Annotated in this window: 55 protein-coding genes and 1 tRNA gene (1 of these 56 cut by a window edge); 18 read left to right on the top strand and 38 right to left on the bottom strand. The window is 62.3% G+C overall.

The window, feature by feature from the left end; translation table 11 throughout:
- The first annotated feature begins 8 nt into the window (after positions 1–8).
- Complete coding sequence (gene nadB / locus KIG99_RS18730; protein ID WP_226461543.1) at positions 9–1,646, top strand: L-aspartate oxidase; 1,638 nt, start codon at positions 9–11, stop codon at positions 1,644–1,646.
- Here the strand turns inward: nadB and KIG99_RS18725 are convergent.
- The 9 genes from KIG99_RS18725 to KIG99_RS18685 form a co-directional block, all read right to left on the bottom strand.
- Positions 1,621–2,055 carry a protein YgfX gene (locus KIG99_RS18725; protein ID WP_226461542.1) on the bottom strand — a complete coding sequence of 145 codons (435 nt, stop codon included), beginning with the start codon at positions 2,053–2,055 and terminating at the stop codon, positions 1,621–1,623. The genes nadB and KIG99_RS18725 overlap by 26 nt on opposite strands.
- Before the next feature lie 21 nt (positions 2,056–2,076).
- Positions 2,077–3,312, bottom strand: a complete 1,236-nt coding sequence (gene fabF, locus KIG99_RS18720; RefSeq protein WP_226461541.1) for a beta-ketoacyl-ACP synthase II — start codon at positions 3,310–3,312, stop codon at positions 2,077–2,079.
- A gap of 72 nt (positions 3,313–3,384) precedes the next feature.
- Positions 3,385–3,621 (bottom strand): acyl carrier protein, encoded by a 237-nt coding sequence (acpP, locus tag KIG99_RS18715; protein ID WP_203466564.1) that lies wholly within the window; start codon positions 3,619–3,621, stop codon positions 3,385–3,387.
- Between the two features lie 73 nt (positions 3,622–3,694).
- Positions 3,695–4,435, bottom strand: coding sequence for a 3-oxoacyl-ACP reductase FabG (fabG, locus tag KIG99_RS18710; protein ID WP_226443767.1), 741 nt, complete (start codon positions 4,433–4,435; stop codon positions 3,695–3,697).
- A 3-nt stretch (positions 4,436–4,438) separates the two neighbouring features.
- A complete protein-coding gene (gene fabD, locus KIG99_RS18705; protein ID WP_226461540.1) occupies positions 4,439–5,365 on the bottom strand; it encodes an ACP S-malonyltransferase in 927 nt (308 codons plus the stop codon).
- Between the two features lie 16 nt (positions 5,366–5,381).
- Complete coding sequence (locus KIG99_RS18700) at positions 5,382–6,341, bottom strand: beta-ketoacyl-ACP synthase III (protein WP_226461539.1); 960 nt, start codon at positions 6,339–6,341, stop codon at positions 5,382–5,384.
- Complete coding sequence (gene plsX / locus KIG99_RS18695; RefSeq protein WP_226461538.1) at positions 6,342–7,373, bottom strand: phosphate acyltransferase PlsX; 1,032 nt, start codon at positions 7,371–7,373, stop codon at positions 6,342–6,344.
- A gap of 54 nt (positions 7,374–7,427) precedes the next feature.
- On the bottom strand, positions 7,428–7,607 hold the full coding sequence (gene rpmF / locus KIG99_RS18690) for a 50S ribosomal protein L32 (protein WP_226443759.1): 180 nt from the start codon (positions 7,605–7,607) through the stop codon (positions 7,428–7,430).
- 18 nt (positions 7,608–7,625) lie between these two features.
- On the bottom strand, positions 7,626–8,189 hold the full coding sequence (locus KIG99_RS18685; protein WP_226461537.1) for a YceD family protein: 564 nt from the start codon (positions 8,187–8,189) through the stop codon (positions 7,626–7,628).
- A 36-nt stretch (positions 8,190–8,225) separates the two neighbouring features.
- Between KIG99_RS18685 and KIG99_RS18680 the strand changes: the two genes are divergently transcribed.
- Together KIG99_RS18680 and KIG99_RS18675 are read left to right on the top strand one after the other, a co-directional pair.
- Positions 8,226–8,807, top strand: coding sequence for a Maf family protein (locus KIG99_RS18680; protein ID WP_226461536.1), 582 nt, complete (start codon positions 8,226–8,228; stop codon positions 8,805–8,807).
- Positions 8,807–9,514 (top strand): SAM-dependent methyltransferase, encoded by a 708-nt coding sequence (locus KIG99_RS18675; protein ID WP_226461535.1) that lies wholly within the window; start codon positions 8,807–8,809, stop codon positions 9,512–9,514. The genes KIG99_RS18680 and KIG99_RS18675 overlap by 1 nt, the downstream gene beginning before the upstream one ends.
- A gap of 3 nt (positions 9,515–9,517) precedes the next feature.
- Here KIG99_RS18675 and KIG99_RS18670 read toward each other — a convergent pair whose 3' ends face one another.
- Genes KIG99_RS18670 through KIG99_RS18655 form a run of 4 tightly spaced genes read right to left on the bottom strand, consistent with a single transcriptional unit; the run spans position 9,518 to position 12,474 of the window.
- Positions 9,518–10,480, bottom strand: a complete 963-nt coding sequence (locus tag KIG99_RS18670) for a S49 family peptidase (protein ID WP_226461534.1) — start codon at positions 10,478–10,480, stop codon at positions 9,518–9,520.
- Positions 10,473–10,832 carry a Rieske (2Fe-2S) protein gene (locus KIG99_RS18665; RefSeq protein ID WP_226461533.1) on the bottom strand — a complete coding sequence of 120 codons (360 nt, stop codon included), beginning with the start codon at positions 10,830–10,832 and terminating at the stop codon, positions 10,473–10,475. Before KIG99_RS18665 ends, KIG99_RS18670 begins: the two co-directional genes overlap by 8 nt.
- A complete protein-coding gene (locus KIG99_RS18660; RefSeq protein WP_226461532.1) occupies positions 10,811–11,461 on the bottom strand; it encodes an HAD family hydrolase in 651 nt (216 codons plus the stop codon). Before KIG99_RS18660 ends, KIG99_RS18665 begins: the two co-directional genes overlap by 22 nt.
- A 5-nt stretch (positions 11,462–11,466) precedes the next feature.
- A complete protein-coding gene (locus KIG99_RS18655; protein ID WP_226461531.1) occupies positions 11,467–12,474 on the bottom strand; it encodes an RluA family pseudouridine synthase in 1,008 nt (335 codons plus the stop codon).
- A gap of 400 nt (positions 12,475–12,874) precedes the next feature.
- Here KIG99_RS18655 and KIG99_RS18650 point away from each other — a divergent pair, with 400 nt between their 5' ends.
- The gene (locus tag KIG99_RS18650; RefSeq protein ID WP_226461530.1) at positions 12,875–15,643 is read left to right on the top strand and encodes an Rne/Rng family ribonuclease; all 2,769 of its coding nucleotides are present in this window, start codon (positions 12,875–12,877) and stop codon (positions 15,641–15,643) included.
- 67 nt (positions 15,644–15,710) lie between these two features.
- Here the strand turns inward: KIG99_RS18650 and KIG99_RS18645 are convergent, their stop codons facing one another.
- Positions 15,711–16,193: a low molecular weight protein-tyrosine-phosphatase gene (locus KIG99_RS18645; RefSeq protein ID WP_226461529.1), complete on the bottom strand. Its 483-nt coding sequence runs from the start codon at positions 16,191–16,193 to the stop codon at positions 15,711–15,713.
- A 5-nt stretch (positions 16,194–16,198) separates the two neighbouring features.
- On the bottom strand, positions 16,199–18,262 hold the full coding sequence (uvrB, locus tag KIG99_RS18640; RefSeq protein ID WP_226461528.1) for an excinuclease ABC subunit UvrB: 2,064 nt from the start codon (positions 18,260–18,262) through the stop codon (positions 16,199–16,201).
- Between the two features lie 75 nt (positions 18,263–18,337).
- Between uvrB and KIG99_RS18635 the strand changes: the two genes are divergently transcribed.
- Positions 18,338–19,546 carry an amino acid aminotransferase gene (locus tag KIG99_RS18635; protein ID WP_226461527.1) on the top strand — a complete coding sequence of 403 codons (1,209 nt, stop codon included), beginning with the start codon at positions 18,338–18,340 and terminating at the stop codon, positions 19,544–19,546.
- A gap of 52 nt (positions 19,547–19,598) precedes the next feature.
- Here the strand turns inward: KIG99_RS18635 and KIG99_RS18630 are convergent, their stop codons facing one another.
- On the bottom strand, positions 19,599–21,278 hold the full coding sequence (locus KIG99_RS18630; protein ID WP_226461526.1) for an AsmA family protein: 1,680 nt from the start codon (positions 21,276–21,278) through the stop codon (positions 19,599–19,601).
- Between the two features lie 77 nt (positions 21,279–21,355).
- On the opposite strand from KIG99_RS18630, the gene KIG99_RS18625 reads away from it, so the two are divergent.
- Positions 21,356–21,431, top strand: a tRNA-Asn gene (locus KIG99_RS18625).
- A gap of 169 nt (positions 21,432–21,600) precedes the next feature.
- Here the strand turns inward: KIG99_RS18625 and KIG99_RS18620 are convergent.
- Positions 21,601–22,143 (bottom strand): superoxide dismutase family protein, encoded by a 543-nt coding sequence (locus KIG99_RS18620; protein ID WP_226461525.1) that lies wholly within the window; start codon positions 22,141–22,143, stop codon positions 21,601–21,603.
- Between the two features lie 32 nt (positions 22,144–22,175).
- Here KIG99_RS18620 and moaA point away from each other — a divergent pair, with 32 nt between their 5' ends.
- Positions 22,176–23,216: a GTP 3',8-cyclase MoaA gene (gene moaA / locus KIG99_RS18615; RefSeq protein ID WP_226461524.1), complete on the top strand. Its 1,041-nt coding sequence runs from the start codon at positions 22,176–22,178 to the stop codon at positions 23,214–23,216.
- 57 nt (positions 23,217–23,273) lie between these two features.
- Here moaA and KIG99_RS18610 read toward each other — a convergent pair whose 3' ends face one another.
- The 4 genes from KIG99_RS18610 to KIG99_RS18595 form a co-directional block, all read right to left on the bottom strand.
- The gene (locus KIG99_RS18610) at positions 23,274–23,429 is read right to left on the bottom strand and encodes a hypothetical protein (protein ID WP_226461523.1); all 156 of its coding nucleotides are present in this window, start codon (positions 23,427–23,429) and stop codon (positions 23,274–23,276) included.
- 11 nt (positions 23,430–23,440) lie between these two features.
- A complete protein-coding gene (gene typA / locus KIG99_RS18605; RefSeq protein WP_226461522.1) occupies positions 23,441–25,282 on the bottom strand; it encodes a translational GTPase TypA in 1,842 nt (613 codons plus the stop codon).
- A 71-nt stretch (positions 25,283–25,353) separates the two neighbouring features.
- Entirely contained in the window at positions 25,354–25,758 is a 405-nt protein-coding gene (locus KIG99_RS18600; protein ID WP_404817895.1) for a group II truncated hemoglobin, read from the bottom strand.
- A 24-nt stretch (positions 25,759–25,782) separates the two neighbouring features.
- Positions 25,783–27,909 (bottom strand): YgiQ family radical SAM protein, encoded by a 2,127-nt coding sequence (locus tag KIG99_RS18595; RefSeq protein WP_226461521.1) that lies wholly within the window; start codon positions 27,907–27,909, stop codon positions 25,783–25,785.
- Positions 27,910–28,074: 165 nt separating this feature from the next.
- Between KIG99_RS18595 and KIG99_RS18590 the strand changes: the two genes are divergently transcribed.
- Genes KIG99_RS18590 through KIG99_RS18580 form a run of 3 tightly spaced genes read left to right on the top strand, consistent with a single transcriptional unit; the run spans position 28,075 to position 31,507 of the window.
- The gene (locus KIG99_RS18590) at positions 28,075–28,422 is read left to right on the top strand and encodes an STAS domain-containing protein (protein WP_226461520.1); all 348 of its coding nucleotides are present in this window, start codon (positions 28,075–28,077) and stop codon (positions 28,420–28,422) included.
- Positions 28,419–29,381 carry an MBL fold metallo-hydrolase gene (locus tag KIG99_RS18585; protein ID WP_226461519.1) on the top strand — a complete coding sequence of 321 codons (963 nt, stop codon included), beginning with the start codon at positions 28,419–28,421 and terminating at the stop codon, positions 29,379–29,381. The genes KIG99_RS18590 and KIG99_RS18585 overlap by 4 nt, the downstream gene beginning before the upstream one ends.
- Positions 29,378–31,507: a CHASE2 domain-containing protein gene (locus tag KIG99_RS18580; protein ID WP_226461518.1), complete on the top strand. Its 2,130-nt coding sequence runs from the start codon at positions 29,378–29,380 to the stop codon at positions 31,505–31,507. The genes KIG99_RS18585 and KIG99_RS18580 overlap by 4 nt, the downstream gene beginning before the upstream one ends.
- Here KIG99_RS18580 and KIG99_RS18575 read toward each other — a convergent pair.
- Together KIG99_RS18575 and KIG99_RS18570 are read right to left on the bottom strand one after the other, a co-directional pair.
- Positions 31,494–32,084, bottom strand: coding sequence for an OmpA family protein (locus tag KIG99_RS18575; RefSeq protein ID WP_226461517.1), 591 nt, complete (start codon positions 32,082–32,084; stop codon positions 31,494–31,496). The two genes, KIG99_RS18580 and KIG99_RS18575, sit on opposite strands and share 14 nt — an antisense overlap.
- A complete protein-coding gene (locus KIG99_RS18570; protein ID WP_226461516.1) occupies positions 32,074–32,532 on the bottom strand; it encodes a FecR family protein in 459 nt (152 codons plus the stop codon). The genes KIG99_RS18575 and KIG99_RS18570 overlap by 11 nt, the downstream gene beginning before the upstream one ends.
- A gap of 22 nt (positions 32,533–32,554) precedes the next feature.
- Between KIG99_RS18570 and KIG99_RS18565 the strand changes: the two genes are divergently transcribed.
- Positions 32,555–32,950, top strand: a complete 396-nt coding sequence (locus tag KIG99_RS18565; RefSeq protein ID WP_226461515.1) for an ATP-binding protein — start codon at positions 32,555–32,557, stop codon at positions 32,948–32,950.
- Here the strand turns inward: KIG99_RS18565 and KIG99_RS18560 are convergent.
- From KIG99_RS18560 to KIG99_RS18540, 5 genes are read right to left on the bottom strand one after another with little or no spacing between them, the layout of a single operon-like run.
- On the bottom strand, positions 32,947–35,433 hold the full coding sequence (locus KIG99_RS18560; protein ID WP_226461514.1) for an ABC transporter permease: 2,487 nt from the start codon (positions 35,431–35,433) through the stop codon (positions 32,947–32,949). The genes KIG99_RS18565 and KIG99_RS18560 overlap by 4 nt on opposite strands.
- Complete coding sequence (locus KIG99_RS18555) at positions 35,430–37,517, bottom strand: putative bifunctional diguanylate cyclase/phosphodiesterase (RefSeq protein ID WP_226461513.1); 2,088 nt, start codon at positions 37,515–37,517, stop codon at positions 35,430–35,432. Before KIG99_RS18555 ends, KIG99_RS18560 begins: the two co-directional genes overlap by 4 nt.
- A 28-nt stretch (positions 37,518–37,545) precedes the next feature.
- Positions 37,546–38,904, bottom strand: a complete 1,359-nt coding sequence (gene radA / locus KIG99_RS18550; protein WP_226461512.1) for a DNA repair protein RadA — start codon at positions 38,902–38,904, stop codon at positions 37,546–37,548.
- A complete protein-coding gene (gene alr, locus KIG99_RS18545; RefSeq protein ID WP_226461511.1) occupies positions 38,905–39,999 on the bottom strand; it encodes an alanine racemase in 1,095 nt (364 codons plus the stop codon).
- Entirely contained in the window at positions 39,996–40,898 is a 903-nt protein-coding gene (locus KIG99_RS18540; RefSeq protein ID WP_226461510.1) for a LysR substrate-binding domain-containing protein, read from the bottom strand. The genes alr and KIG99_RS18540 overlap by 4 nt, the downstream gene beginning before the upstream one ends.
- 270 nt (positions 40,899–41,168) lie before the next feature.
- Here KIG99_RS18540 and lplT point away from each other — a divergent pair, with 270 nt between their 5' ends.
- On the top strand, positions 41,169–42,437 hold the full coding sequence (lplT, locus tag KIG99_RS18535; protein ID WP_226461509.1) for a lysophospholipid transporter LplT: 1,269 nt from the start codon (positions 41,169–41,171) through the stop codon (positions 42,435–42,437).
- 36 nt (positions 42,438–42,473) lie between these two features.
- Here lplT and KIG99_RS18530 read toward each other — a convergent pair whose 3' ends face one another.
- The 4 genes from KIG99_RS18530 to KIG99_RS18515 all read right to left on the bottom strand — a co-directional run bounded on the left by KIG99_RS18530 (position 42,474) and on the right by KIG99_RS18515 (position 44,825).
- Positions 42,474–43,310, bottom strand: a complete 837-nt coding sequence (locus KIG99_RS18530; RefSeq protein ID WP_226461508.1) for a uracil-DNA glycosylase — start codon at positions 43,308–43,310, stop codon at positions 42,474–42,476.
- A complete protein-coding gene (gene rimI / locus KIG99_RS18525) occupies positions 43,307–43,768 on the bottom strand; it encodes a ribosomal protein S18-alanine N-acetyltransferase (protein WP_226461507.1) in 462 nt (153 codons plus the stop codon). The genes KIG99_RS18530 and rimI overlap by 4 nt, the downstream gene beginning before the upstream one ends.
- Positions 43,765–44,454, bottom strand: a complete 690-nt coding sequence (gene tsaB / locus KIG99_RS18520) for a tRNA (adenosine(37)-N6)-threonylcarbamoyltransferase complex dimerization subunit type 1 TsaB (protein ID WP_226461506.1) — start codon at positions 44,452–44,454, stop codon at positions 43,765–43,767. Before tsaB ends, rimI begins: the two co-directional genes overlap by 4 nt.
- 74 nt (positions 44,455–44,528) lie before the next feature.
- Positions 44,529–44,825, bottom strand: a complete 297-nt coding sequence (locus tag KIG99_RS18515) for a hypothetical protein (protein ID WP_226461505.1) — start codon at positions 44,823–44,825, stop codon at positions 44,529–44,531.
- A 160-nt stretch (positions 44,826–44,985) separates the two neighbouring features.
- Between KIG99_RS18515 and ompR the strand changes: the two genes are divergently transcribed.
- Positions 44,986–45,717 (top strand): osmolarity response regulator transcription factor OmpR, encoded by a 732-nt coding sequence (gene ompR, locus KIG99_RS18510; protein ID WP_226461504.1) that lies wholly within the window; start codon positions 44,986–44,988, stop codon positions 45,715–45,717.
- Entirely contained in the window at positions 45,714–47,021 is a 1,308-nt protein-coding gene (locus KIG99_RS18505) for an ATP-binding protein (RefSeq protein WP_226461503.1), read from the top strand. The genes ompR and KIG99_RS18505 overlap by 4 nt, the downstream gene beginning before the upstream one ends.
- On the opposite strand, the gene KIG99_RS18500 is transcribed toward KIG99_RS18505, so the two are convergent.
- The 6 genes from KIG99_RS18500 to ispD form a co-directional block, all read right to left on the bottom strand.
- On the bottom strand, positions 47,011–47,853 hold the full coding sequence (locus tag KIG99_RS18500; protein ID WP_226461502.1) for an HDOD domain-containing protein: 843 nt from the start codon (positions 47,851–47,853) through the stop codon (positions 47,011–47,013). The two genes, KIG99_RS18505 and KIG99_RS18500, sit on opposite strands and share 11 nt — an antisense overlap.
- On the bottom strand, positions 47,850–48,170 hold the full coding sequence (locus tag KIG99_RS18495) for a hypothetical protein (protein WP_226461501.1): 321 nt from the start codon (positions 48,168–48,170) through the stop codon (positions 47,850–47,852). The genes KIG99_RS18500 and KIG99_RS18495 overlap by 4 nt, the downstream gene beginning before the upstream one ends.
- 1 nt (position 48,171) lies before the next feature.
- Entirely contained in the window at positions 48,172–51,105 is a 2,934-nt protein-coding gene (locus KIG99_RS18490; protein WP_226461500.1) for an EAL domain-containing protein, read from the bottom strand.
- Between the two features lie 133 nt (positions 51,106–51,238).
- Complete coding sequence (gene thpR / locus KIG99_RS18485; protein WP_226461499.1) at positions 51,239–51,835, bottom strand: RNA 2',3'-cyclic phosphodiesterase; 597 nt, start codon at positions 51,833–51,835, stop codon at positions 51,239–51,241.
- Positions 51,825–52,307 (bottom strand): 2-C-methyl-D-erythritol 2,4-cyclodiphosphate synthase, encoded by a 483-nt coding sequence (gene ispF, locus KIG99_RS18480; protein ID WP_226461498.1) that lies wholly within the window; start codon positions 52,305–52,307, stop codon positions 51,825–51,827. The genes thpR and ispF overlap by 11 nt, the downstream gene beginning before the upstream one ends.
- Positions 52,304–52,990: a 2-C-methyl-D-erythritol 4-phosphate cytidylyltransferase gene (ispD, locus tag KIG99_RS18475; protein WP_226461497.1), complete on the bottom strand. Its 687-nt coding sequence runs from the start codon at positions 52,988–52,990 to the stop codon at positions 52,304–52,306. The genes ispF and ispD overlap by 4 nt, the downstream gene beginning before the upstream one ends.
- A gap of 42 nt (positions 52,991–53,032) precedes the next feature.
- Here ispD and KIG99_RS18470 point away from each other — a divergent pair, with 42 nt between their 5' ends.
- The 4 genes in view from KIG99_RS18470 to amrS are tightly spaced (at most 10 nt apart) and all read left to right on the top strand, a layout consistent with a single transcriptional unit that may run on beyond the window.
- A complete protein-coding gene (locus KIG99_RS18470; RefSeq protein WP_226461496.1) occupies positions 53,033–54,289 on the top strand; it encodes an MgtC/SapB family protein in 1,257 nt (418 codons plus the stop codon).
- Positions 54,290–54,299: 10 nt separating this feature from the next.
- A complete protein-coding gene (amrB, locus tag KIG99_RS18465; protein WP_226461495.1) occupies positions 54,300–55,100 on the top strand; it encodes an AmmeMemoRadiSam system protein B in 801 nt (266 codons plus the stop codon).
- A complete protein-coding gene (gene amrA / locus KIG99_RS18460) occupies positions 55,093–55,668 on the top strand; it encodes an AmmeMemoRadiSam system protein A (protein ID WP_226461494.1) in 576 nt (191 codons plus the stop codon). The genes amrB and amrA overlap by 8 nt, the downstream gene beginning before the upstream one ends.
- On the top strand, positions 55,665–56,687 hold the 5' portion of the coding sequence (gene amrS / locus KIG99_RS18455) for an AmmeMemoRadiSam system radical SAM enzyme (RefSeq protein WP_226461493.1). The gene runs 57 nt beyond the window's last position; the window shows 1,023 of its 1,080 coding nt (coding positions 1–1,023); the start codon lies at positions 55,665–55,667; its stop codon lies beyond the right edge, outside the window. Before amrA ends, amrS begins: the two co-directional genes overlap by 4 nt.

Here is a 56,687-nt window from a genome sequence, read left to right as displayed (position 1 = left end):
GTAACGGGATGAATCGTTTTTCACATGCTATATTTCGAGCAAAACAATTACCCTTCAAGAGAACAGCCGTGCAGAATTTTGATGTCCTGATTATTGGCAGCGGTCTGGCCGGCCAATCCGCCGCCCTTCGCCTGGCCAAGCATTGCCGGGTTGGACTAATCAGCAAACGCAACCTCGAAGACTCGGCGTCTGGCTGGGCCCAGGGCGGCATCGCTGCGGTTCTCGACAGCAAGGACTCCATTGAAGCCCACATCCAGGACACACTGGTTGCCGGCGCCTGGCTCAACGATGAGCCCGCCACCCGTTTCGTCGTCGAAAACGGCCGCCACGCCATCGAATGGCTGATCGAGCAAGGCGTCCCCTTCACCAAGGATGAAGCGGGTTACCACCTGACCCGCGAAGGCGGCCACAGCGCCCGCCGCGTCATTCACGTCGCCGACGCGACCGGCCTGGCCGTGCAGGACACGCTGACCAAGCAAGTCCGCGCCACCCCGAACATCACCGTTCTCGAACACCATATCGCAATCGACCTGATCACCGGCGACAAGCTGGGCACCGGCGAAAATCGCTGCTTCGGCGCCTACGTCCTGAACAGCCGCAGCGGCGAGGTCATTACCGTCAGCGCAGCGAATACGCTGATTGCCACCGGCGGCGCCGGCAAGGTCTATCTCTACACGACCAATCCCGACACCTCGACCGGCGACGGCATCGCCATGGCCTACCGCGCCGGCTGCCGCGTTTCGAACATGGAATTCATCCAGTTCCATCCGACCTGCCTGTACCACCCGCAGGCCAAGTCCTTCCTGATTTCCGAAGCGGTACGCGGCGAAGGCGGCCTGCTCCGCCTGCCCGACGGCACACGCTTCATGCTCGAGCATGACGAAAGGGCCGAACTCGCCCCGCGCGACATCGTCGCCCGTGCCATCGATTTCGAAATGAAAAAACGCGGCATCGACTGCGTCTATCTCGACATCTCGCACAAAGGCGAGGATTTCATCCGCGAGCACTTCCCGAATATCCATGCGCGTTGCCTGGAACTCGGCATCGATATCGCCTGCGACCCGATTCCCGTCGTCCCGGCCGCCCACTACACCTGTGGCGGCATCGTCAGCGACCTCAAGGGCCGCACCGACGTGGCCGGACTGTACGTTGCCGGCGAAGCCTCATGCACCGGCCTGCACGGCGCCAATCGTCTGGCTTCGAACTCGCTGCTCGAATGCCTGATTTTTTCCGAGGCAGCGGTCAACGACATTCTCGCCAGCAAAACCGGAAAACAACCGGCGCTGCCGCGCTGGGACGAAAGCCGCGTCACCGACGCCGACGAGGAAGTCGTCATCTCGCACAACTGGGACGAACTGCGCCGCTTCATGTGGGACTACGTCGGCATCGTGCGCACCACCAAGCGCCTGAAACGCGCCAAGCACCGGATCGGCCTGCTGATGCGAGAAATCGACGAGTTCTACGCCAATTTCCGGGTCAGCCACGACCTGATCGAGCTGCGCAACCTGGTATTCACGGCCGATCTGATTGTCCGCTGCGCCATGCAGCGCAAGGAAAGCCGCGGCCTGCACTACTCCCGCGACTATCCGGAAATGCTGCCCAAGGCAAAAAACACCGTGCTCAAGCGGCGTCGTCCGCGCCGCTGAAATCCGCCCGCCAGCGCAGGAACACCCTGAGCCGGCGGAAATCTTCCCTTTTCAGGCTGTCGACCGTCAAGCACAGGATGCAGACGCGCCCGGCCACACTCCGCAGGCGCAATACGGTCAACCAGGGATGCACCGTTGCGCCGGGAAGGAGTTGCGCAGCCGCGAACTCGCCATCGCCGCTCGGCAGGGAAATCACCCCGTTCGCCTCAAGACGGATCGCCGGACAACAGGGTTGGCGATAGCGCCACAGCCAGGCAAGCAGCACGGCTGCCAGCAGGGAAATTGCCGCAAAAATAGCGGTCGACCGCTGAAAAAGGAATAAAACCAGGATGGTCAGCAAAACCAGAAAAACAAAAGCGCCGACCAGAAAACGCGAACGGTGCAGTCCGATGGTGATCGGAAACTGCACCGCTCTATCCCAAACGCTAAATCAGATGCGCTTGAAAACCAGCGAACCGTTGGTTCCGCCGAAGCCGAAGTTGTTCTTCAGCGCGACATCAATCTGCATCGGGCGTGCCGCGTTGGCACAGTAATCCAGGTCACACTCCGGATCCTGATTGAAGATGTTGATGGTCGGCGGCGAAATCTGGTTGTGGATGGCGAGCACCGTAAACAGCGACTCGATCCCCCCCGCACCGCCCAGCAGATGGCCGGTCATCGACTTCGTCGAATTGACCACCAGCTTGTAGGCCGCTTCACCAAAGGCCTGCTTGACCGCCTCGGTTTCGTTCTTGTCACCGAGCGGCGTAGACGTACCGTGCGCATTCAGATACTGGACATCGCCCGGGGCGACACCGGCATTCTTGAGCGCATTGAGCATCGAACGACGCGGACCGTCGGTATTCGGCGCGGTGATGTGATAAGCATCGCCACTCATGCCATAACCAGCCAGTTCGGCGTAGATCTTGGCGCCACGGGCCTTGGCATGCTCGTACTCTTCGAGAACCATGACCCCGGCACCCTCGCCCAGCACGAAACCGTCACGATCCTTGTCCCACGGACGACTGGCCGTGGTCGGATCATCGTTGCGGGTAGACAGCGCGCGTGCCGCACAGAAACCGCCCATGCCTAGCGGCGAAACGGTCGATTCGGCACCACCGGCAACCATCACGTCGGCATCACCGTACTCGATGATACGGGCAGCATCACCGATCGAGTGCGTACCCGTCGTGCAGGCGGAAACCAGGGCGATATTCGGGCCCTTGAAACCAAACTGGATCGACAGGTTGCCGGAAATCATGTTGATGATCGAACCGGGAACGAAGAACGGCGAAACCTTGCGAATGCCGCCGGCGGCGTATTCGACCTGGGTTGCCTCGATCAGCGGCAGACCGCCGATACCGGAACCGATGGCGACACCGACACGCTCGAGGTCGACCACATTTTCCTTGTCCAGACCGGCGTCACGCACGGCCTGAATGCCAGCCGCCAGGCCGAAATGGATAAAGTCATCCATGCGCCGGGCGTCTTTGGCCGAAATATAATTAGTGATGTCAAAGTTCTTTACTTCGCCGGCAATCTGGACCGGGAAGGTAGACGTATCGAACTTGGTGACGTGGGCGATGCCGGAGCGGCCAGCCAGAATATTCTGCCAGGCTTCTTCGACGGTATTTCCGACCGGGCTAACGATGCCCAGACCGGTGATTACGACTCTGCGACGTGCCAAGGTGCACTCCGAAAGCAAAAGTAGCAAGGCCGGCCATGGGGGCCGGCCTTGCCTGGGTCAACGAGAATTGAATTACTTCTTGTTGGCGAGGATGAAATCGACAGCCTGTTGAACCGTCGTGATCTTTTCAGCTTGGTCGTCAGGGATTTCGGTCTCGAATTCCTCTTCCAGAGCCATGACCAGCTCAACGGTGTCCAGGGAATCAGCGCCCAAATCGTCCACAAAGGAGGACTCGTTCTTGATGTCCGCTTCGTTCACGCCCAGTTGCTCGGCGACGATCTTCTTGACGCGCTCTACGATGTTATCCATTAGAAAAACTCCTTCCCCTCAGGGGTACGAAAAAAAACAGGTGAATTTTACCAAAAGCCGGAGCTTCGGGAAATCAATCCATGAACATGCCGCCATTCACATGCACGGTTGTGCCGGTGACATAAGCCGCAGTCGGGGATACGAGAAAACCGACAGCACCGGCGATATCTTCCGGTGTTCCGGCACGGCCGAGCGGAATGGAAGCAAGCATGGCTTGTTTCTGCTCCTCGGTCAGCGCGTGCGTCATGTCAGTGGCGATAAAGCCCGGTGCAACACAGTTGACCGTAATATTGCGGCTGCCCAGCTCGCGGGCCAGCGAACGGGTCATCCCCGCCACGCCTGCCTTGGCAGCACAGTAGTTGGCCTGACCGGCATTGCCGGAATAACCAACCACCGAAGTGATATTGACGATACGACCGAAACGCGCCTTCATCATGCCGCGCATGACAGCGCGCGACAGACGGAACACCGCTTTCAGATTGGTATCGATCACGGCATCCCACTCGTCGTCACCCATGCGCATGGCAAGGTTGTCGCGGGTAATGCCGGCGTTATTCACGAGGACCGTAATGGCACCAAACTCCTTGGCCACATCGGCAAGCACCGTGTCGGTCTGGGCGACGTTGCAGACGTCCAGCGCCACACCCTTGCCCTTGATGCCGGCCTCGGCGAGATAGGCGGAAATCTTGCCCGCACCGTCTTCGCTGGTTGCCGTACCGATGACCGTTGCGCCCAACTTACCCAGCTCAAGGGCAATCGCACGACCAATGCCGCGCGTCGCACCGGAAACCAGAGCAATCTTGTCGTTCAGCATGACTTACTCCAGACCGAGATTGGCTTCGATGGCTGCGGCATCAGCCAGCGCCACGCCGACAACACCATCGGCACAGCGCTTGGTCAGACCGGCCAGAACCTTGCCAGGACCACACTCGGCAACAGTCGTCACACCCAGTGCCGCCATCGCTTGAATGGTCTCAACCCAGCGCACCGGATTGTAGGCCTGACGAATCAGCGCATCCTTGATGCGAGCCGGATCGTTCTCGATGGCAACATCGACATTGTTGATGACCGGAATCTGCGGCGCATTCAAAACCAATTCGGCAAGACGCGCCGCCAGCTTGTCAGCAGCCGGACGAATCAGGGAAGAATGGAACGGCGCCGAAACCGGCAGCGCCTTGGCCATCTTGGCACCGCGCGCCTTGCAGGCCTCCATGGCACGCTCGACGGCAGCCTTGTGGCCAGCGATCACCGTTTGACCATTGGCATTGAAGTTGACCGGCTCGACCACTTCGCCCTGCGCCGCTTCGGCACATGCAGCAGCAATGCCGGCGTTGTCCAGACCAAGCACGGCAGCCATCGCACCGGTACCGACCGGTACGGCTTCCTGCATGGCGGCGGCGCGCAAACGAACCAGCGGCACGGCATCCTTGAATTCGATGACACCGGCGGCGACCAGCGCCGAATACTCGCCAAGACTATGCCCAGCCAGCACGACCGGCTTGCGCCCGCCCTTTTCCAGCCACAGCCGCCAGGCAGCAATGCCAGCGGTCAACATCACCGGCTGGGTATTTACCGTTTGCGTCAACACTTCTGCCGGACCTTCGGCAACCATCGCCCACAGGTCATCACCCAAGGCAGCCGAAGCCTCATCGAAAGTGGCACGCACCACGGCGGCGTCGCCATAGGCGGCCATCATGCCAACGCTCTGCGAGCCCTGGCCAGGAAATACGAAAGCAAAAGACATTCTGCGGTCTCCTCTATCAGAATTCGAGCAGGGCTGCGCCCCAGGTAAAGCCGCCGCCAACCCCCTCGAGCAGGACTTTCTGGCCGCGCTGGATACGACCATCGCGCACCGCCTCGTCGAGCGCCAAGGGCACCGAAGCAGCCGAGGTATTACCGTGACGATCCACCGTGACGATGACCTTCTCGCGATCAATACCCAATTTCTTGCCGGTTGCCTCGATGATGCGAATATTTGCCTGGTGCGGGATCAGCCAGTCGACATCAGCCGTTTGAATACCGGCATCGCGACAAACTTCCTCGGCGATCTCGGCCAGCACGCGCACCGCGAACTTGAAAACAGCCTGACCATCCATGCGCAGGAATGGATCACCTGTCACCTGACCGCCACAAATCTGACCGGGCACATTCAGGATGCCACTCTGGCTACCATCGGCATGCATCGCCGTCGCCAGAATGCCCGGCTTCTCGGACGCTTCCAGCACGACTGCACCGGCACCATCGCCAAACAGCACACAGGTGCCGCGATCCTGCCAGTCGAGAATCCGCGAAAAGACTTCGGCACCGATCACCAGGGCTTTTTTGTGGCTACCGGAGCGAATGAACTTCTCGGCGATCCCGAGTGCATAGGTGAAACCGGCACAGACCGCCTGGACATCGAATGCCGTGGCACCCTTGTTGCCCAGCCGTCCCTGGATCAAACAGGCCGTGCTCGGAAAGATGAAATCAGGCGTCGAGGTAGCAACAATGATCAGATCGAGATCGCTTGCAGCAACACCAGCCATCTCGAGTGCACGCTGCGCCGCAACCAGTCCAAGCTCACTGGAAGTGGTGCCCGGTTCGGCAAGATAGCGACTGCGAATGCCGGTACGCGTGACGATCCACTCATCGTTGGTATCGATGCCGCGCGTCGCCAGGTCATTGTTGCTAACGGGATTACCAGGCAGACAACTACCGGTACCAATCAGACGTGCAAACATTCAGACAGTCTCCCCGGCACCCGCGGGCACCGTTGTAGTCATTTCAGCGATCCGCCCGGCAATACGCTCAACCACCTGGTTCTTGGCGGCCTCGTAGGCACGCCCGATCGCGTTGCCAAAAGCCAATTCGTCGGCGGACCCATGGCTTTTCACGGAAATGCCTTTCAAGCCGAGCAAAATCGCACCGTTATATCGACGATGATCAAAGCGCCGCTTGAAATTATTAAGGACAGAGATCGCGATCAGGGCTGCCAGTTTGGTCAGCCAGTTGCGCTTGAACTCGCTGCGCAGTGACGAACCCAGCATCTGGGCCAGCCCCTCCGAGGTTTTCAGCGCAACGTTGCCGACAAAGCCGTCACAAACGACCACATCGGCATCGCCCTTGTAGATGCCGTCACCTTCAACATTGCCGATGAAGTTGAGACCGGAATTGCGCAGCAACTCGGCAGCCGCCTTGACGACCTCGTTACCCTTGATCTCTTCTTCGCCAATATTGAGCAAGCCAACAGTCGGGCGATCCTTGTGCTCCATAGCCGCGACCAGCATGGCCCCCATGATGCCGAACTGCAGCAGATGCTCGGGACCGCAATCGACATTGGCCCCCAGATCAAGCATGTGGGTATGCCCATTGATGGTGGGCAGCGGCGCACAGATGGCCGGGCGATCAATCCCGGGCAGCATTTTCAGCACGAACCGCGAGATCGCCATCAACGCACCGGTATTGCCGGCCGAGACACAGGCATCCGCCTCGCCAGTCTTGACGAGATTGATGGCGACACGCATGGACGAGTCTTTTTTGTTGCGCAGGGCGAGCGCCGGCGACTCATCCATCCCCACCACCTCAGAGGCGTGAACGATGCGGAGACGCGGATTATCGACCTGGGTAGCAAGCAAAGGGCGAAGAACGCTCTCCTGACCAACCAGGATGAGCTGCGCTGCCGAATGCTCCACCAGAAAACGGAGCGCCGCCGGAACCGTCACTGACGGACCGTGGTCTCCCCCCATGCAATCAATGGCGATGCGGGCTGTCATGGCAAAAGAAAAGGCAGGCGGTCCGAGACGAACCGCCTGCCTTTCAATGAACGATTACTCGCCCTTGGCCTTCAGGACCTTCTTGCCACGGTAGAAACCGTTCGGGGAGATGTGGTGACGCAGGTGCGTCTCACCGGTCGTCGGCTCGACAGCCAGCGGAGCAACGGTCAGGAAATCATGGGCGCGATGCATGCCACGCTTGGACGGGGATTTTTTGTTCTGTTGAACAGCCATGTTAATACTCCAAAAAAATCAGTTCGGCTTGCCTTTAAGCCCACCCAGAACAGCAAACGGATTGATCCGCTCACCAGAACCGGCTGCGCCAGGCAAACCACATTTTTCGTGCCGCGGCGCGACCGGCAGGGCCAGGAGGATTTCATCCTCCACCAATTCGGCCACGCTCAGTTCGCCTGCCACCGGCAGGAAATCACGGGTGTCGTCTTCGAGTTCGTCTTGCGACATGTCGGCACCCTCGGGAAGCAACTCCAGAAGACAATCGACATCAAGCTCGAAAGGAACCGCTTCCAGGCAACGCTGACACGCCAGCGGGAGCAACCCACCAACTTCCAGCTGCAGGAAATATTTTCCATGCTCACCCTTGGAACCTTGAAGTCGGAAGCTAACGCTTCCAGACACCTCTGCCAGCAGATCATGCAGGCGTTCCAAGTCCGCGACGGCCAGCTCTCCTTCGAGAACACGCCCATCCTTGGCGAACACAAAAGCGTCAGGAATCCTTTTCAATCTTGAACCGTTGCGACTTAAACGCAAGATGATATTATTTTTGGCTTTCCAAGTCAAAACAAAGTGCTGCTTCAAGAAGTCGGCGCAACACCTTGTTGTAACGAAACTTTCATGACCCAACCCATTATCCTCGCTTCAACCTCGCCGTATCGCCGCGAACTCCTCGCCCGCCTCGGCCTTTCTTTTACCGTTGCCAACCCGCAAACCGACGAAACGCCGCTCCCCGACGAATCGCCGGAAAGCCTCGCCCTGCGCCTCTCCGAAGCCAAGGCCCGCGCCGTGGCCAGCGAATTCCCGGACGCCCTGATCATCGGCAGCGACCAAGTCGCAACGGTCGACGGCAAAATATATGGCAAACCCGGCAACCACGAACGCGCCGTCGAGCAACTGCGCGCCCTCTCCGGCAAAACCGTCAATTTCTTCACCGGCCTCTGCCTCTACAACGCCCGCACCGGACAAGCCGAAGTACGCGGCATTCCGACCCTGGTCGGTTTCCGCCAGTTGAACGACAGCGAAATCGAAAATTACCTGCGCCGCGAACCCGCCTATAACTGTGCCGGCTCGGCCAAATCGGAAGGACTCGGTATCGCGCTGCTGAGCAGCATGCAAGGCGACGACCCGAATGCACTGGTCGGCCTGCCCCTGATCGCACTGTGCGACCTGTTGCGCAACCAGGGCATCAGCATTCTATAATGGCCGGCACCCTCTACCTGATCCCGGTTCCGCTCGGCCCGACCGCGCCGCAGGAGTCACTCCCGGCCAATGTCCTGACGGTCATTCACCCGCTGACGCACTTCGTCGTCGAGCAAGCAAAGACGGCCCGCGCCTTCCTGAAAGCCGCCGGCACAGCAAAACCCCTGCAGGAACTCTTGCTAGAGGAACTGAACGAACACACAAAGGATGCAGCTCTCGACCGCCTGCTTGAGCCGCTGCGCGCCGGCCACGACATCGGCCTGCTTTCCGAGGCAGGCTGCCCCGCCGTCGCCGACCCAGGTGCCAACCTTGTTGCGCTGGCACAAAAGGAAAACATCCGGGTCGTGCCACTGATCGGACCATCCTCTCTTCTGCTCGCCCTGATGGCTTCGGGACTGAACGGCCAGCGCTTCGCCTTCCAGGGTTACCTGCCGGCCAAGGAAGCCGATCGCAGCAAGACCCTGCGCGAACTCGAGGCCGAATCGCGCAAGCGCATGCAGACGCAGCTGTTCATCGAAACACCTTATCGCAACCGCGCCATGTTCGATGCCGTCCTGCAAACCTGCCAGCCGGCAACCCGCCTGACCGTCGCCACCGACCTGACCCTGCCCGGCGAATCGGTCATTACCAAAACAATTGCCCAGTGGAAAAAACAAACGCCGCCCGAAATCGAGCGGCGTCCGACCGTCTTTCTGCTACTGGCCTGAGGCTTACCGCAGGCGCGCCCCGAGCGCGCTTTCGGAAACACCCTTCCACAGGCCGTTGACCGCACCAGCCCCGAGACGCTTGGCAAAACGTTCGGCAATATTGTCCTTGACCGAATAATCAAGCACCTTCTCGGCCTGCACGACGTCGCGCGCCACCGAGTCGATGCTGCCAAAATCGTCGGCTAGGCCCATCTGCACGCTTTGCACACCTGTCCACATCAGACCAGAGAACATTTCCGGCGTTTCCTTCAGGCGCTTGCCACGGCCCGCCTTGACGACATCGATGAACTGCTGGTGAATGTCGTTAAGCAGCGTCTGGGCATGCGCCTTGTGGCGCTCGACCTGCGGCGAGAACGGATCAAGGAAGCCCTTGTTTTCACCGGCCGTCAGCAGGCGGCGCTCGACGCCAACCTTGTCCATGACACCATTGAAGCCGAAGCCATCCATCAGCACGCCGATCGAGCCGACAATGCTGGCCTTGTTCACGTAAATCTTGTCAGCCGCCACAGCCACGAAATAACCGCCGGAAGCGCACATATCCTCAACCACGGCATAAAGCGGTTTATCCGGATATTTGCCGCGCAGGCGACGGATTTCGTCGTTGATCATGCCGGCCTGAACCGGACTACCGCCCGGACTGTTGATGCGCAACACAACGGCAACCGCGTTCTTTTCCTCGAAGGCAGCATCGAGCGCGGCGATCAGATTTTCGGCATTGGCCTCGCCCTTGGCCTCGATGACGCCATTCAGCGTGACCATCGCGGTATGGCGCTGCTCATGCTCGGCGCCAGCCCCCCAATCGACCAACGCGAACAGAACGACCAGCAGATAGGCAAAACCGAGCGCCTTGAAGACAATGCCCCAGCGCCGCTTCGCCTTTTGCTCTTCGAGCGAGGCAAAGGCCAGCTTTTCCAGGGTTTTACGCTCCCAGGACGAATTCGTGTCGGGAGATTGGGGGTTATCCATGACTGTTTTCCAGTTCTAAATAAATCTGCCCCTGGATTTCGCGTACCGGCAGGGGCTTAAGCCCCTTTTTACCACAGCGTCCACCAAGGCACCTGCCCGTATCCGGAGCATAAAGCGCGCCATGAATCGAGCAAATCAAGTATAGCTTGGAATGATCGAAGAACTCGCCGGGCTGCCAGTCCAGTTGCGCCGGAACATGCGCACATTCGTTGAAATAGGCAAAAACCTGCCCATGATGGCGAATGACAAAAGCGTTAGCCGGCTGGCCGTAACGCTCGACCAAGAAACGAAATCCCCGGCCCGCCTCGACCACCTCGCTGCCAGCGCAAATCAGGCGTAGCGCTTCAGCCAATCGTCGAGCTCCCGAACACTGTGCAGACAGGCCCGCGGCTTATGCTCCAGCAAATGTTCGTGCGGATGCGCCCCGTACGTCACCGCCAGACTATCAACCCCGGCATTGCTGGCCATCAACAGATCGTGCGAAGTATCGCCGATCATCACGGTCGACTCGTTCGCCACGCCGAATTCCGCCGTCAGCTCTTCCAGCATTTGCGGATGCGGCTTCGAATGGCATTCATCGGCACAACGCGAGGCCTGGAACAAGGGGCGCAAACCGGAATGATCCAGTGCCCGCTCCAGCCCGAGACGACTCTTGCCGGTCGCCACCGTCAGGATATGCCCGGCCGCCTGAAGGCGAGCCAGCATTTCAGGAACACCGGGAAACAGCGTCAGCTGATTATCCCCCGACAGGTAATGAAAACGGTAGCGCTCGACCATCTCCTGGTAGCGCTCGGGCTGCAATTCAGGCACCGCATGCCGCAAGGCATCGGTCAACCCCAGCCCGATCACGTGCCGGGCACGCTCGTCGCTCGGCTCAGGCAAACCGAGATCACGGCTCGATGCCTTGATGGCGCTGACGATGGCACCCGCCGAATCGAGCAGCGTGCCATCCCAGTCAAAAACGATCAGTTGATACTTCATGTTGCTCAGAGTTCTTTCCCGAGAATTTGTTGCAGGTTTTCGGCGGTGAATTCGCGTGTTTTTTTCGCGTCGACCGCTGCGATATAGTCACCGATACTGCCCGGCAAGGGCGCCACGCACTCCAGCGGCGCCGCCGTCAGCGGATGCCGGAAGGCCATGCGCCAAGCGTGCAGCGCCATGCGCTTCAGCCCCTCGCGCTTGAGATTCTTGTTGAGGGCGAATTCCCCGTACTTCTCGTCGCCGAGAATCGGGAAACCGAGATGCGCGAGATGCACCCGGATCTGGTGCGTGCGCCCAGTCTTCAATTGCGCCTCGAGCAGACTCATCTCCGGCCAGCGCGCCAGCAGACGAAAAACCGTGTGCGACGCCTTGCCGTCATCGCGCACCATGACGCGCCTCTCACCACCTTCGGTCAGATACTTGTACAGCGGCAGCTTGACGTGCTGCGTGTTGTTCATCCAGCGCCCCTTGACCAGCACGAGGTAACGCTTGTCAGCACCGGCCCCGTGCTCGCGGAACATGTCGTGCAGCGCGGTCAGCGCCAGACGCTTCTTGCCAACCAGCAGAATGCCCGAAGTTTCGCGATCGAGGCGGTGCGCCAGCTCAAGGAACTTGGCCAGGGGCCGCTGCCGGCGCAAGGCCTCGATCACACCGAAGCTGACACCGCTGCCGCCGTGCACCGCAATGCCTTCCGGCTTGTCGATGACGAGCAGCGCCTCATCTTCATAGATGATCGGCAAATCGACGCGCTGCTTGGCCGCCTCATCGACCTCATTTTGCGGCCGCTCGGCAATGCGGATCGGCGGAATACGCAGATTGTCACCGGCACACAAACGATAAGTCGCATCGACTCGCCGGCTGTTCACGCGCACTTCACCACTGCGCAAAATGCGATAAAGGTGGCTCTTCGGAACCCCCTTGCAACGTCTGATCAAATAGTTGTCAAGACGCTGGCCCTCTTCTTCTTCGCCGATCACGACATGGGTGACCGAATTGTTACCAGCATCATTCATTTTCTAATATACTGCCCACGTTTTTCGTCTAGGTTTGCAAGAGATTCCGAACCGTCAGACCGTTCGCCACGCGCTAAATGCGCGACCGCCGCACGGCAGGCTCCGAAGTCTCACTTGCGCCACTTGCGCAAGCCTGACCAACGTAAAACGACTGGTTAAGTTCACTCACCAAAAGTAGTGATGTTAATGGATTAGCCCGCCTTAAGCACGCACGGATTGCCCGTTGCAGGAATTATCAGGTTGCGAATTTCAATAAAAAACACGCAGCCATTTGTTGATCAGCACATTCTTCGTCGCCTTTGCCATTTATTTACATGAAGCAATCCGCTAACTGAAACTGTCGCTGCCTGAACTGGCGCTTCCCTGTCGCGTGCTCCAAGCGCGCTGGAGCCCCAAAATAATGAAACGCATGCTTTTCAATGCGACACAGGCTGAAGAACTCCGTGTCGCCATTGTTGATGGTCAGAAACTGATTGACCTAGACATTGAATCAGCCGCCAAGGAACAACGTAAAAGCAACATTTACAAAGGGATCATTACCCGCATCGAACCCAGTCTCGAAGCCTGCTTCGTAGACTACGGCGCGGATCGACACGGCTTCCTGCCGTTCAAGGAAATCTCCCGTTCCTATTTTCAGCCCGGCGTCGAAGTTGGTCGTGCCAAGATCAATGAAGCCCTCAAGGAAGGTCAGGAACTGATCGTCCAGGTCGACAAGGACGAACGTGGCAACAAGGGCGCCGCCCTCACCACCTACGTATCCCTGGCCGGCCGTTACCTCGTGCTGATGCCGAACAATCCGCGCGGCGGTGGTGTTTCCCGTCGCGTCGACGGTGACGAGCGCGCCGAACTGCGCGACACCATGGATCAGCTCGAAGTGCCCAGCGGCATGAGCCTGATCGCCCGCACCGCAGCCATCGGCCGCCAGGCTGAAGAGCTGCAGTGGGACTTGAATTATCTGATGCAACTGTGGACCGCCATCGAAGGCGCCGCCAAGCAGCAGAGCGGCGCTTTCCTGATCTACCTCGAAGGCAGCCTGGTCATTCGCGCCATTCGCGACTACTTCCATTCGGAAATCGGTGAAATCCTCATCGACACCGATGAAGTATACGAACAGGCCCGCGCCTTCATGGGCACGGTGATGCCGGCCAACATCAATCGCGTCAAGCGTTACCGCGACGATGTGCCGCTCTTCTCGCGCTTCCAGATCGAACACCAGATCGAAACCGCCTTCGTCCGCCAAGTCAACCTGCCGTCCGGCGGCGCCATCGTCATCGACCACACCGAAGCACTGGTTGCAGTCGACGTGAACTCCGGTCGCGCCACCAAGGGTGCCGACATCGAAGAAACCGCGTTCAAGACCAATCTCGAAGCCGCTGAAGAACTGGCCCGCCAGCTCCGCCTGCGCGACCTGGGCGGCCTGATCGTGATCGACTTCATCGACATGGAAAACCAGAAGAACCAGCGCGAAGTCGAAAACCGCCTGCGCGATGCGCTGCGTTTCGACCGTGCCCGCGTCCAGATGGGCAAGATCAGCCGCTTCGGCCTGATGGAACTGTCGCGTCAGCGCCTGCGCCCGGCCCTCGCCGAAACCAGCTACATCTCCTGCCCGCGCTGTACCGGCACCGGCCACATCCGCTCCACCGAATCGGCTGCGCTGCACATCCTGCGCATCCTCGAAGAGGAAGCGATGAAGGAAAATACCGGCGCCGTGCATGTCCAGATGCCGGTCGATGTTGCCACCTTCCTGCTCAACGAGAAGCGCCCGGACATCCAGGCCATCGAATTGCGCCACAAGGTCACCATCCTGCTGATCCCGAACATCCACCTGGAAACGCCGGCGCATTCGATTACCCGCCTGCGCCACGACGACCTCAACAACGACGATGTGCGCGAACCGTCCTACAAGATGGTCGACGCCCCGATCGAGGAAGCCAGCAAGCCGGGCAACGGCAAGGACGAAGCTGCCAAGCCGCGCCAGGAAGCCATGATCAAGGGTATCTCGCCGGAACAGCCGGCGCCGATCATGCCGGAAAAGACGGTGGAAGCGCCGGCACCGGCAGCAGCGCAAGCTGAAGCCGGCCTGATCGCCAAGATCTTCTCCTGGTTCCGTAGCGAACCCAAGGTTGCCGAACCCGCACCGGTTGCCCAGCCGGCACCGAAAAAGCCGCGCGAAGGCCGCAATGACGGTCGTCGTGAACGCGGCGAAGGCCGTGATGGCCGCCGCAACGGGCGCAACAAGGGACGTGACGAAGAGCGCGGCAATCGCAACGAACGCGGCGAACGCAATTCGGAAAAAGCCCCGCGTGAGGAGTCGACCGCTACGCCGTCAGCCAACGCAGGCGAGCGTCAGGAACGTCGCCCGCGCGGCGAACGCAAGGAACGCCGCGATCGCCAGCAACCGGCAGAAACCAGCGTCGACAACAAGCTCAATGCCCCGGTCACTGTCGCTGAGACGGCCAACCTGAACCTGCCGGGCAATTCTGGCGAAACACCGGAAGCCGGCAACGGCGAAGAACAGGGCGCCCGTCGCCGTGGTCGTCGCGGTGGTCGCGGTCGCGGCGAGCGTCGCAATGAAGCCGAGAACAATGGCGCCAATGCTGCACCGGCCGAAACGCAGGACAAGGCTCCGGCAGTTGCCGAAAGCACAGAGCAGATCAGCCAGGAACCGGTTGTCGTCGTGATTCCGGCAGCGGAACCGGCGGCCGCCCAACCTGCCCCGGTCGCCGTTCAGGAAGCCGCACCCGCTGCTGTCGAACCGGTTGTCGTCACCGTCACCGAAGCAGCCGCTCCGGCAGCTGAAGTCGCAGTTTCGGCGGTTGAAGTCGCTGCACCTGCAGTTGAAGTCGCAGCGCCGGTGGAGACACCAGCAGCACCTGTTGAAGCCGCGCCGCAAGCTGAAATCGCTCCTCCTGCTGCAGAACCGGAAGCCGCGATTAGCGCCGTAACGGTCGACATCGTCGAACGCAAGGAAATCGTGGCACCGGCTGCTGCTCCGGTTGACCTGGAAAAGACTCTCTCCGAAAGCGGCCTGGTCCTCGTGCAAACCACGGCGGAACCGCTCATGGCCCAACCGGAAGCTCCGGTCAAGCTGGGTCGTCCGCGCAAGCAGAAGACGGCCGCAGAACAGGCTCAGGACGCACCGCTGGTCATGGTGGAAACGCAAAACTAAGCGTTTCAGCCTGACAAAAAAGGGGCACCCGCGGGTGCCCCTTTTTATTTCCTGTTCAGATAGCGAATCAGGAATGCGCCAGCTTTTCCTTGATCTCCTCGATCAACCCCTGTGCCGCATCTTCAACCATATCAAGTACCAGATCGAAACCATGCCCAAGCCCGTAATACGGGTCAGGCACTTCGTTGTCGTCGAAATTTTTTGAAAAATCCATGAACAGCTTGATCTTTTCCTGCTGCTCCGGACTCGCCAAACGTTGCAGGTTGTCGAGATTGTTCTTGTCCATGGCGAGAACCAGGTCGAAATAATCGAGATCCTGGCGCGCCACCTTGCGCGCCCGCAACTGCGAAAGGTTATAGCCACGCACGGCCGCGGCACGCTGCGTCCGCGAATCCGGCGCCTCGCCGACGTGATAGCCATGCGTTCCGGCCGAATCAACCTCGACCTTGTCACCCATATTGTTAAGCCGGATAAATTGCCGCAAGACGCCTTCCGCCGTCGGGGAGCGACATATATTTCCCATGCACACAAAGAGCACGCGATATATCATTTTTATTAGTCTCCATCAGGGTCGTGGGGCGCCGCACCGAAGACCCGTTCCCTGAGCCGGAACAAGTCGTCGCGGGCTGCCGCCGCCTTTTCGAATTCAAGGTTTTTTGCACACTCAAGCATCAGTTTTTCCAGACGCTTGATTTCCTTGGCAACGCTCTTTTCATCCATGGCCAGATAGGCAGCCTGCTGCTGGGCTGCTTTCTGCTCGGTCTGCGCCGATTCTGCATCGTAGACGCCATCGATGATGTCCTTGATTTTCTTGGACACACCGCGCGGCGTAATACCCTGCTCCAGATTGAAACTGATCTGCTTTTCGCGCCGCCGCCCGGTTTCGGCGATGGCGCGCTGCATGGATTGCGTAACTGTATCAGCATAAAGGATGGCTGTGCCATGGATATGACGTGCCGCCCGGCCCATGGTCTGGATCAGCGAGCGCTCGGAACGCAAAAATCCTTCCTTGTCGGCATCGAGAATCGCGACCAGCGACACCTCCGGAATATCAAGGCCCTCGCGCAGCAAATTGATACCGACCAGCACATCGAACTCGCCGAGGCGGAGATCGCGAATGATCTCGACGCGCTCGACGGTATCGATATCCGAGTGCAGGTAACGCACCTTGATGTCGTTGTCGGCAAGAAAATCCGTCAAGTCTTCCGACATGCGCTTGGTCAGCGTCGTGACCAGAACGCGCTCGCCGACCTCGACCCGCTTCCTGATTTCCGAAAGCAGGTCATCGACCTGGGTCGACGCCGGACGCACGATCACTTCCGGATCGACCAGGCCAGTCGGCCGCACCACCTGTTCGACGACCTGCCCGGCATGCTGGTTTTCGTAATCGGCCGGCGTCGCCGAGACAAACACCGTCTGCCGCATGTGCGACTCGAATTCGTTGAACTGCAAGGGCCGGTTATCGAGCGCCGAAGGCAGCCGGAAGCCGTAATCGACCAGATTCTCCTTGCGCGAGCGGTCGCCCTTGAACATGCCGCCAACCTGGCCGATGGTGACGTGCGATTCGTCGATGAACATCAGCGCATCGGCCGGCAGGTAATCGATCAGGGTCGGCGGCGCTTCGCCGGCGCGACGCCCGGAAAAGTGCCGTGAGTAGTTTTCAATGCCCTTGCAGAAGCCGATCTGGTCGAGTAATTCGAGATCGAAACGGGTACGCTGCTCGATACGTTGCGCTTCGACCAGCTTGTTGTTCTTCGTAAAGAAGTCGATCCGCTCGCGCAACTCCGTCTTGATCGCCTCGATGGCGCGCACCACGGTATCGCGCGGCGTCACGTAATGCGAAGCCGGGAACACGGTGAAGCGCAGCGCCTTGTGCAGCAGATGACCGGTCAACGGGTCAAAAAACTGCAATCCTTCGATCTCGTCGTCGAACAGCGAAACGCGGATGGCGTGCTCGGCGTGTTCGGCCGGAAAGATGTCGATGATGTCGCCGCGCACGCGGAATGTTCCGCGGTGGAAATCCATGTCGTTGCGCTCGTACTGCATTTCGGTCAGGCGCTTGACGATGGCGCGCTGATCGAGACGGTCGCCGACGCGCATGGTCAGGATCATGTTGTGATACTCGTCGCGATCGCCGATACCGTAGATGCAGGACACCGTCGCGACAATCACCACGTCGCGCCGCTCGATCAGGCTCTTGGTTGCCGACAGGCGCATCTGCTCGATGTGATCGTTGATCGAACTGTCCTTCTCGATGAACAGGTCGCGCGACGGTACATAGGCTTCCGGCTGGTAATAATCGTAGTAGGAGACGAAATACTCGACCGAGTTTTCCGGAAAGAATTCCTTGAACTCCGAGTACAACTGCGCTGCCAGCGTCTTGTTCGGGGCCAGCACCAGCGCCGGTCGACCGGTCCGGGCGATCACATTTGCCATCGTGTAGGTCTTGCCCGAGCCGGTCACGCCAAGCAGCGTCTGGAAGGACAGACCATCCTCCAGCCCCTCGACGAGCAGGCGGATTGCCTCGGGCTGATCACCGGCCGGCGGAAACGGCTGATGCAGACGGAAAGGACTGCCTTCAAAGCAGGCTACGGGTGTATTGGTCGGGGTTTCTATCATGCTAAAATTCTTCGGTTTCTCTCGCCCGGCAAGATCGCTGTGCGAACATTGTGCCTATTATTCCATGGAGTCTTTATGTCCTCTTCGATCTTTGCTGCGGTGGAAATGGCCCCGCGTGATCCCATTCTCGGCCTGAACGAATCCTTCAACGCCGACACGCGTAGCACCAAGGTCAACCTCGGCGTTGGCGTCTATTTCGACGACAACGGCAAGATCCCCCTGCTCGGCGCCGTCAAGACGGCCGAAGACATCCGCGTCAAGGCAGCCCTGCCGCGCGGCTACCAGCCGATCGAAGGCCCGGCCACCTACAACACCGCCGTGCAGAACCTGCTGTTCGGCCAGGACTCCGAACTCCTCGCTGCCGGCCGCGTGATTACCGCCCAGGCCATCGGCGGCACGGGCGCCCTGCGCATCGGCGCTGATTACCTGAAGCGCCTCAATCCGGATGCCAAGGTTTACATCAGCAACCCGTCCTGGGAAAACCACCGCGCCCTGTTCGAAGCCGCCGGTTTCGTGGTCGAAGACTACACCTACTACGACGCCGCCAGCCGCGGCGTGAACTTCGCCGGCATGAAGGCCGACCTGAACGCCATGGTCCCGGGCTCCGTCGTGCTGCTGCACGCCTGTTGCCACAACCCGACCGGCGCCGACATGTCGGACGCCCAGTGGGCCGAAGTCGTCGGCATCTGCAAGGAACGCGGTTTGGTGCCCTTCCTCGACATGGCCTACCAGGGCTTTGCCGACGGCATCGATGCCGACGCCGTCGCAATCCGCGCCTTCTCGGCTTCCGGCCTGCAGTTCTTCGCCTCCAGCTCGTTCTCCAAGAACTTCTCGCTGTACGGCGAACGCGTTGGCGCCCTGTCCGTCGTCACCGCCGCCAAGGAAGAATCGGCTCGCGTGCTGTCGCAGGTCAAGCGCGTCATCCGCACCAACTACTCCAACCCGCCGAGCCACGGTGGTGCGCTGATTGCTGCCGTTCTCGCTTCGAGCGAACTGCGCGCCCAGTGGGAAGAAGAACTGGCAGGCATGCGTCTGCGCATCCGCGCCATGCGCACCGGCCTGGTTGATGCCATCAAGGCTACCGGTTGCCCGCAGGACTTCTCCTTCGTCGCCCAGCAACGCGGCATGTTCTCCTACACCGGCCTGACCGCCGCCCAGGTTGAACGCATGAAGGACGAATTCGGCATCTACGCCGTGTCGACCGGTCGCATCTGCCTGGCCGCGCTGAACACCAAGAACCTCGACTACGTGGCCAAGGCCATCGCCGCTGTCACCAAGGCCTGATCAATCAGGCCCGGCAGGATGGCAAAGGGCAGGACTTCGGTCCTGCCCTTTTTTATCGCCCGCTGACTGCGCTCAGATTCGGCAAGACACCGCTGACCCGGACCGCGGTGCGCGCGGTTGATACCGAAGACTGCATCGTGACCAGCAAACCGGCTTCGAGAGGCCGATCGGCAACGGCGGAAAACTGGCCGCTTGCAGTAACCATCCCCGCCGACATCTGGAGATCGCGCCCGACAACCTGGCGCGGATTGATTGCAACAGCAACTTTCAGGCGATCAAACTTGGTCGAACCGGAATTGACGACATAACCGGCTCCGCGCCGGACCGCCTCCCCCAGATCAACCCCATGCAAAATCCCGCGCGCAATATCAGCATCAAGATTGGCATCGATACTGCGCAGCAGAGCATTCCAGTCCTTGCCACTACCGCGTAAACGCAGGCTACCACTGAGTTCCCCCTCGAGCTTCAACTCAGGAACAAAGGCCGCACTGACCTTGCGGCAATCGAGCCGAGCCAGGCTGGCTTCACCGGCCATCGACAAGCCGCTCCCACTCCAGTCGAGCAACCAGCTTCCCTTCAGAATGCCATTCAAAAAAGTCGTATCGAAACTCTGGATAACCAGCTTGCCTTTTTGCAGAAGCCCTTTGGCCTGCAAGGAATCAAAGCTCAATACCTGCCCGAACGGTTTCCAGCCGAACCCCTCGATATCGAGCAGGAAGCCACCCTTGGCCGGCGTCGCGGACAAGCGGATACCCAGATCGACATTACCGAAACTGGCCTTTTCCACACCGCCGTCGTTCTTGAAAACAACCTCTCCGGACAGATCCTGCAACGCCAGATCGTTCGCTGAAACAGTCAGCTTCTCGAACGTCAGACGCTGAATGACCGGAGCGTCATCGCGCAATGACGCCTGGAACAGACGGGAAGAAACCAGAAAATCGGCTGGCGCCGAAATCCCCAGCAGATCAACCCGGGAAAGCAGATGCGGCGCAGAACCCAGCAGGGACAGCGGCGAGGCAATACGGACCTGATCAATCGTTACATCAGCGGACTCACCGACCCGCACACCGGAAAGAAGCAGGGCTGGTCGTGGCCAGTACGCCACACCCACACTAGCAACCTGCACCGGCGCCTGCAACATCTTGCCAGCCGCCGCTTCGATTCCCGGCTTCAGATTGTCGTAGGGATAGCCCAGAACAAGAAGCAACAGCAACAAGAGCATGGCGAACGGAGCCACAAGCAACCACCGCGCAATCGAACCTGCCCTCAACGGAGGGCGAACGAAGTCGCCGGATACAGCGGGCTCGGGCCTGGCGACAGGAGGCATCTGGCTGAGGCGCCCGGCCGCAGGCAAAACCGGTTTGCCGAATGAGGAAAACTGACTGACCGCGCTCTCTGGCGCGACTACAGAGTGATGGCCCGATGCATTTTTCCCGAAAGTCGAGAACTGGGAGATCGCCGAAACCCTTTCCGTGCTCAAGGCCAAAGGCTTCGCAGCCTCCCTGACCAGCACAGCCCCTTGCTTCGTGGCAATGAATCCCCCCTCTTCCAATTCACGCAAGGCCCCCTCAACCAGGCGGGGGTTGCCTATTTTTTCCGACAATTCCGCCACATTCAGTTTTCCATCAACCTGAACGAGGACCATGCGAAGATTTCGCTGCACGACACGCGTACTTTGTCGGACCGCCTCATCCCCGATCGGGGTTTTTACGTAAATCAGCTTTGCATCCATGGCCGGATATTTTTCTTCTTGAAAATCACAAAAAACTTGACAGAAAAGACCTCGAAACCTATACTGCGCGCCTCTGTTCCTCGATAGCTCAGTTGGTAGAGCGCCGGACTGTTAATCCGTAGGTCCCTGGTTCGAGCCCAGGTCGGGGAGCCAAGAAATATTCCGAATGGCCCACAGCAATGTGGGCCATTTGCATTTCTGCCCCACCCACCACATTGTCTGCTGCACCAGACAACCCGCGCCCCGACAAGACGCACATTCTACCCTCAGACAGGGCTTTGCCGAATAGCATAATCACCTGGCGCCACCGCCCCCAGGGCAGTTATTTCGGCATGATCACGGCACAAGCGATCAGCGCATCGGATTTGCCATCCGCATAATCTGGCCGGTCATAAACCCGCACGCTGCGCCCGATGATATTTTCACCCTCGCCCCCCAACTCCACTCCCGCCAGATATGCAGTCAACCGGGCCGCACCTGCCGAGTCCGCAACGATGGCCGGCAATGCCACAACCCCTTTCGCCCCATCTCCTTTCGACTCAGCACAACCACCTCGAGCAATCTGAAAGGCATGCGCCCCCGGCGGCATACCGGACAGGTCGGCAATTACCCGCAAGCGATTGCCCACCGGACTGAAACTGACCGCGCCGCCAATCTTGCCGGCAGAACCGGCAACCAAGACAGCCTCGGCCCGCAATGCCGGCGGCGCAATAAAACCGCCACGACACCCTGCCAGCAGACCGAACGACACCACAACGAGAAGAATGAACTTTTTCACTTTTTGACCTATCCACTTGTTTGCAACAACCCGACAACAGATAATCAGCGCCCGCCCCACCAGCGGATGCGCATTCTGAGCCCCCATCGCAGCCGCCGCAAGCCAAACAAAACAAATCCATGATCCCCACCCCTCCAGTCGTTGCAGCACCAGGCACCGAAACGCCGACCGGCCAATCCGGCAACACCCTGATCGACAAATACGGGCGCCGGGTCAGCTATCTGCGCCTGTCGATCACCGACCGCTGCGACTTTCGCTGCACCTACTGCATGGCCGAGGAAATGACCTTTCTGCCGCGCGACGAGGTGATGAGCCTGGAAGAGTGCCTGCGCATCGCCAAAGTCTTCGTCGGACTTGGCGTCAACAAGCTGCGCATCACCGGCGGCGAGCCGCTCGTCCGCAAGGACGCGATGTGGCTGATCGAACAACTGGGCGCCCTGCCCGGCCTCGACAACCTGGTATTGACCACCAACGGCTCGCAACTCGAACGCTTTGCCGCCCCCTTGCGTGCCGCCGGCGTCAAGCGCCTCAACATCAGCCTCGACACCCTGCGCCCCGAACGCTTCCGGGCGATTACCCGGATCGGCGACATCAACAAGGTCTTCAACGGCATCGCGGCCGCCCGACAAGCCGGCTTTCGCCGCACCAAGCTCAACACGGTCATGATGCGCGGTACCAATGATGACGAATTCGTCGAACTCGTCCGGTTTTCACTCGCCAATGAACTCGACATTTCCTTCATCGAGGAAATGCCACTCGGCGACATTCAGGGCCGCAACCAGACCTATATTTCATCCGAAGAAGCACGCACCATCCTGGGCCAACACTTCGAACTCACCCCTTGCGACGAATCCTCGGGCGGCCCGGCCCGTTACTGGCGCATCGCCGGCCACGAATCGCGCATCGGCTTCATTTCGCCGCACAGCCACAATTTCTGCGACAGCTGCAACCGCGTCCGCGTGACTGCCCAGGGCGAACTCCACCCCTGCCTCGGTCAAAACGACGTCATGCACCTGCTCCCCATCCTGCGCGGCCAGAACGACACCGACCTGCGCCAGGCAATCATCGACAGCATGGGCATCAAGCCTTTCGGCCACGACTTCTCGCAACAACTGGAAACACCGCAAGTCGTGCGCTTCATGTCGATGACCGGCGGCTGAACAGCCGCTTGCAATTTGCCTGCTTTTTAGCGGTCGACCGCTAAAAAGCAGCGAAAATCAGGGATAAATCCTGCAGAAGCCGATCTCGTTTATCGGCTTCGAAATCTTCCCCAGCCCCGTCAGCATCAACGACAGAACAATAAAAAAGGCGACCCGACGGGCCGCCTTTTGCTGGCGTTTCAGCACATCCCGGCAGGGCTGGCAGAAACGCATGCTGCGCTTGCTTACAGACCGCGCACGGCGCGCTTGCGCTCGATTTCGGTCAGGTAACGCTTGCGCAGACGAATCGACTTCGGCGTCAGTTCGACCAGTTCGTCTTCCTCGATAAACTCGACGGCGGCTTCCAGGCTGAGCTGGACCGACGGTACCAGGCGCACGGCTTCGTCAGTACCGGAGGCACGGACGTTGGTCAGCTGCTTGCCCTTGATCGGGTTCACGACGAGGTCGTTTTCACGGCTGTGGATACCGATAATCATGCCTTCGTACAGCTTGTCGCCCGGCACCACGAACATGCGACCGCGATCCTGCAGCTTCCAAAGAGCGTAGGCAACGGCTTCGCCGTTATCCTGGGAGATCAGCACGCCATTGCGACGCTCGGCAACATTGCCGTCCTTGACCGGGGCGTATTCGTCGAACACGTGGCTCATCAGGCCGTTACCGCGCGTCAGGTTCATGAATTCGCCCTGGAAGCCGATCAGACCACGCGCCGGGATGCGGTATTCGATACGGACGCGACCGCGACCGTCCGGCACCATGTCCTGCAGGTCGCCCTTGCGCTGACCGAGGCTTTCCATGACGCCGCCCTGGGTGTCTTCTTCGACGTCAACCGTCAGCAGCTCGTACGGTTCGCACTCGACGCCGTTGATCGTCTTCTTGACGACGCGCGGACGACCGACGGCCAGTTCAAAGCCTTCGCGACGCATGTTTTCGAGCAGGATGCCGAGGTGCAGTTCGCCACGACCGGAAACGTCGAACACGTCGCCGTTCGGGGTATCATGCACGCGCAATGCCATATTGGTCAGCAATTCCTTGTGCAGGCGATCGCGGATCTGGCGGCTGGTGACGAACTTGCCTTCGGTACCGGCCAGCGGGCTGGTGTTGACCATGAACTGCATGGACAGCGTCGGCTCGTCGATTTTCAGGAGCGGCAGGGATTCCGGGCTTTCCGGATCGGTCACGGTACAACCGAGCACCAGATCTTCGATACCGGTGATCTGAACGATGTCGCCAGCCAGACCTTCTTCCATCTCGACCTTGTTCAGGCCCTTGTAGCCGAACACCTGGCCAATCTTGGCCTTGATCGGGGTACGTTCGTGTTCGAGCGCTTCTTCTTCGGTACCGAACATGACCAGCACGTTCTGACCGGTCTTGACGCGACCGCGAATGATCTTGCCAACACCGATCCGGCCGACGTAGGAAGAGTAGTCAAGCGCAGTGATCTGCAGCTGCAGCGGCGCATCGACATCGGCGTCCGGCGCCGGCACGTGGCGCAGGATGGTATCGAACAGCGGCTTCATGTTTTCGCGCGGCTGATCGAGTTCCATGGCCGACCAACCGTTCAGGCCCGAAGCGTAAACGATCGGGAAATCCAGCTGTTCGTCGGAAGCACCCAGCTTGTCGAACAGGTCGAAAGTCAGGTTAACGGCGTTGTCGGGATCGGCACCGTCGCGGTCAACCTTGTTGACCAGCACGATCGGGCGCAGACCAAGGGCCAGCGCCTTCTTGGTCACGAAACGGGTTTGCGGCATCGGGCCTTCGGCCGCGTCAACCAGCAGGACCACGCCATCGACCATACCCAGCACGCGCTCGACTTCACCACCGAAGTCCGCGTGACCCGGGGTGTCGACGATGTTGATGTGAACACCTTCGTACTCGACCGCAGTGTTCTTGGAAAGAATCGTGATGCCACGTTCCTTTTCCAGGTCATTGGAATCCATGACGCACTCGACCAGCTGCTGGTGAGCAGCGAAAGTACCGGACTGACGGAGGAGCTGGTCGACCAGGGTAGTTTTACCGTGGTCAACGTGGGCGATGATGGCGATGTTGCGAATCGGACGAGCGGACATGGGAAGGCCTGAAAAATCAAAGGCGTGATTCTATCACCCCATGCTGCAACGCAACATCCCCAAGAAGGGTTTTAGCCCTCTTTATTACGCATGAAATCAGCTGTATTGAAGAAATTGTTCAGCAACACCTTGCGGACATCCGGGTCCAGCCCGACGTCTTCCATCGCCAGCACCATGCAGGCGACCCACTGGTCGCGCTCCTTGGTGCCGATGGCAAAGGGCATGTGCCGGGCACGCAATTTCGGATGACCGAATTTTTCGACGAAAAGATCCGGGCCACCGAACCAGCCGGAGAGGAACATGAACAGTTTCTCCCGCGACCCGGCCAGGCTTTCCGGATGCATGGCACGCAACTCGGCAAAATGCGAAACACTGTCCATCAACTCGTAAAAGCGATCTGCCAGCTTGCCGACCGTCGCTTCGCCACCGATCTTTTCATAGGTCGTTGCCGTGCTTTCCTTGCTTTCCATACTCATTGCTCTCCGAAAAACTTTTTTTATTTAACGTGGCTTGCGCGCAACCGGCTTGCGGCCGGCCGGCGGACGCGATGGCGCGCCAGGACGTGCCGGCCGGGCTCCCTCAACACGCCGCGGCAAAGCGCCCGGCGGGTTTCTGACCGTTTTCACCGGTTGACCGCGCGGCGCATCGCCGGTGCCGGCCGGCTGCCAGGCCGGGATCAGCTGCTTCTTGCCGTTGCCGATCAGGTCAGCCCGGCCCATTTCCTTGAGCGCTTCACGCAACAAGGGCCAGTTGGCCGGATCGTGATAACGCAGGAAGGCCTTGTGCAACTTGCGCTGCCGGCCGTTGCGCACAGTCCCGACCTGCTCGCTGCTGCGCGACACCTTGCGCAGCGGATTCCTCTCGCTGTGGTACATCGTCGTTGCCAGCGCCATCGGCGTCGGCAGGAAGGTCTGCACCTGATCGAGACGGAAGTTGTTCTTCTTCAGCCACAGCGCCAGGTTGAGCATGTCCTCATCGGTCGTTCCCGGATGCGCCGCGATGAAATACGGGATCAGGTACTGCTCCTTGCCGGCTTCGCGCGAGAAACGGTCGAACAACTGCTTGAAGCGGTCGTAGGCGCCCATGCCCGGCTTCATCATCTTCGACAGCGGGCCTTCCTCGGTATGTTCCGGCGCGATCTTCAGGTAGCCGCCGACGTGATGGGTCACCAGTTCCTTGATGTATTCGGGCGAGCGCACCGCCAGGTCGTAGCGCAGACCGGAGCCGATCAGCACCTTCTTGACGCCCTTCAGCGTGCGCGCCTTGCGGTACAGCGAAATCAGCTTGCTGTGATCGGTACCGAGGTTCTCGCAGATATCGGGATAGACGCAGGACAGGCGACGGCAGGACGCCTCGATCTTCTCGTCCTTGCACTTCAGGTGATACATGTTGGCGGTCGGCCCGCCGAGGTCGGAGACGATGCCGGTGAAGCCCGGCGTCTTGTCGCGCATTTCCTCGATTTCGCGCAGCACCGACTCTTCCGAACGGCTCTGGATGATGCGCCCTTCGTGCTCGGTGATCGAGCAGAAGGTACAACCGCCGAAACAGCCGCGCATGATATTGACCGAGAAACGGATCATCTCCCAGGCCGGGATCTTCGCTTCGCCATAGCTCGGGTGCGGCCGGCGGGCGTAGGGCAGCTCGTAGACGCCGTCGAGCTCCTCGGTGGTGAGCGGAATCGGCGGCGGATTCAACCAGACATCGCGTTCACCATGCGCCTGCACCAGGGCCCGGGCATTGCCCGGATTGGACTCGAGATGGAAGGTGCGCGAAGCGTGGGCGTAGAGCACCGGATCATCCTTGACCCGCTCGTAGGCCGGCAGACGCACCACGGTGTGGGCACGCCGCTCCTTGATCGCGGCCAGACGCTCGGCGCGGGAAACGATGCGCACCGCGTGAACACCCGGCTCAACCACGGCCGGCGCCTGCCCCTGCGGTTCCATCGCGTACGGGTCGGCATGCTTGACCAGCGGCCCCGGCGTATCGACCTCGCTCGAATCCATGACATCCCAGTCATCCGACGGCAACCAGCCGATCGGCACCATGAAGGCGGTACCGCGCAGATCGCGGATTTCCTTGATCGGCTCGCCCTTGGCCAGGCGATGCGTCAGTTCGACGAGCGCGCGCTCGGCATTGCCGAAAATCAGGATATCAGCCTTGGAATCGGGCAACACGGAACGTCGCACCTTGTCCGACCAGTAGTCGTAATGGGCAATGCGGCGCAGGCTGGCCTCGATCGAGCCGATCACGATATTGCTGCCAGGGAAGGCCTCGCGACAGCGCTGGGCATAGACCGTGACGGCATGATCCGGCCGCTTGTTGGCCTCGCCGTTCGGCGTGTAGGCGTCGTCGGAGCGGATCTTGCGGTCGGAGGTGTAGCGATTGACCATCGAGTCCATATTGCCGGCCGTGACGCCGAAATACAGGTTGGGCTTGCCCAGCCTCTTGAAGTCGGCGGCCGAGTTCCAGTCCGGCTGACAAATGATCCCGACGCGAAAACCCTGTGCTTCGAGCAGTCGACCGATCAGCGCCATGCCGAAACTCGGATGGTCGATGTAGGCGTCGCCGGTGACCAGGATAATGTCGCAGGAATCCCAGCCGAGCGCGTCCATTTCGGCACGGGACATGGGCAGGAAGGGAGCCGGACCGAAACGGTGGGCCCAGAATTTACGGTAGCCGAACAAAGGCCGGCTGGCTTGCTGATTTGAATCCATGCCGTATTTTACCCGAGCCCACAGCCCGGCCGTGCATGGCATAATCACCGGCTACTGCATAAACCACGTCTGGCAACGATGAAGCTCCTCACTCGCGAACAATCCGGCATCCTCATTGCATCGGCCAGCGGCCGTATCGACCACATCGCCAGCGAGGCGTTCGGCAACGCCCTGGAGGCGCTGATCGCAGACTGCCAGCCCGGCAAACCGCCGCTGCTGCTCGATTTTTCCGGCGTGGAGTACATCAGCAGCGCCGGTCTGCGCGTATTGATGATTGCTTCCCGGCATGCCAAGGCACAACAGGGCGTCTTTGCCATCACCTCGCTGCAGCCGCTGGTTCAGGAAGTCTTCGCGATCAGTCGCTTCAACCTGATCATTCCCTGCTATCTGAACATCGAAGCGGCCTGCAAGGTACTCGGCAAATGAAACGGGTCGTTTTCTGGGGGACCCGTGGCTCATTGCCGGTCGCGCTGCAATCACGCGACATCCGGGAAAAAATCTGTGCCGCCGTGACCGCCGCCGACGGGCGGAAATTCAAGTCGCAGAGCGCCCTGAACGAATTCGTCGCCAGCCTGCCCTTTTCGACGAGCAGCACCTTTGGTGGCAACACTTCCTGTGTCGAAATCGTCACCGATGGCCCGGAACACATCATCTGCGACATGGGCAGCGGCGCCCGCCCTCTGGGCCAGGCCAAGATCGCCAGCTTCGGCGTTCCCAATCCGCAGGTCTATCACATTTTCATCTCGCATCTGCACTGGGACCACCTGATGGGCTTCCCGTACTTTGCGCCGATGTATATCCCCGGCAACCGCATCGTGATCCACGGCTGCCACGCCCAGCTTGAAGAAGCCTTCCGCATGCAGATGCGTTCGCCGTGCTTCCCGGTCGACTATTCGCAAGCCGGTGCCCGCATCGAATTCGACCTGATGACACCGGACAAGGCGCACTACATCGCCGGCCTCAATGTCACCCCCAAGCTGCAACTGCATGCCGGCGACTCTTACGGCTACCGCTTCGAGAGTATCGACCGCACCGTCATCTACACGACCGACTCGGAACATCGCCTCGATGCCGGAGAAGAACGCGACGCCTTCATCCGCTTCTTTGCCAAGGCCGACCTGGTCATTTTCGATGCCATGTATTCACTGGCCGAAGCCATCTCGGTCAAGGCCGACTGGGGCCACTCGAGCAACGTGGTTGGTGTCGAGCTATGCCAGGCAGCCGCGGCCAAACGCCTCGCGCTGTTTCACCACGAACCGGTCCACGACGACAAGCAACTGCTTCGCCTGCTTAACGAAACGCGACGCCTGGAACAAATCACCCGCGGTGATGGCGCAGCACTCGACGTCATTTCCGCCTACGACGGCCTGACCATCGAACTGTGAAACGCCTGAGCAGCTTCGGTCTGATGCTGCTCCGCGCCGGGCGTGGGCTGGCCCTGCCCGGCCTCCTGCTGATCGGTGCCGCCATTACGCTGCATTACAGCGACTCGACGCCACTGAACAGCCTGCGTCAGGCGCAATTCGACCGCTACCAGCGCCAGATGCCACGCCCGCGGGAAAGCGAACCCGTCATCATCGTCGGCATCGACAGCCAAAGCCTTGCCGAATACGGACAATGGCCCTGGTCGCGCGACCTGATTGCCCGCCTCTGCAGCAAAATTCTGGCTGGCCAGCCGCTGGCACTGGGCATCGACATCATCTTTGCCGAACCCGACCGCTACAGCCCGATTGTTCTCGGCGAACAACTCAAGGGACTGCCCAGACAGACACTCGCCGCGCTGCCCGAGCCGGATGCGCATCTCGCGCACGTGCTTGCCGGCGGCCCGACCGTGCTCGCCATTGCCGGCATCGGCAATCCGCTGCCCGGCGCGCGCCAGCCTGCCAAGCCCTTGCCCCTGCTGGCAGGCATGCCGGCCGACTGGCCGGGCATCAGCCGGTTCGCTACCGCCGTCGTCAGTCGTGGCGAACTGGAACAGGCAGCAGCTGGCGAAGGCTTGATCAATGCCAGCCCGGACGGCCTGCACTCCAGCACAGAGCGCGGCGTGCTGCGCCGGGTACCGACCATTGCCCGAATCAATGAACAGACTTTCTTGTCGCTCCCCCTGGAAATGCTGCGCCAGGCGCTGGGCGAAGCCGGCGATGTAGCCCCGGAATTCGGCGGTCATGGCATGGAGGCGCTGCGTATCGGCGACTACCGCCTGCCCACCCAGGCCAATGGCGAACTGCTGGTTCATTATGGTCAGGCCAACTCGAATTACTTCCTGTCCGCCGCCGATGTCCTGTCCGGCGCGCAGCCAGCAGAAATTTTCCAGTCGCGCTTTGTCATCCTCGGCTTGAATAGCCCCGGCTTGCAGGACCGCATCATCACCCCGCTGGGCGAAGTCCTGCCCGGCGTAGACATCCACGCCCAGGTCATTGAAAGCATGCTGAGCGGCGCCGCGCTCAAGCGCCCCTGGTGGATGCCGACACTTGAACTGGGCGCCCTGCTCCTGGGCGGCCTGTTGTTGATTACCGGTGTACCGCGCCTGCAGCCACGTTTTGCCGTGATCAGCTTCGGCAGCCTGGGACTCCTGCTGACTGGCGCCGGCTACCTTGTCTTTTATTCCGGCCAATGGCTGTTCGATGGCCCGTCGCTGGTGCTGCTTCTCAGCCCGGTCTTCATCGTGCTGCTCGGCAATACGCTGATCGAAGCCGATGCCCGCCGCCGCCAGGCCGAGTCCGCTCTCCAGCTCAGCCGCGAGGCCGCCGCCCGCACCGCCGGCCAACTCGATGCCGCCCGCCGTATCCAGATGGGCCTGCTGCCCGACCCGCAACGCCTGTTCGCCGGGGAACAACGTTTTTCCGTTGCCGCCCTGCTCGAACCGGCACTCGCCGTCGGCGGCGACTACTACGACTGTTTCATGCTCGATGCCAACCGCCTCTGCCTGACCGTCGGCGACGTTTCCGGCAAGGGCATTCCGGCCAGCCTGTTCATGGCCATCGCGAAAACGCTGAGTGGCACCTTGACCCGGCGCGAAGCCGATCTCGCCCAGGCTGTCCGCGAAGTCGAACAGGAGTTGAACCGGGAAAACGGCGAGTTTCTTTTCGTCACCGCCTTCATCGGCATTCTCGATGCAACGAGCGGCGAACTGGAGTTCGTCTGCGCCGGCCACGATGCGCCGCTGCTGTTGCGCGATGGAGAAATCGGAAAGATCGATACGGCCAGCCATTCGGGGCCGCCGCTCTGCGCCACCGAAGGCTACGCCTTCGTCAGCGACCGCATCCGCCTGCAGGCAGGCGATCAGCTCTGCCTGTACACCGATGGCGTGACCGAAGCCAGCGATGGCCGTTCGCTGTTCGGCGCCGAGCGCCTGCTGGCAACACTGCAGGCCAATGCCGGGCACAGCCCGGCCGAGATCACCGGCGCACTGCGCGACGCCGTGCGCAGCTTCGAGTCAGGCCACCCGGCGGCGGATGACCTGACCCTGCTTGTGTTGAATTACAACGGTCAACTGCTCAGCGCAGGTTGATTTCAACCCGGCGATTTTTGCCTTCGGCGACTTCATCAGCCGTCGCCACCAGCGGTTCCCGCTCGCCGCGACCAACCGCTTCCAGCTTGCCGGCGGGGATTCCTGCCTCGATCAGCAAGGCGCGCACCGACTCGGCACGCTTGAGCGACAAGGCATCGTTGGACTGGACACTGCCGACCCGGTCGGTATGGCCGATAACCATGATTTCCGGCGCCGACCAGGCGAGAACATCGGCCCGCATCTTGGCAAACTCGGCCTGCGATTCGGGCGTCAGCTGATTGCCGCCCTGGAAATACAGCGTGTAGCTGCGCGGGCGTGCCGGTTGGGCAGCCAGGGCCGCACCGAAGCGTTCTTTCACTTCTTCCGGCGTCGACCGGTAGGCGCTGTTGGTGCCCTGACTGCGCACACTGCCGGCATAAGGCTGATCAAGCACCAGCTCGCCCTTGGCATCGCGCACCACGACAGCGCTGGCACGGCCATCGGCCGAAGGCAGCAGCACCACACGTTCACTGCTGGCACAGCCGGCGAGCATCAGCAATGCCAGCGAAAGCAGCGACAGACGCATTTCATTCTTCATTGTCGCCTCCCACTTCAACAGCGAACTCCGTGCCGCGCACACCGAGCACCGAGGTCGGCGTATGGAAATCGACCGATTCCGGCGTCTGCTTGGCGATCTTGCCGCTGGCCACGGCCAGCGTCCCCTTGCGAATGCCGATCGACATGTTGCCAGCCTGCGAGGTGGTGTCGTAGGCGAACTTGTCGATGACGATCAGGGAGTTCGGTCCGGCCGACAGCAAGGTGGTATCGCGCAGGGTCACGCCAACCGCGCTGTCGCCTGCCGTGCGCAGCTTGTCGGAGACATAGACCGGCGTGCCGACCACGGCGATCAGCTTCTGGCCACCGCGTTCGATACTGACCTGACCGCTGCTGGTCTTGACCATGCCGGCCGGATCGGCGGCCTGTGCGGCGAGGCTGAAAGCCAGCGCAAGCAGCGCCCAGGCAGCCTTGTGATGTGTTTTAATCATGTCTGCTTCCTCCCGATAAATCATGCCTGCCCATTCTACGGATATTTCAGTCAGTGCGCGCTACAGCGAGCTGCCCGGCCTCATGTGCTGGCTTGCCGAGCAGGCCGAGCGCTTCGGCCTGAGCCAGATCGACGGCCAGCGCCTGCAACTGATCGTCGAGGAATTGCTGACCAACACCATCCGCCACGGCCATGGCCGGGAATGCGACGCAGCGGTCGACATCCGTTTCGAGCCAAAAATGCCCCATCCCTTGCTGACCTACAGCGACACGGCCGGCGCTTTCGATCCGACCCGGTTCGCACCAAGTGAATGCACCGCCGATATTGGCGGTCTCGGCATCGAATTGATCCGTGGCATGACCAGCCTCTTTCGCTACCAGCGTCAGAACGGACGCAACATCATCGAACTGATGCTTTAGGCCCCCGCCCGCAAGGCCTGCAGCGGTGGCGTATCGAGCAGGCTGCGGATGGCCAGCCAGCCGATGGCAATCGCCAGCAGCGCACCGCCCAGCAAGGAAGCCAGCGGCAGCCATACGGTCAACGGCAATTCCAGGGCAAAAACCCGCCATGCGATCAGTTGACCGAGCGCCATCGCACCGGCGGCGGCGAGCAGACCGGCCAGACCGCCGATCACCGCCAGTTCGGCCAGCATCGCCTGGCGCAATTGCGGGCGGCGTGCGCCAAGAGCACGCATCACCGCCAGTTCGTAACGCCGCTCGTCGAAGGCACTGAGCAGCGCGGCATAAAGCACGATGGCACCGGCCGCCAGCGTAAACAGGAAGATGAACTGCACGGCCCCGGCGACCTGGCCGACCAGGTCCTGCAACTGGCGCAACACCGCCGCCACGTCGATCACCGTCAGATTGGGAAATTGCGCCACCAGTTGCCGCCCGAAGGCAGTTGCCGTTTCCGGCTGATAAAAACTGGTGATGTAGCTGGCCGGCGCATCCTCGATCACGCCGGGCGGCGTCAGCACAAAGAAATTGACGCGCATCGAATCCCAGTCGAGCTTGCGCAGGCTGCTGACGCGCAGCGACTTTTCCTGTCCGGCGATCATGAACAGCAGTTCGTCGCCGAGCTTGATACCCAGCGTCCTGGCCAGCCCTTCCTCGACCGAAGCCTCGGCCTGCCCGCTCGCCGGCGGCGCAAACCACCGGCCGGCGACAATCTGGTTGGCGGCCGGCATTTCGGCCCGCCAGGAGAGATTGAACTCGCGCTCGATCAGGCGCTGCGCCCGCTCATCCTCAGGAAAACTGGCCGCCGAAACCGGTCGACCGGCAATTTTCTGCAAACGCGCCCGAATCATCGGCGACAACTCGGCCTTGATCCCCGCGGCCGCCAGGCTCGCCGCCATCTGGGCGCGCTGCCCGGGCTGGATATTGATGACGAAGCGGTTCGGCGCATCGAGCGGCGACGCCTTCTGCCAGGCCGCCAGCAACTCGCCGCGGGTCACCGTGAGCAGAAGCATGGCCATCAAGCCGATCGCCAGCGCGACAATCTGCAAGCTGCTCGAGGCCGCATGCCGGGACAGGTTCGCCATGCCCTGGCGCCAGCCGAAAGCGCCGCCCCGGCGCATGCCGCCGATGACCAGCACGGCCAGCCGGGCAAACAGCCAGAAAACGCCCAGCGCGCCGGCAAAGCCGGCTACCGCGATGCCGCCCAACCGTCTATCGTCGGCCACCAGCAACATCAGGCCGGCGAGCAGCAACAGGCCGAGCCCGTAACCGCCGAGCAGCCAGGGCGTCGGCGGCCCCAGTTCGCGGCGCAGCACGCGCAGGGTCGGCACCCGGCTCAGTTGCAGCACCGGCGGCAGGGCAAAACCGAAGAGCAGGACCAGGACGACCGCCGCGCCTTGCAGCAAGGGCCAGGCACCGGGCAAGGGCAAGCGGCTCCCGAGCAAAGCCGCCAGCCATTCACTGAGAACAAAATGACCGAAAAATCCGAGTAGACCGCCCAGCCCGATGGCGAGCAAGGCCAGCCAGGCAAACAGCCAGGCATGCAGACCGATCAGCCGGCGCTGCGTCATGCCGAAACAGCGCAGCACGGCACAGGCATCGAGATGACGCTGCATGTAGCGGCGCGCCGCCAGGGCGACGGCCACCGCCGCCAGGACAACGGTCAACAGGGTCGCCAAACCAAGAAAGCGCTGCGCCCGCTCCAGCGCACTGCGAATTTCCGGGCGGGCATTTTGTGCATCTTCGACACGTTCACCGTGCGCCAGCCTGCCCTCCAGCCAGTTGCGGAAGCCACTCAGCGCGCCTGGCTCACCGGCCAGCAGGCGCCGGTAAGTGACGCGCGAACCGAACTGGACGAGGCCGCTCGCCGGAATATCGGCGACATTCATCATCAGACGCGGAGCCAGGCTGAACAGGTTGAAGCTGCGATCCGGCTCCTGCACCAGGATCGCATCGACCCGCAAGCGACTGTTACCCAGGGTGAGCATGGCACCGGGCGCGACTTGGAGGGCATCGGCCAGACGCTCGTCGAGCCAGACCATGCCCGCCAGCGGCCCGGCATTGACCGCGGCGGCTGGCGCACCGCGCATCCGCGTCACGCCCAGGCTGCCGCGCAAGGGATAGTTGCTGCTGACTGCCTTGATATCGGCCAGCTGAACCTGCCCGGCGGCTTGCACCATACTCGGAAAAGTCAGCGTTTCGGCAACTTGCAGACCACGCCGGCCAGCTTCATCAACAATGCCGGCCGGCCAGGGATGATCGGCAATCAATATCAGATCCCCGCCCAGCAGTTGCTGTGCCTGGCTGTCCAGCGCCAGACGCACCCGGTCGGCAAAAAAGCCGACCGCGCTGACCGCGGCAACGGCAACCACCAGCGCCGCCAGCAGCAGGCGCAATTCACCGGAGCGCAGCTCGCGCCCGAGCAGGCGCCAGGCCAGGCCGATCATGGCCGGGCCTGCCAGGTCGCCTGGAACTCGTCGGCGGCGACCGCCTTGCCGTAAAGAAAGCCCTGGAACTGGTGGCAGCCGTGGCCGCTCAAAAATTCCGCCTGACCGACCGTTTCAACGCCTTCGGCGAGCACCTCGAAACCGAGGCTGCGCGCCAGCGCCATCACCGTTTCGATGATTGCCTCGTCGCCGGAGTTGCTGCCGATGCCGATGATGAAGGAACGATCGATCTTCAATTGATCGACTGGCAAAAGCTTGAGATAACTCAGCGACGAATAACCGGTACCGAAATCGTCGAGGGCCAGCGTCACGCCGAGCGCCCGCACACGCTCAAGCAAGGCGCAGGCATCGGCCATCGCCAGCACCACCGACTCGGTGATCTCGAGTTTCAGGCAGGCCGGCGTGACGCCGGTTTCGGCAATGATCGCCGCCAGATCGCTGACAAAGCCCGGCCGCTCCAGCTGCTTGACCGAAATATTGACCGACACCTGTGGCAAATCGAAGCCAGCGGCCTGCCACTGGACGATCTGGCGACAACTCTCGCGCAACACCCAGCTGCCGAGCGCGATGATCATGCCGGAATCCTCGGCCAGCGGAATGAAGCGCACCGGACTGACGCTGCCCAGACGCGGGCTGTCCCAGCGTGCCAGGGCTTCGGCACCGACCAGCCGGCCATCCGCCGCATCGACCTGGGGCTGGAAATGCAACGAAATCTCGCCATTGTCGAGCGCGCCGCGCAGCAGGTTTTCCAGACGGATACGTTCGCGGGCATCGCGCGTCATTTCCGGCGTGTAGAAATGGAAAAGGCCGCGCCCCTGCCCCTTGGCACGGTACATCGCCGTATCGGCATTGCGCATCAGCTCAAGCACGTTGTCGCCATCGCCGGGATAGAGGCAGATGCCGATCGAGGCCGAAAGAAACAGCTCGTGCTCGCCGAGCAGGAAGACCGCCGCAAAAGCCGCGTTGATTTCCTGCGCCAGCAAGGCCACATCTTCGGCATCGCGCACACCCTCCATCAGGCAGATGAACTCGTCGCCACCCAGGCGGGCCAGCATGTCGATCAGGCGCACATGCTCGGAAAGACGTGACGCCACCGACACCAGCAGTTCATCGCCAACACCGTGGCCCAGCGAATCATTGACCTGCTTGAACTGGTCGAGATCGATGAACAACACCGCCAGGCGCTGTTCGCTGCGCACGGCTTCCTGCATGCTTTCTTCGAGGCGCTCGATGAAACAGCGCCGGTTGGCCAGCCCGGTCAGCGGGTCGTGATAGGCCAGGTAATTCAGCTTGCTTTCAGCCTGACGCCGCACTCCCACCTCTTCTTCCAGCTGGCTGTTGGCCCGCTTGAGTTCGGCGGTACGGGCATCGACCTGGATTTCCAGCGTATCGCGCGCTGCCTTGATGCGCCCCTCCTGCTCCTTGAGAATGCGCTGGGCACGGCGTACGACCAGAAACTGCATCAGGTACAGCGCGGCACAGACCGACAGCACCCCGGCCATCACCCACCACAGGCTGCGCCGCGACTGCGCCATGAACGGGGAGACATCCTGATAGAGCTCGAACACCCCTTCTATCATGTGGCCTTCACCGTAAATCGGGATGTAACTCGACAGCAGATCGACATCGCTGACACTGCCTTCCATCGTATCCGCCGTATTGCGATGGACCAGTTCGCTGAGCACCACGCCATTGATTGCCGAACGAAAACCGGGATTTTCCAGGCGGCTTTCGCCAACCTGCCGGGCGTCCGTGGAAAAGACCGTCAAGCCGAGCCGGTTGTAGATCTTGACCTTGATCACGGCAGTGTTGCGCATCAACGCCTGCGAACTCGCGCGCAGCGTCTCGATCTCTCCGCTACGCAGCATTTCCCCGCCATCTCGCCCGATTGATGCACTGATCAGACGTTCGAGAGGCTGGCGCAAGGCATTCTCGAAGATCTGCGCCATCGCGACATTGCGGCTTTCTGCCAGCTCGCTGATCTGATGCAGAGACAACTCGCGGTAAAGCAGCCCCAGGCCGCCGGCTGCCAGCACGATGAGAACAAAACTGAGCGTCGAGAAGTAGCGCGAAAGATTGAACATGGCTGCCGGTCAGGAGGTAGCGAGCAGCTTAGTCCAGCTCGCGTATCCGCGCCACTGCCTCCTCGACCCGTTTGACGGCAATCACCTCCATGCCGGCTATCGCCTGCTTCGGCCGATTCGCTTCGGGGATCAGGGCACGCGTAAAACCGAGCTTGGCGGCCTCCTTCAGACGCTCCTGACCGCGCGGCGCCGGCCGAATTTCACCGGCCAGACCAACCTCACCAAATACTATAAGTTTCGATGGCAACGGCTTGTTTTTCAATGAAGAAGTAATCGACATCAACACTGCCAAGTCGGCCGCCGGCTCGGTAATCTTGACGCCGCCCACCGCATTGACGAAAACATCCTGGTCGAAACAAACAATGCCGGCATGCCGGTGCAGCACGGCGAGCAGCATCGCCAGACGCTGCGCTTCGAGGCCGACCGTCAGCCGGCGCGGATTACCGTGCGAGGTGTCGACCAGCGCCTGGATCTCGACCAGCAGCGGCCGCGTGCCTTCCTGCGTCACCATTACGCAGGAACCGGCGACATCCTGACCGTGCTGCGACAGGAACAGCGCCGACGGATTGCTGACCCCCTTCAAGCCGGTCTCGGTCATCGCGAAGACGCCGAGTTCGTTGACCGCGCCGAAGCGGTTCTTGACGGCCCGCACCAAGCGGAAGCTGGAATGCGTGTCGCCTTCGAAATAGAGCACGGTATCGACGATGTGTTCGAGGACGCGCGGCCCGGCCAGCGCGCCGTCCTTGGTGACGTGGCCGACCAGGATGATGGTGATGCCGGCCTGCTTGGCGAGCCGCGTCAGTTGCGCCGCGCATTCGCGCACCTGCGCCACCGAGCCCGGCGCACTCGACAACTGATCCGACCACAGGGTCTGGATCGAGTCGATCACCGCGACGCGCGGCTGCTCGGCCTGCAACGTACCGACGATGCGTTCGAGATTGATCTCGGCCATCAACTGCAGTTGCCGGGTATCGAGACCGAGTCGGCGGGCGCGCAGGGCGACCTGCTCGCCGGATTCCTCGCCGCTGATGTAGAGCACCTTCTGGCCCAGCGAGAGCAGCGACAGGGCCTGCAGCAGCAAGGTGCTCTTGCCGATGCCGGGGTCGCCGCCGATCAGCACGACGCCGCCCGGCACCAGGCCGCCGCCGAGGGCGCGGTCGAATTCGCCGATCCCGGTCGGGATGCGCTCGGTTTCACGCGCCTCGATTTCCGACAGGTTCTGCAACTTCGCAGTCGGTGCCAGCGACTCGAAACGATGTCCGCTCGCCTTCTCGGCGACCGACTCGACCAAGGTATTCCACTCGCCGCAGCCCGGACACTGGCCCTGCCACTTCGGACTGCTTGCACCGCATTCGGTACAGCTGTAAATCGATTTGACCTTGGCCACTCAGATATCCCCGATTTCCAGCGGTACACGTGCCGCCAGGGCACAAAACAGTTCGTAGGAAATGGTGCCGGCGGCAGCCGCCACTTCGTCTGCCGTGACCTCACCGGCGATGCCGCGCCCCCACAGCGTGACCGGCGCGCCGATACCGGCTTCCGGAATGTCGGTGATATCGCAGGCCAGCATGTCCATCGACACCCGCCCGACCGTCGTCGTACGCTTGCCCATGACCATGATCGGCGTACCGCTGGTCGCATGTCGCGGATAACCGTCGGCATAGCCGCAGGCGACGACGCCGATGCGCATTGCCCGTGCTGCCGTGAAGGTGCCGCCGTAACCGACGCGCTCGCCGGCCGCAATATCCTGGACGCCGATCAAGGCGCTGCTCAGCGTCATCGCCGGCTGCAATTCAAGTTCGGCGGCAGTGGTTTCGGCGAACGGGCTGCTGCCGTAGAGCATGATACCCGGCCGCACCCAGTCGGCGTGCGTCTGCGGGTGGCGCAGGATGGCCGCCGAATTGGCCAGACAGCGCTTGCCCGACCAGTCGCCGGCCAGTTCGTTGAAGCGGGCGAGTTGCCAGTCGACGCCGCGCTCACCATCGGCTTCGGCAAAATGCGTCATCAACATCACGTCGGCGCGAGTCAGGCTGGCCAGTCTGGCACGCGCCGCCGGCAATGTCCGCGCCGTGAAACCGAGCCGGTTCATGCCGGTATTGAGCTTGAGGCAGATCGACAACGGCGCGTCGGCCGGCGCCGTGGCGAGCAGCAGATCGAGTTGCTCCGGACAATGGATGACCGTGGTCAGGCCGTGTTCAACCACAGCACGCGCATCGCGCGCCGAGAAGATGCCTTCGAGCAGCACGATCGGTTGCGTGATGCCGGCTTCGCGCAGGGCCACCGCGTTTTCCGTCTCGAGCAGGGCAAAGCCGTCGGCTTCGCCGCGCAGCGCCTCGACGGCGCGCCACTGACCATGCCCATAGGCGTTGGCCTTGATCACCGCCCAGGCCTTGGCGCCGGGAGCCCGGCGCTTGGCCTGACGATAATTATGCAGGATGGCGGCCGGGGAGATGCGCGCCCGGATCGGACGGGAGGTTTTCATGAAGCGAGTTCTCGCATCTTGCTCTTGGCAAAGTCGATGAAGGTAGCCGCCAGGCGCGAGCGGAAACGGTCCTGCGGATGCACCAGGTAAAGGCTGCGCTTGAGGGGCGGATTGAGCGGGATCGCGGCCAGCACACCGAGCTGGGTTTCCTTCGCGACGACGGCGCGCGACACGATGGCGAAACCGAGGCCGGTGGAGACGACGCCTTTCAGCGCCTCCGGGCTGCCCAGTTCCATTTGCGTCTTGAGCGCCTCGACCGGCACCGCATGCTGGCGGAAATAGCTGTCGATGACTTCGCGCGTCCCGGAGCCGGGTTCGCGCGAGATGTATTCATAGTCGATGAGGCCCTTGGCTGTCACCGACGCCAGAGTGGCCAGCGGATAGTCCGGCGCGCAGATCACCTGCAACTCGTCGTCGCAGCAGATCTGGCAGGCCAGCCCGGCGAGCTTGGCCGGCGTTTCGATCAGGCCGACGTCGAGCGTGTGTTCGGCGACCCGGCTTTCGATGCTTTCCGAGTTGGCGACGATCAGCCGCGCCCGCACCTGCGGGTAAAGCGCATTGAATTCGCCGAGCACGCGCGGCAGCATGAACTCGGCAATCGTCGTCGAGGCGCCGACCAGCAGCGGGCCGCGCATTTCACCGGTCATTTCCGAAAGCCGGGTTTCCATCTCGTCGGAGAGCGCCAGGATGCGCTCGGCGTAGCCCAGCACCAGTTCGCCGGCCGGAGTCAGCGAGATGCCGCCGTGGCGGCGTTCAAACAGGCGGGTACTGTATTGCTCTTCCAGTTGCTTGATCTGGAAGGTGACGGCGGGCTGCGTCATGAACAGGGCGTCGGCCGCGCGGGTAAAGCTGAGATGCTTGGCTACGGCATGAAACACCTGCAGGCGCCGGTCAGCCATGATTTTTCTCCCTGGAATATACGCGGCCGACATTCAATCACATTCCGGGAGGCGGCCACCGGTCAACCCGAAAAATCAGGCATTTTCCTCCTATTGACGCGCCGCTGTCACGCCGCTTTAACGGCAAAGTCTTAATGTAGTCTTTTCGACACATGGCAACGACCAGGCCCGAACATGCACAACTCCAAGGGCCGCGCAAGCCTTGCGCCTGACGCTGGGCGTGGTATAACCCTCGACCAAAGTTATATAAGAGACAAGAGAAGATACCAAGTGCCGTTTGGCTTCTACATCATCATGGCCGCGCAGTTCTTTTCCGCGCTGGCCGACAACGCCCTGCTCATCGCCTCCATCGCCGCTCTGCGCGAGATGCAGGCGCCTGCGGAATACGAGCCGCTGCTGAAAACCTTTTTCACGGTGTCCTATGTGCTGCTCGCCGCCTTCGTCGGCGCCTTCGCCGATTCGATGCCGAAGTGGCGGGTCATGTTCATCAGCAACACGATCAAGATTTTCGGTTGCAGCCTGATGTTCTTCGGCGCCCATCCGCTGGTCGCCTATGCCGTCGTCGGCCTTGGTGCCGCCGCCTATTCACCGGCCAAGTACGGCATCCTCACTGAATACCTGCCGCACCGCCTGCTCGTCGTCGCCAACGGCTGGATCGAGGGGCTGACGGTCGGCGCCATCATTCTCGGTGTCGTCATCGGCGGCACGCTGATCAAGCCCGACATCGCCGCGAACATGCTCGCCTTCGACTTCCCGCTGATCAACACCGGTGTCGATACGGTCGGTGAAATGGCGCTTTCCGTCGTGGCCGTGCTCTACATCCTGGCCTCGCTGTTCAATCTCTACGTGCCGGACACCGGGGTTGACCACAAGCCGCTCAAGCGCAATCCCTTCTACCTGATCCACGAATTCAACCACTGCCTCGCCCTGCTCTGGCGCGACCGCCTCGGCCAGATCTCGCTGGCCGTCACCACGCTATTCTGGGGCGCCGCCTCGACGCTGCAATTCATCGTCATCAAGTGGTCGGAAGTTGCCCTGCATCTCGACCTGTCAAAATCCTCGATGCTGCAGGGCGTGGTTGCGGTCGGTGTCGCTTCCGGCGCGGTCTTCGCCGCCAAGTTCATCACCTTGCGCAAGTCGGTGCGGGTCATACCGCTCGGCATCGCGATGGGCCTCATCGTGCTGGTCATGAACTTCGTCACCAGCCTGTGGTTTGCCGTGCCGCTGCTGATCCTGATCGGCGGCCTGTCCGGCTTCTTCGTCGTGCCGATGAACGCGCTGCTGCAGCATCGCGGCCACATCCTGATGGGCGCCGGCCATTCGATCGCCGTGCAGAACTTCAACGAAAATCTCTCCATCCTGATCATGACCGGCATCTACTACGTGATGATCAAGGTGGACATGTCGATCTACTGGGTGGTTACGCTGTTCGGCCTGTTCGTCAGCGGCATCATGTACCTGATCCGCCAGCGCCACATCATCAATCAGTCGCAACAGGACGACGTGGCGCACCTGGACGACACGACACACCACTGCTGAGCGTCCGCCGGGCCAGGCCCGGACGGTCGACTGATCTTAAAAGGGCAATTCCGGCGTTGCGCGTTCGCGCAGAGTACGCCTCGCCAGAAGCAGGTCTTCCCAGGCTTTCGACTTGTCCGGCAGATTGCGCAGCAGATAAGCCGGGTGATAAGTCACCACGACCGGGATGCCGGCATATTCGAACGGTTTGCCACGCAGCGAGGCGAGCGACTTGTCGTCATGCAGCACCGCATGCACCGCCGCCTTGCCGAGCAGGACGATGATCTTCGGCTTGAGCAAGGCAATCTGCCGCTCGAGATAAGGCCAACATGCTGCCATCTCGGCCGCTTCCGGCGTCCGGTTGCCGGGCGGCCGGCATTTCACCGCATTGGCGATATAAACCTTGTTGCCGCGACTGATGTCGAGCGCCGCCAGCATGTTGTCGAGCAACTTGCCGGCCTGGCCGACGAAAGGCTCGCCCTGCACATCCTCGTCGGCACCGGGGCCTTCGCCGATGAACAGCCAGTCCGGATTTTGATCGCCGACCCCGAACACCGCCTGGCGGCGCTGTTCGCACAGGCCGCAGGCACGACAGCCGGCCACCTGCGCTTTCAATTCCGGCCAATCCAGTGCGTCGACCGCTATCGCAGAACCAGCCACCATCACCGGCCGCGCGCGCGGCGCTTCCGGTGTCGCCAGCGGCGGCGCCTGGACGGGCGCCCGCACCGGCGGCTCGACATCGATCGCCGGCGCCGCTACGGCCGGCGCTACGGCCGGCGCTACGGCCGGCGCTTCTGGCGCCACGCCGGCAGCCTGCGGTTTGGCCTGGTCACGCAGCACCCAGAGCGGCGCCACGCCCATCTCGACCAGCATCTGTTCGCGGCTCAGGCTCATGCCAGTTCCTTGTCAAAAATCAGCGCATCCTCGCGCCCGATGGCGGCCGGGTAATAAGCCTTGCGCAAACCGATCTGGCGAAAGCCGAAATGGCGATAAAGCTCGACCGCCCGCTCGTTCGACGGGCGCACCTCGAGAAACAACTTGGTCGCGCCACCCAGGCGGGCAGCCTGCATGGCATTGCGCAGCAGGCGGGCACCATAGCCCTGACCATGGTGACGCGCCGCCACACCGATATTGAGCAGGTGCGCCTCGTCGATCACCGACATGACCACCGAAAAACCGATCAGCTCGCCACCCAGCCTGCAAACCCAGACGCTGTAGCCGGCCGTCAGCGAATCGGCGAAATTGCCGCGCGACCACGGAAAGGGCTGCAGCGAGGCTTCCAGCGCGGCCACCTGATCGAGATCGCGCTCGTTCATCGGGAAAAACTCGGCGGCCAGATGGAACTCACTCACGCCCTGCCCCCTTCGCTCAACCGCTCGGCGACCGTCTTGGCGACCTTGTCGCGCACGTAAAGCGGCGCCGCCAGTGCGGCATCGATGCCTTCGCCGCGCAGCAGGCGCGGCACGGCAAGCTGTGCCAGCACCGCCGCCGTGGGCAGGATATCGCTGCGCACGGCCAGCCCGGCCTCGGCCAGACGCTGTGCAAGCAATGGATAAGCGGCCGGCGCATTGCCGCAGGCCAGCCAGCCGGATTCGGCCGGAATTTGCACGTCGACCGGTGCACAAACGCGAATCTCGCCCTGCAAGACATAGCCGTCAGCGGCGCGCCGGTAGGCACCGGCATAGACCTCACCCATGCGCGCATCGAGCAGCGCCAGCACCTGTTCCGCACCGGTCGCAGCCGCCATCGCTTCAAGACTGGTCAGCGGCAGCAGTGGAATATCGCTCGCCACGGCCAGGCCCTGCGCAGCGCCGCAGGCGACGCGCAGGCCGGTAAACGCGCCGGGACCAACGCCGAAGGCTATCGCGTCAAGCTGAGCAACCGCGACCCCCGCCTCGGCAAGCAGGTCGCGCACGAGCGGCAGCAGGGTTTCGGAATGCGAGCGTCCCGGCGGACAAATGCGTTCGCTCAGTTCGCCGTCACGCCAAAGGGCACAGGAACCGAGTTCGGTTGAGGTTTCGAGAGCGAGGATCAGCATGGGGCGACATTTTACCGGAGGCATGCCCGGCTGCGACCAGGGAATGGAAGCTTAATTACCGCCCCGGCAAGGAATCAGTCGCGCCGCCAGCCGCGCTCCGGACGCGCTTCGCGTTCGGAGTTGGCGCCGCGCTGCTCGCGCATTTCCTCGCGCATGCGCCGTCTGTCCTCCGGCGGCACTTCGTTCCAGCGCCGCGGCCCGTCGTCGCGCCGGATCTCGCGCTCCTGCTGCCAGTGCTCGCGCATTTGCTGCCGCATCTGGCGCCGCTCGTCCGGCGGCAAATCCCGCCAGCGCGCCTGCGCCCAGACGCTGCCCGCCGAGCCGGCAAGGCTGAGCAGCAACAACAGGGAGAGCAAAAGACGGCGTTTCATGATGGCGGGAGCAACTTGGAGATTTCGACATGATCATTGTCCATCCGCCCCCGCAGGGCAAGCCCGCCCAGTTGTAAAAATATGTTTCCCGCAGGACGGCCGCAATTCCTTGTTACCATTGATTGCGCTTCATTCACCGTCAGCAATTATCCTTGCCCACATGAGCGAACAACAACACACCCATATCCTCGTCGTCGATGACGACGCCCGCCTGCGCGACCTGCTGACCCGTTACCTCGGCGAACAGGGCTTCGAGGTCAAGGCCGCCGGCGATGGCCAGCAGATGGACAAGCTGCGCAGCCGCGAACATTTCAACCTGATCGTGCTCGACCTGATGCTGCCCGGCGAAGACGGCCTGACCATCTGCCGCCGCCTACGCGGCAGCGGCGACCTGACGCCGATCATCATGCTCACCGCCAAGGGCGACGAGGTGGACCGCATCGTCGGCCTCGAAATGGGCGCCGACGATTACCTGCCCAAGCCCTTCAATCCGCGCGAACTGCTCGCCCGCATCCATGCTGTGCTGCGCCGCCAGGGCAATCGCCCGCCCGGCGCACCGGGCGAGGAAGCCGAGATGATCCAGTTCGGCAACATCGAAGTCGATCTCGCCGCGCGCACCCTCAAACGCGGCGACGAACTGCTGCCGCTGACCACCGGCGAGTTCGCCGTGCTCAAGGTGCTGCTGCACCACCCGCGCCAGCCGCTATCGCGCGACAAGCTGATGTCGCTGGCGCGTGGCCGCGAACAGGGACCGTTCGATCGCGCCATCGACGTCCAGGTATCGCGCCTGCGCAAGCTGATCGAAGCCGATCCGGCGCAACCGCGCTACCTGCAGACGGTCTGGGGCTTCGGCTACGTCTTCGTCCCGGACGGCACCGCCCGCGACGCATGATCCCCCGTTCGCTGCTGGCGCGCACCTTCCTGCTGCTCGCCCTGCTCGTGCTGCTGACCACCGCGGCCTGGCTCAGTCTCTTCCGCTTTATCGATGCCGAGCCGCGCGCCCGCGAAAGTGCGCAACTGGCCGCCTCGGCGGTCAACCTGATTCGCGCCTCGCTTTTCGCTGCGGCGCCGGAAAAGCGCCTCGGCCTGTTTGCCGAATTCGCTTCACGCGAAGGCATCCGGCTCCTGCCGGCCGAGCCGGAAGACCGCGTTGAAGCCATGCCCGACAGTCGCTTTCACCGACTGCTCGAACGCGAACTGAGCAGCCGCCTCGGCGAACACACCCGCGTTGCCGCCAGTGTCGATGGCGAGCCCGGCTTCTGGATCAGCTTCCGGCTCGACGAAAATGACGATGACGAAGAGTACTGGCTGGTCCTGCCGCGCGAACGGGCTGCCCGCAACTTCACCATGCACTGGCTGAGCTGGGGCCTGCTTGCCATTGCGCTGGCACTCGCCGTCGCCTGGCTGATCGCTTCGCGCATCAGCCGGCCGCTGAAAGCCATGGCGCGCTCGGTCGAAGCCGTCGGTCGCGGCCAGACACCCGCACCGCTGCCGGAAGACGGCGCCGAAGAACTGCGTCGCCTGGCCGGTGCCTTCAACACCATGGCGAGCGATCTGGAACGCCATGAAAAGGACCGTTCGGAAGTCCTCGCCGGCATTTCACATGACCTGCGCACGCCGCTGACCCGCCTGCGCCTCGAAGCCGAACTCAGCGTTGCCGACGAAGGCGCCCGTCAGGCCGTGGTCGCCGACATCGAGCAGATGGAAGCGGTGATCTCGCAATTCATGGACTACGCGCGCACCGAGAGTGGCGAAGATCGCGCGCCGGTCGATCTGGCAGCACTCCTGGACGGCATTGTCGAACACCAGGCTTATGTCGGACGCGCCTTGCCGGCCGAGATCGGCGCCCTACCCGAAATCAGCCTGCGCCCGAAAGCCATCCGGCGCGCCCTGACCAACCTGATCGACAATGCCTGGAAATACGGCGGCAGCGATGTCCGCCTCAAGGCGGCAGCGGTCGACGGTGAAATCCGCATCGAAATCAGCGATCGCGGCCCGGGCATTCCGGCCGCCGAAACCGAGCGCCTGAAGCGCCCCTTCGCCCGCCTCGAAACCGCCCGCAGCAACGCCGGCGGCACCGGCCTCGGACTGGCCATCGTCGAACGCATCGCCCGCCTGCACGACGGTCGCCTCGATCTGCTGGCGAACCCGGGGGGCGGCCTGATTGCCTGCCTGAGTCTGCCAATCAGGCGTTAAGCGCCTGGCAGGTTTCGTCCAGTTCGGCTTCGATACCGCCCAGCACGGCGACAATCTTGTCGCCGTCCAGCCCCAGCCGCAGCCACGCCGTACGCTCCAGCGGCATGACCATTTCATCGGCCGAATGCGCCAGGCCCAAGCCATGCGCCAGGGTATCGGCAACGTGGATCAGATCGGCCAGCGAGCCCCCCTCGGCAGCCGCCGGCTGATGATGTTCGGCAACGGCCGCATGCAGCGCCTGCGGGAAACGCCAGGCATCGGATAGCATGCCGCCGACCTCGGCATGATCAAGCCCGAGCACATCGCGTTCGGCAACAACCAGGAAGCAGTCGTGCTGATGGCGATAGGCCAGCACCTCGGCGTACTGCACGGGAAAATTGGCCGCCAGCACGAGTTGACCGATGTCGTGCAGGATGCCGCCGGTAAAGGCCAGTTCCGGATTCTGTCCGACACCGCCGGCCAGCCCGCGGGCCAGCAGCCCCACCGCAGCACAATGCCGGAGATAGGCGCGGGCATCGAAGCCCGGACAATGATCGATGCGGAAGGCGCCGCTCATGCCCACCGCCAGCACCATGCTGCGCACGGCCCGAAAACCGAGCACGACGACCGCTTCGTTGATCGTGCCGACCCGGCTCTGCAAGCCGTAGAACGACGAATTGGCAACGCGCAGCACACGCGCCGTCAGGCCCTGGTCATGCGCGATCTGGTGCGCAATGCGGGTCACGTCGATATCTTCGTTGTCAAACGAGGCGAGCAACTCAGTCACTGCCGAGGGCAACGAAGGCAATTGCTTGAGACGGGCAGCCACCTGCTCGCGGGTCAGTTTGCTCATGAGCCACTCTCCATGCGGTAAGCGAGTATTGCCTGGTAAAGCAGGCGCGTTTCCGCCCCGTCGCCGGCCTTGCGGAACAACTGGTCGAGTTGCCGGACCTGGCCGGCCCGCCTTGCCTCGACGGCCGCCGCATCCTCGACAACCTCGCGCACGACGCGGATCTCGGCAACTTCGCGCCGCGCCAGGCCATGCAGCATGCTTTCGCTGATCTCGGCAGCCGCCGGCACCAGCACGTGCCCACCGGCATCGATGACCGCTTCGGCCACCTGCATGCCCACCGTCACCTCGCCAAGCGGCAGCGAAACGATCTCTTTCATGTTATTTCTCCTCCAGCAGCAGGAAACGTCCGCTCACCGAGGCGGCAGGCCGGAACTGGCGCCAGCGACAGATGAACCGCCGGCCGGCGATCTCGATATCGGCTTCGTCGCCGTACAGCGGCATCTCCGGTAAAACATCGGCCAGGCTTGCCCCCAACAGCAGGCTGCGTCCCGGAAAGACGGCATGCGCCGCCTCGTTAACCAGGGCCAGCATGCCGTCGTTGTCGATGCCGATCACCGGCCACGGCAAATGCGCGAGCAGTTCCTGCAGAATCAGGTAACCCTGACCACCGGTTTCCCGCAGGGCCTCGTTTTCCCGCAACAGATGTCGGCGCTCCTCTTCGATGCGCAGCAACTCACGCCCGCCCGCCTCAACCTCACGCGACAGACGAGCGTAATCATCGATCACACGTCGCCGCTCAAGTGCTTCCTCGACCGTCTGGTGCAAAACGCCGGTCGCCAGCGGCAAAGGGATGACCCGATGCAGCAGGCCGGCAGCCCCCAACTCGGCGACCTGGTGCCGGCTTTTTGCCCGTTCATCACTGAGCAGGATGCGCTCGCATTGCGGCTGCACCTGCGCTACCTGGCGGATCACTGCCGCTGCATCAAAACTGCCGTTCGACGGGCCGCAGACCAGCACATCGACCCCGTTTCCAGCCAGCCAGGCAGTTGCGCTGGCGCAATCGGCCGCAACGCAGACCCGGTGACCATCCCGCTCGAGCATGGAAATGGCCTCTTCAGCCGCGTCGACCGCTACCAGCAAGGCCATCGGCTGGCGCGTGCCGGAGCGTAGCAGATTGGCCGGCAAACGCTTGTCGGCGCCGAGCAGTTCACCCATCGCCGACTGGCCGAGCGGGCGCGAGAAGTAATAGCCCTGAATGATGTCGCACTGGTGCGAGATGAGCAGCGCCAGCTGCTCGACCGTTTCGACGCCTTCAGCGACCACCTTGAGCTTGAGATGGTGCGCCATGGTGATCACGGCACGGGTGATCGAAGCATCGTCGGCATCGGCCGCAATATCCTGGACGAAGGAACGATCGACCTTGAGCGCATCGAGCGGAAAACGCTTGAGGTAGGCCAGGCTCGAATAGCCGGTACCGAAATCATCAAGCGACAGGGTCACCCCCATTTCCTTGAGCTCCCGCAGCATGTGCACGGCCGCATCCGGGTTCTGCATCAGCATGCTCTCGGTAATTTCGAGATCGAGGCAGACCGGCGCCAGGCCGCTCAGCTTGAGCGTGTCGGCAATATCGTCGAGCAGGGTTTCGGACTGCAACTGGCGCGCCGACAGATTGACCGACACACTCGGTATGTCCAGTCCGTTCTGCTGCCAGATCACCGCCTGGCGGCAGGCCTCCTGCAAGACCCAGCGCCCGACCTGGATGATCAGCCCGGTTTCCTCGAGCAGCGGAATGAACTGGTCGGGCGGCACCACGCCACGCCGCGGATGATTCCAGCGCAGCAGCGCCTCGGCGCCGGTCACCCGGCCGTTTTCGCAACTCACCTTGGCCTGGTAATAAAGCATGAACTCGCCATGCACGATGGCGTTGCGCAGGTCGGTCTCGAGGAAGAGGCGGTCACGCACGTCGTCGTGCATCAGGGCCGAATAGAACTGGTAATTGTTGCGCCCGTTCATCTTGGCATGGCGCACGGCAATTTCGGCATTGGAGACCAGTTCGTGCGCGTCGTTGCCGTCCTGCGGATGGAAGACCAGCCCCAGACTGGCCGTGACGAAGATATCCTGGCCCTCGACCCGCACCGGCTGGAGCAAGGCATCGATCACCCGCCGTGCCACGATGGCCGCCTGCGAAGTGTCCTCGACGTCGGGCAACAACACCGCAAAGACATCGCCACCCAGGCGACCGAGAATGTCCGACTCGCGCAACAGGCCGGACAGTCGTCCCGCAACCTGGCGCAGCAGCTCGTCGCCCGACATGTAGCCGAGAGTCTGGTTGACCTCCCGAAAATGATCGATATCGACCACCATGACGCCGACCGGCAAATTCTTGCGCTTGGCCAGCGCAATCAGGCGCCGCGCCTGGTCGTAGAACATCAACTGGTTGGGCAATGCGGTCAACGCATCAAAATGGGCAAAAAAGGGCGACTGCCCCTGCTCCGTCACCAGGCTGGTGATATCGCTGGCCACGCCGCCGACACTGACGATCAGACCATTCTCGTTATGCACCGGGAACGTGCGCGCATGCAGCCAGCGGATGCTGCCGCCCGGACGCCGGATGCGGAATTTCGCATCGAGCCCGCCCAGGCGATGCTGCTGCGCCGTGCGCAGCAGGCTGGCTCTATCCTCTTCGTGCACATGCTTCAGCCAGTCGCGACGATCGGCATAAAGCGCTTCGACATAGCGCCCCCAGATCTGTTCGTAACCCTTGCTGACGTAGGTGACACGCTGGGTTTCGGCCTCAACCAGCCAGTAGCACTCGGGGGTATTGCTGGCCAGTTGCAGAAAGCGCGCCTCGCCTTCATCAATACCCGAAACTCTCGGTGGCAGGCCTGGTGCAGCCTGCTGTTCGCGCAACAGGCGCAGGCGGGAGCACTCGCGCTCGACGATGGCGAGCAGGCGCGACGGATTGCTCTTGAAAACCAGATCGCTGGCGCCGTTCTCCAGCAATTCGACCGGCACATTGCGGCAGCCGGGAGCGATGCTCAGCACGATGGGCAAATCGGGCGCCAGCGGACGGATCAGATCGATCGCCTCGGCTGCGCTCAAGTCCGGCACGGCACAATCGAGCAGCACGATGTCCCAGTCCTCGACCCGCAAGGCTTCGGCGATTTCTTCGGAATCACACATCCGGCGGGCGTAGACATCGTAGCCGCCACCACGCAGGGCATCGAGCAGATGCTGGCCGTCCTGCTCCCGGGCATCGACAATCAATATCCGCAACAGGTTCGACGAATCGGGCTGCGCCAGCTCCTCCACCTGCTACCTCCTCGTATCCACATCCTGTCATGGGAACCCGGAACGCCATTTACGCCCGGGTCATTGCCCCACATCCTACATCACACGCCACACCGCCGTCAGCAGATGCAAAATGCATTTGCCGATACGCTGATCAAGCCGGTGCAAAATTCGCGGATGGCGACAGCAAGGGGAACTCCGCCAGAATCCGATAATTGGCACCGACGGGCGCAGTTTGCGAACAGGCCAGCACAAAACCCTCGCATGCCCAGTCGATCACCGGCAGGGCTGGCAACACTGGCGACTCGTCGGCAGGCATGCGGCGCAGCAAGCTCACATGCGGCACGAATTCGGGATGACTGGCATCAAAGGCAAAGCCATGCTCGACCAATGCCTGGCGCAAACCGAGCACCAATTCATCAAGCGCCGGCACCCGCTGGCTGCAACCGGCCCAGGCCAGACGCTTGTGCGGCCAGTACGCAAGGCGATCCAGTTGCAGGCGAAAGGCCCGGCCGCCGACGCCGGCCGCCGCCCGGCACAATTCCGGCAGGCGCTGCTCGGTAACATCGCCGAGAAAAACCAGCGTCAGATGGATGGTTTCCTGCCGGGTGGCCCGGCCGCCGAACTGCCCGGCACAATCGGCCGCGACACCAGCCAGGCTGGTGGCAACGCTGGCTGGCGGCCACAGGGCGAAGAAAACGCGGCGCGTTGCGCCCGCTTCGGAGGCTGACGCCCCGGACTCAGCCGGCACGTTCGACCAGCACCACGGCCTGTGCCTCGATCGCCTCTTCACGGCCGAGATAGCCGAGTTTCTCGTTGGTCTTGCCCTTGATATTGACGCAATCGACGGCAATACCGAGATCGGCCGCGACATTGGCGACCATCGCCGCGGCGTGCGGCGCGAGTTTGGGTTGCTGCGCAATCAGCGTCGCATCGACATTGACCGGCCGCCAGCCGCGCTCGGCGAGCAAGGCCACCGCGCCGCGCAGCAGGACACGACTGTCGGCACCCTTGTAGCGCGGATCGGTATCGGGAAAGTGGCGCCCGATGTCGCCGAGCGCCACGGCGCCGAGCAGCGCATCGGTGATCGCGTGCAACAGCGCATCGGCGTCGGAATGCCCGAGCAGGCCGGTAGCATGCGGAATCTCGACGCCGCCGAGAATCAGCTTACGGCCTTCGACCAGTCGATGAACGTCGTAACCCTGCCCGACCCGGATATTCATTTGCGTCCCCTCAGGATCATCGCCGCCAGCGCCAGGTCGGCCGGAAATGTGACTTTCAGATTGGTCGAATCGCCCTTGACCAGCTTCGGCTTGAGGCCCATTGCCTCGATCGCTCCCGCTTCGTCGGTCACGGCGCGGCAATTTTCGAGTGCTTCGGCGAGTCGACCGTAACGGAACATCTGCGGCGTCTGCGCCTGCCACAGGCCGTCGCGCGGCTCGGTGGCGGCGACGCGCTGTTCGGCATCGGCGCGTTTCAGGGTATCGGCAACCGGCACGGCAAGAATGCCGCCAACCGGATCGTCGGCCAGCTCGCGCAACAGCGCGGCGAGCATGTCGGCGCTCAGGCAGGGCCGCGCTGCATCATGTACCAGCACCCAGTCGTCCTCGGCCGCCACCATCGCTGCGGCGCGCAGGCCGTTGCCGACGCTGTCGGCACGGGTCGCCCCGCCGCAGCGCACGGTTTCAAGCTTGGCACCAAGATCGGACCAGTCGTGCCGGCTCCATTCCGCGTCGTTCGGCGAAAGCACGACCCAGACGCGCTCGATTTCCGGGCAGGCGACCAGCGCCGCCAGCGTATGATGAATCAGCGGCCGGCCGAGCAGGCTCAGGTACTGTTTGGGTTTCTCGGCGCCGAAGCGGGAACCGCTGCCAGCAGCGGGAACGATTGCGAAATAACGTGGCATGGCTTAATTTTACTGAATAACGATCATAAGAAGAGAATCCTCATGAGCTTTGTCGTTCCCGAACTTGCCGCACCGGTCGAAGCTTTTGCGACGGCACTCGGCATCGGCCTGCTGGTCGGCCTCGAACGCGAACGCCGCCCGGATTCGGCGGCCGGCCTGCGCACCTTCGCGCTGGTCGCCATGCTCGGCTGCCTGTTCGCGCTGCTCGGCGAGAAGAGCGGCGGGCCGTGGCTGCTGGTGGCCGGCCTGCTGGTCATTTCCGGCTCGATGATCGCGTCCAATTTCTCGGCGCAGCAGGAAGAGCAATACCGCGGCTTCACCTCGGAGGCGGCGATCATCGTCACCTACGGTCTGGGCGCCGCGGTCTGGTTCGGCTACGCGACGCTGGCCGTGATGCTCGCCATCACCACCACCGTACTGCTCTACTTCAAGGCGGAGCTGCGCCAGTTCAGCGAACGCACGACGCCGAAGGACATCAATTCGATCCTGCAGTTTGCCGTGCTGTCGCTGGTCATCCTGCCCATCCTGCCGAGTGCCGACTTCGGCCCCTACAACGCGATCAATCCGCGCCAGGTATGGTGGATGGTGGTGCTGATTTCCGGCCTGGCGCTGTCCGGCTACCTCGCGCTGCGTATCATCGGTGCCCGGCACGGCGCGGCCCTGCTCGGCATTTTCGGCGGCCTAGCCTCGTCGACCGCCACGACCATGATGTTTTCACGCCACGCCCGCGACCACGTGCATCTGGTGCGCATGTCGGCAATCGTCATCCTGATCGCCAACGTCATGGTGATGATCCGCCTCGGCCTGGTTTCCGGCGTCGTCGCCCCCAACCTGGTAATGCCGATCGCCACAGTGTTTGCCTGCGGCATCGTGCCCGGCGTCGTCATGGCGCTGTATGGCTGGAAAATCCTCAACGCCGCCGGCGACCTGCCGATGCCCGAAGTCAAGAACCCGACCGAGCTGCGCACCGCGATCTCCTTCGGCCTGCTCTACGCCGTCGTGCTGCTCGCCTCGGCCTGGCTGCAGGACATCGCCGGCAACAGCGGCCTCTACATCGTGGCGCTGGCTTCCGGCCTGACCGATGCCGACGCCAGCGTGCTGTCTACGCTGCGCATGTTCAACCTGGAAAAAATTTCCAGCGGCGAAGCGGTGATCGCCGTGACGCTCGCCCTGATGGCCAACCTGATTTTCAAGATCGGCCTGGTGATCAGCATCGGCGGCGCCAAACTCGCCCGTTATGCCCTGCCCGGCCTGGTCGCGATCGGTTGCGGCATGGCCGGCGGTTTGTTGCTGATCTGAGAGGTCCACCGTGTCCAGCATCCGCCCGCCGGCCGTCGCCGGCAGCTTCTACCCCGCCGACCCGGCGCTGCTGGCCGCCACGCTGGATCGTTTGCTCGCCGATGCCGGTACGCCGTCCGGTCTGCCCCCCAAGGCCCTGATCGTGCCGCATGCCGGCTACATCTACTCCGGCCCGAGCGCGGCGCGCGCCTACGCGACACTGGCGCCGCTGCGCCGGCAAATCCGCCGCGTCGTGTTGCTCGGGCCAACCCATCGTGTAGCGGTCAACGGTCTGGCACTGCCCGAATCCGGCTTTTTCGCGACACCGCTCGGCAACATCGAAATCGACCAGGACGCCGTCGCCGACCTGCAACACCTACCACAGGTACTGACCAGCGAACTCGTGCATGCGCAGGAGCACTCGCTGGAAGTGCATCTGCCCTTCCTGCAGCGCACGCTCGATCACTTCAAGCTGCTGCCGCTCGCCGTCGGCAACGCCGCGCCGGAAGCCGTGGCCGAAGTGCTCGACACCCTGTGGGGCGGCCCGGAAACGCTGATCGTGATCAGCACCGACCTGTCGCATTTCCTGCCTTATGCCGCCGCTCAACTGAGCGATGGCGCAACCTGCCGGCAGATCCTCGATTTCACCAGCGCCATCCGTCCGGAACAGGCCTGCGGCGCCTTCCCGCTCAACGGCCTGCTGCTCACCGCTCGTCAGCGCGGCCTGCAAACCGAGCTGCTCGACCTGTGCAATTCCGGCGACACGGCAGGCGACCGCGAACGCGTCGTCGGCTACGCCGCCTTTGCCCTGCGCGAGGCCGGCCATGTCTGATCTCGGCAGCAGCCTGCTGATTCTGGCCCGGCATGCGATCACCAGCCGCTTCGTCGAGTCCGGCGTTCTCGCGCATCAGCCCGGACTGCCTCCCGGAACGGTCGACCTGCCGGAATTGCACAAAATGGGCGCCACTTTCGTCACGCTCAGCCAGCGCGGCCAGCTGCGCGGCTGTATCGGCAGCCTCGAAGCCTGGCGCCCGCTGCTCCAGGACGTCCAGGAAAATGCCCGCGCCGCCGCCTTTCGCGATCCGCGCTTCAAGCCGCTCGGCGTCGACGAACTCGGCCGCACCCGCGTCGAAGTCTCGCTGCTGACGCCAGCCACGCCCATGCAGTTCACCAGCGAGGCCAATGCGCTTGCCCAGTTGCAGCCGGGCCGTGATGGCATCATTTTTTCCGCGGGTGGCCGCCGCTCGACTTTCCTGCCGCAGGTCTGGGAACAACTGCCCGCCCCCGCCGACTTCATGGCCCACCTCAAGCAGAAAGCCGGCTTGCCCGCCGCTTACTGGGGCGACGATGTCCGGCTCGAACGCTACGCCGTGATGAAGTGGCAGGAAAACACGCCATGAATCATCCCGCCCGCTGGTGGCACACCCTGCCCGACGGCCGCATCCAGTGCGACCTTTGCCCGCGCGACTGCCTGTTGCACGAAGGCCAGCGCGGCGCCTGCTTCGTGCGCCAGATGCTGGACGGCGGCATGCAGCTGACGACCTACGGCCGCTCGTCCGGCTTCTGCATCGACCCGATCGAGAAAAAGCCGCTCAACCACTATTACCCGGGCAGCAGCATCCTGTCCTTCGGCACGGCCGGCTGCAATCTGGCCTGCAAGTTCTGCCAGAACTGGGACATCTCGCGCTCGAAGGACATGGATCGCCTGATGGACAGCGCCAGCCCGCAAGCCATCGCCGAGGCTGCCGTCGCACATGGCGCGGACGCGGTGGCTTACACCTACAACGACCCGGTGATCTTTGCCGAGTACGCCATCGACACCGCGCTCGCCTGCCGCGCCCGCGGCATCCGCAATGTCGCGGTCACCGCCGGCTACATCCACCCAGCACCGGCGCGCGAGTTCTTTGCCGTGATGGATGCCGCCAACGTCGATCTCAAGGCCTTCACCGACGATTTCTATCACAAGCTGTGCAGCGGCCACCTGCAACCGGTGCTCGACCTGCTCGCTTACGTCCACCATGAAACCGCCTGCTGGCTGGAAATCACCACGCTGCTGATTCCCGGCCACAACGACAGCCCGGCCGAGCTCGGCGAACTGACGCGCTGGATCGCGCGCGAACTGGGCCCGGACGTGCCGCTGCATTTTTCCGCCTTCCATCCCGACTGGAAAATGGCCGACGTGCCGGACACGCCGCCGGCAACGCTCAGTCGCGCCCGCCACATTGCCCAGGATGCCGGCCTGAATTACGTCTATACCGGCAACGTGCACGACCGAGAAGGCGGCACCACCTTCTGCCCGAGTTGCCAGGCCGCCCTGATCGTGCGCGACTGGTACGCCATCCGGCATTACGAACTGACTGCCGAGGGCAGTTGTCCCCACTGCAAGGCCCGCATCGCCGGCCATTTCGGCGCCAGCCTC

The organism is Quatrionicoccus australiensis, assembly GCF_020510425.1.
Lineage (GTDB): Bacteria > Pseudomonadota > Gammaproteobacteria > Burkholderiales > Rhodocyclaceae > Azonexus > Azonexus australiensis_A.
Note: the sequence above shows the minus strand (reverse complement) of the source record. Positions and strands in the feature narration are given on the sequence as shown.

Bases quoted from the DNA above. Each gene is read 5' to 3' on its own strand.
- KIG99_RS18620 (WP_226461525.1), bottom strand. From the start codon at position 22,143: ATGGGGGCTCAGAATGCGCATCCGCTGGTGGGGCGGGCGCTGATTATC.
- KIG99_RS18655 (WP_226461531.1), bottom strand. From the start codon at position 12,474: ATGAATGATGCTGGTAACAATTCGGTCACCCATGTCGTGATCGGCGAA.
- KIG99_RS18590 (WP_226461520.1), top strand. From the start codon at position 28,075: ATGAAGCTCCTCACTCGCGAACAATCCGGCATCCTCATTGCATCGGCC.
- KIG99_RS18675 (WP_226461535.1), top strand. From the start codon at position 8,807: ATGGCCGGCACCCTCTACCTGATCCCGGTTCCGCTCGGCCCGACCGCG.
- KIG99_RS18635 (WP_226461527.1), top strand. From the start codon at position 18,338: ATGTCCTCTTCGATCTTTGCTGCGGTGGAAATGGCCCCGCGTGATCCC.
- KIG99_RS18670 (WP_226461534.1), bottom strand. From the start codon at position 10,480: ATGGATAACCCCCAATCTCCCGACACGAATTCGTCCTGGGAGCGTAAA.
- rpmF (WP_226443759.1), bottom strand. From the start codon at position 7,607: ATGGCTGTTCAACAGAACAAAAAATCCCCGTCCAAGCGTGGCATGCAT.
- KIG99_RS18470 (WP_226461496.1), top strand. From the start codon at position 53,033: ATGAGCTTTGTCGTTCCCGAACTTGCCGCACCGGTCGAAGCTTTTGCG.
- KIG99_RS18600 (WP_404817895.1), bottom strand. From the start codon at position 25,758: ATGAGTATGGAAAGCAAGGAAAGCACGGCAACGACCTATGAAAAGATC.
- KIG99_RS18645 (WP_226461529.1), bottom strand. From the start codon at position 16,193: ATGATATATCGCGTGCTCTTTGTGTGCATGGGAAATATATGTCGCTCC.
- fabD (WP_226461540.1), bottom strand. From the start codon at position 5,365: ATGTCTTTTGCTTTCGTATTTCCTGGCCAGGGCTCGCAGAGCGTTGGC.
- alr (WP_226461511.1), bottom strand. From the start codon at position 39,999: ATGAAAACCTCCCGTCCGATCCGGGCGCGCATCTCCCCGGCCGCCATC.
- ompR (WP_226461504.1), top strand. From the start codon at position 44,986: ATGAGCGAACAACAACACACCCATATCCTCGTCGTCGATGACGACGCC.
- KIG99_RS18700 (WP_226461539.1), bottom strand. From the start codon at position 6,341: ATGTTTGCACGTCTGATTGGTACCGGTAGTTGTCTGCCTGGTAATCCC.
- KIG99_RS18610 (WP_226461523.1), bottom strand. From the start codon at position 23,429: ATGCGTTTCTGCCAGCCCTGCCGGGATGTGCTGAAACGCCAGCAAAAG.
- tsaB (WP_226461506.1), bottom strand. From the start codon at position 44,454: ATGCTGATCCTCGCTCTCGAAACCTCAACCGAACTCGGTTCCTGTGCC.
- moaA (WP_226461524.1), top strand. From the start codon at position 22,176: ATGATCCCCACCCCTCCAGTCGTTGCAGCACCAGGCACCGAAACGCCG.
- KIG99_RS18515 (WP_226461505.1), bottom strand. From the start codon at position 44,825: ATGAAACGCCGTCTTTTGCTCTCCCTGTTGTTGCTGCTCAGCCTTGCC.
- KIG99_RS18540 (WP_226461510.1), bottom strand. From the start codon at position 40,898: ATGGCTGACCGGCGCCTGCAGGTGTTTCATGCCGTAGCCAAGCATCTC.
- acpP (WP_203466564.1), bottom strand. From the start codon at position 3,621: ATGGATAACATCGTAGAGCGCGTCAAGAAGATCGTCGCCGAGCAACTG.
- KIG99_RS18660 (WP_226461532.1), bottom strand. From the start codon at position 11,461: ATGAAGTATCAACTGATCGTTTTTGACTGGGATGGCACGCTGCTCGAT.
- KIG99_RS18570 (WP_226461516.1), bottom strand. From the start codon at position 32,532: ATGATTAAAACACATCACAAGGCTGCCTGGGCGCTGCTTGCGCTGGCT.
- KIG99_RS18505 (WP_226461503.1), top strand. From the start codon at position 45,714: ATGATCCCCCGTTCGCTGCTGGCGCGCACCTTCCTGCTGCTCGCCCTG.
- fabG (WP_226443767.1), bottom strand. From the start codon at position 4,435: ATGCTGAACGACAAGATTGCTCTGGTTTCCGGTGCGACGCGCGGCATT.
- KIG99_RS18500 (WP_226461502.1), bottom strand. From the start codon at position 47,853: ATGAGCAAACTGACCCGCGAGCAGGTGGCTGCCCGTCTCAAGCAATTG.
- plsX (WP_226461538.1), bottom strand. From the start codon at position 7,373: ATGACAGCCCGCATCGCCATTGATTGCATGGGGGGAGACCACGGTCCG.
- KIG99_RS18555 (WP_226461513.1), bottom strand. From the start codon at position 37,517: ATGTTCAATCTTTCGCGCTACTTCTCGACGCTCAGTTTTGTTCTCATC.
- ispF (WP_226461498.1), bottom strand. From the start codon at position 52,307: ATGAATATCCGGGTCGGGCAGGGTTACGACGTTCATCGACTGGTCGAA.
- KIG99_RS18530 (WP_226461508.1), bottom strand. From the start codon at position 43,310: ATGAGCCTGAGCCGCGAACAGATGCTGGTCGAGATGGGCGTGGCGCCG.
- KIG99_RS18575 (WP_226461517.1), bottom strand. From the start codon at position 32,084: ATGAAGAATGAAATGCGTCTGTCGCTGCTTTCGCTGGCATTGCTGATG.
- nadB (WP_226461543.1), top strand. From the start codon at position 9: ATGAATCGTTTTTCACATGCTATATTTCGAGCAAAACAATTACCCTTC.
- KIG99_RS18630 (WP_226461526.1), bottom strand. From the start codon at position 21,278: ATGGATGCAAAGCTGATTTACGTAAAAACCCCGATCGGGGATGAGGCG.
- KIG99_RS18565 (WP_226461515.1), top strand. From the start codon at position 32,555: ATGCCTGCCCATTCTACGGATATTTCAGTCAGTGCGCGCTACAGCGAG.
- KIG99_RS18585 (WP_226461519.1), top strand. From the start codon at position 28,419: ATGAAACGGGTCGTTTTCTGGGGGACCCGTGGCTCATTGCCGGTCGCG.
- KIG99_RS18650 (WP_226461530.1), top strand. From the start codon at position 12,875: ATGAAACGCATGCTTTTCAATGCGACACAGGCTGAAGAACTCCGTGTC.
- typA (WP_226461522.1), bottom strand. From the start codon at position 25,282: ATGTCCGCTCGTCCGATTCGCAACATCGCCATCATCGCCCACGTTGAC.
- uvrB (WP_226461528.1), bottom strand. From the start codon at position 18,262: ATGATAGAAACCCCGACCAATACACCCGTAGCCTGCTTTGAAGGCAGT.
- KIG99_RS18495 (WP_226461501.1), bottom strand. From the start codon at position 48,170: ATGAAAGAGATCGTTTCGCTGCCGCTTGGCGAGGTGACGGTGGGCATG.
- KIG99_RS18560 (WP_226461514.1), bottom strand. From the start codon at position 35,433: ATGATCGGCCTGGCCTGGCGCCTGCTCGGGCGCGAGCTGCGCTCCGGT.
- KIG99_RS18680 (WP_226461536.1), top strand. From the start codon at position 8,226: ATGACCCAACCCATTATCCTCGCTTCAACCTCGCCGTATCGCCGCGAA.
- KIG99_RS18595 (WP_226461521.1), bottom strand. From the start codon at position 27,909: ATGTCCCGTGCCGAAATGGACGCGCTCGGCTGGGATTCCTGCGACATT.
- ispD (WP_226461497.1), bottom strand. From the start codon at position 52,990: ATGCCACGTTATTTCGCAATCGTTCCCGCTGCTGGCAGCGGTTCCCGC.
- amrA (WP_226461494.1), top strand. From the start codon at position 55,093: ATGTCTGATCTCGGCAGCAGCCTGCTGATTCTGGCCCGGCATGCGATC.